Here is a 42,453-nt window from a genome sequence, read left to right as displayed (position 1 = left end):
GCCCTGCGGGTGACCCCCCCCGACGGGGCCCGCGCCGCGTTTTCAATACACGTGGCCCTATCTGGATGACTTCGATCACAGAAAAGTCATCCAGATAGGCCAACGTCGACAAAGAACGGGGCGCGGCGCGCAGGGCCCTGGACACGAGCGCGCCGCGCGGCCCGGGTGGGCGGCGCGGCGCGGCTGGTGGAGCGGAGTGGGTCAGGCGGGGCTGGCGGCCTGCTCGCGCCGGACCCGGCGGACCACGCTGAACGTGATCACCAGGAGCAGGGCGAACAGCGGCGTACCCATGACGATGCGGGCGATGCCCAGCGCGGTGCCCTGCTCGGCCATCCACAGGCCGCCCTGTACCACCACCTTGATCGCGAACACCACCGCCCACAGCGCCGTGAGCTGGGCGAACACCCGGACCAGCCGGTTGTCCTCACGCCAGTCGTTGCGACCGCCGTTGGCGACGACCGACCAGAACCAGCCGACCGCCGGGTGACGCACCATGATCGACCCGACGAGCACCACGATCTGCCCGATGGTGATCCAGATGCCCGGCAGGTAGAAGTCGACCTCCTTGCCGGAGTCCCAGGCCAGCCAGGCGCCCAGGGCGATGCCGAACAGTCCGTTGATCGCGAACCGCACCGGCCGGCGCTGGGCGAGGCGCAGGATCGCGACACCCACGGCCACCGTCGCCGACGCGATGATCGCCCACTGCAGCGCGGTGCGCGACTCCTCGGCCGGGAACCGCAGGCCGAGCAGGATGTTGGTGAGCACGAAGACGATCACCGGCACGGCGGCCTCGGTCATCCCCCGCAGGCCGCCCAGCTGCTGCGCCATCTGTTCGGCGAACGGGGGCAGCTCGTCCGGGTCGGCGGTCTCGACACCGCGCTCGGTGCGCTCGGTCATGCCAGCTCCTCGCCACGCTTGTAGGCGGCGCGCGGCGGACGCACGCCGATCGTCGGTCCGCGGTCTGTCACGCGGCCGCTTCCAGCTCGTAGTACGGGTTGTAGATGACCTTGCGGCCGTCGCGGACGGCGACCCTGCCCCGGACGGTGAGGCCGCGGCCGGGTTCGATGCCGTTGATGTGGCGGCGGCCCAGGAAGACCAGTGTGATCAGGTCGGTGCCGTCGTAGAGGTCGGCTTCCAGGGTCGGCAGGTTCGTCCGCGGGGTGTAGACGACCGTGCGGAGGCGGCCGCTGACGTTGACGAGCTCCCCGCGATGCACGGTGTCGGCACAGACGCAGCCGGCGAGCTCAGTGTCGCGGCGCAGCTCCTCCGACTCCAGCTCCTGGTCGGTGGCGGTGAGGCGGTGGAGCATCCCACGCAGCCCCTTGGCCCGTGATCGCGCTTGGTCGGTCGACATGACCTGACTCTCTCATCCCTGCCCGCCGGGGCGAGGTCCCCGGTCGGCGCGTAACTGTCAGCGTACTTCGGGGTGCCCCGCTGCGGGACCGCCCCCGGGTGGAACACGGCGCCCGCCCCGTGCGCCGCATGCGTGGCGGCGCGCCGGGACGGGCGATGTTCCCGCAGGTCAGTCCCGGCGCGGGCGCGGGGAGGGCTTGCGTCGCGGCACGTCGCCCGCGGCGGGTGCGCCGGAGCCGGTGGAGCCGGACGGGGTCATCGTGCCGAACGGGGTCGGCGCGGGCGGCGGCGGCACCCGGCCGGGCACCAGGTCCGTGCGGCCGTACGGGTCGGCGCCGTACTGCTCGGCGGGCGGCTGCGGGGCGGGCTGCTGCTCGGCCTGCTCGGCCGCGGCGATGGCGGCGCGCTCGGCCTCGGCCCGCTGGGCCATGTCCGGCGGCAGGCGCAGCGGCAGGGCCTCGCGGACCGGCCGGGCGCTGTCGTCGCGGCGTACGGCCAGACCGGTCAGGATCTGCTCCAGCGGGCCGGCCTCGCTCAGGTCGACGGCCGCCGGGCCCTGGAACACGGCGCGGACCATCCAGCGCGGCCCGTCGACGCCGATGAAGCGCAGGTCGTTGAAGCCGTCCGGGGTGCGCAGCCGGGCCCGCAGCTCGGTGCCCCAGCGGCCCGGGACGTCCTGGGCGCCCACGCCGTCGGCGAACAGCGACTTGCGGATCTCCTCGCGCACCTCGTCCCAGATGCCCTCGGTGCGCGGCGCGGCGAACACGCCGAGCTGCAGGGCGTTGGGGCCGGCCACGAGCGCGATCTGCTGGATCACGCCCTGGTCGCCGGCCTGCACCCGGATCTCGACGCCCTCGACCGCGGGCAGCAGCAGGCTGCCCAGGTCCAGGCGGGGCGCGTCGGGCGCCTCCGAGACGTCGTACGGGCCGTCGTCGCCGAAGATCGAGCGGGGGCGGGAGGACCCGTTCATGCCGTTGGCGGCGGGCGCCTCAGACCGCTGCTCGGGCTCGTAGTCCTCGCCCAGCAGCGCGGCACGCCGCGCGGCGCGCGCGTCCTCGAAGCGCGGCTCCTCCGCCTTGGCGTGCCGCCCGGTGGCCGCACGTCGTCGCGAGAAGATCACTGTTCCTCCTCATTTCCCCGTCGAGCCGTGGCCGCCGGTGCCCCGTGCGGAGTCCGGCAGTTCGGCGACGTCGTGGAAGTGTGCCCGCTCCACCCGTTGCACGACAAGTTGCGCGATGCGGTCGCCCCGCGAGATCTTGGCGGTCGTCGTCCGGTCGTGGTTGACCAGCTGGACCAGGATCTCGCCCCGGTAGCCCGCGTCCACGGTGCCGGGAGCGTTCAGCACGGTCACCCCCATTTTCGCGGCCAGACCCGACCTCGGGTGGACGAGTCCCACGAATCCGTCCGGCAGGGCGATGGCCACGCCGGTGCGGATCAGGCGGCGCTCGCCGGGCGGGATCGCGGCCTCCTCGGCCGCGTACAGGTCGGCGCCGGCGTCCCCCGGATGGGCGTACGACGGCGGCGGCAGGTCGGGGTCGAGCCGGCGGATCGGCACCACGACGGGCGGGGTCGCAGGGGGATACAACGGTCAGACCTCCGGGGGAAGTACCTCACGCGCGCTCACGGCGGGAGCTGCGTCTCTTGCCTCTATCCTGCCGCGCCCGGTGGACCCGGCGGGTCCTACCCTCGATGTCGTGAAACATCCAGGCAGCGGTATGGCGTCCTCAGGCACAACGGCGACAGGGGGCGGCGCGGCACGGCCTGTGCCCCGTCACACGGAGCGCCTGTCCACGCCGTGGTGGCTGTGGGTGCCCGGCCTGCTGGTCGCCGCCGTGCTCGCGGCGCAGGTCGGGCTGGGTGCGCCCGGCCCGCGCGGCTGGGTGGCCTACCTGGTGGTGCTGCCGGCGACCGGGTACGGCCTGTGGTGGCTCGGCCGGATCCGGATCACCGTGGACGAGGCCGAGCTGCGGGTGGACGACGCGGTGCTGCCGCTGCGCCACGTCGCGCAGGCCATCCCGCTGGACGCCGAGACCAAGCGCGAGCTGCTCGGCCCGAGCGCCGACCCGATGGCGTTCGTGATCCAGCGGCCGTGGATCGGCGGCGCCGTGCAGGTCGTCCTCGACGATCCCGCCGACGTCACGCCGTACTGGGTGATCAGCTCCCGCCACCCCGAGCAGCTCGCCCGCGCGCTGCGCCGCTGAGCCGCGTCAGTCCTCGGCGGGGGGCTGCGGCAGGGCCGCGTGGCCGCCCTTGCCGTACTTGAGCTGCAGGTCCCGGCGCAGGTCGTCGCCGAGCCGCCGGGTGGCCTTGCGGTTGAGGTAGCTGGCCACGGCAGCCCCGGTCAGCAGCGGGCCGAGCGTGGTCAGGTTGCGCCCGAACCGCTTGAGGATCATGTCCCGCAGCTGCTTGCGGGTGGCGGTGCCGAGCACCGTCGCCGCCGCGGCGCCGGGCAGCATCGGGCTCATGCCGCGGTGGCTGGCCCAGGACTGCATCAGGCTCACCGCCTTCTGGGTCGGCGTGCCCGGCACCGGGTGGCCGTAGACCTCGTGCAGCTCGCCGATGAGCTTGAGCTCGATGCCGACCACGGCGACCGTCTCCGTCGCCAGCAGCACCGGGGTCGACAGCAGCGTGGGCGGCGCGACCCATTCGACCGAGGCGACGCCGCCGCCCACCGCGCCGACGCCGGCCGCGGCGCGGGCCGCGTTGCGGATGAGCCGCTCGGCGAGCGCCTCATCGTCCAGGCCCGGGTAGTGCCGGCGCAGCGTCTCCAGGCTGCGTACGGGCACGTGCGGGGCCAGGTCGGAGACCGCCTCGGTGATCCAGCCGATCGCCTTGCGGGGCATGAAGACCTCTTTGACTCCCCGCTCGCGCAGCCCCACCAGCATGCGCCCGAGCAGCCTGCGGCGGTCGGCCTTGTCCAGCTCGGCGTCCGCCAGCCCCGCCACCGCCGCGGCCAGCTCGTCCGGCCGGCCGGCGGCACCGGAACCGGCAGTGCCCGACGTGCTGTCGTCGGGCACCGGTGAGGGGCTGGTGGTCATGGCTGACTCCCGTCGGTCGATGCGGCGCCCATACCCACGACGGTCGTCGGGGTCACGCGGTGACCCGGAAATCCGCCGGCACGCCGCGTCGGCGCGACGTGCCCGTCGGATCCGTGTCCCCTGATGTTCTGCGCCATCTCACCGCATCGCGTCAAGCCCGCGGTAGTGCGTGCTTCGTGGCGCGTGCCCGGCGCGCCGGGCCCGGCCCTGTCCCCCGGTCAGGCGCACTCGCGGCAGATCGGCTCGCCGTTGCGCTCGCCTGCCAGCTGGCTGCGGTGGTGCACCAGGAAACACCGCGAGCAGCGGAACTCGTCGGCCTGCATCGGCACGACCTTGACCGTCAGCTCCTCGTCGGCGAGGTCGCCACCCGGCAGTTCGAACGCCTCGGCCAGGTCGACCTCGTCCACGTCCACGCTGCCCGACTGTGTGTCGACACGCCGGGCCTTCAGCTCCTCGAGGCTGTCCTCACCGAGGTCGGCCTCGTCACGGCGCGGGGCGTCGTAGTCGGTGGCCATCGAATGTCACACTCCCAATTCGTGTCTGGTCCGTCTGCGTACGCGACGTATTCACTCTGAACGAGCGCGGTACTTTAGCGCGCCCGTGTGGGAGTTGTACGCTCCCGCACGCGAAGTTGTTCCCGATGTGACTGAGCCGACAGCTTCTCCGGGCCGTCGGGTCAGGCGAGACAAAGGTAGGGGCAGCCGCCCGCCGATCACGGTCGGCGCGCCGGAACCTTCGGCCCAATTCCGGTCGTCTGTCGGGTCGTGGCCCCGACCGGGCCGGTCAACCGATAACCTCTGGCGCATGCCGTCAACGGTGGCGGCGATGCGGACACTCTGGCCCACGGGGAGCGGCACCGAGATGCAAATGGCACGAATCCGAGCGATCGCCCTCATCAGCACCCTGGCGATCATCGGCATCACCCTAGCCGTGATCACGCTCAATCGTGACACGCAGTCCGAAGCTCCCGTGGTGCAGAGCTGCCCGGCGGGCTACGTGCCCGTCAACAACAAGCTCCCCGACTCCGAGAGCGAAGTCAAGATCAACGTATACAACGCCACGACCACGGTCGACCTGGCCCGCAACGTGGCGGCGGACTTCACCAACCGCAAGTTCAAGGTCGAGAAGACCGGCACAGACAAGAAGAAGGAGCCGGACATCGTGGCCCGGCTGCAGTACGGGCCGAAGGCGGTCGGCGCGGCCCAGCTGCTGCGGGCGTACTTCCTCAACGCGGTCGAGGAGGACGGGTTCGACATCAAGCGCGAGAACGACACCATCGATGTGATCATCGGCGGTCAGTTCAAGCAGCTGGCGACCCCGACCGAGATGCGCCAGGCGGTCGCCGCGCTGGGCAACCCGGAGCTGCCCCCGGGCACCTGCGCCGACCAGACCTGACCGCGACGCCGCCCCCAGCGCCGTGCTCGAAGCCCCGCCCCCGCCGCCACGACGGCACGGGGCGGGGCTTCGACCGTCTGCGGGCTACGGACCGGCGTCGGCGTCCAGCCCGGCGAGCAGCGCGTCCAGCGGGCCGTGCAGCGCGGGCGGCGCGGCGAGCACCATGTCCGGCCCGGCCGGCCGGCCCGACAGGCCGGTGACCAGTAGCCCGGCCTCCCGCGCGATGAGCCCGCCGGCGGCCAGGTCCCACTCCGCCAGCCCCTTCTCGTAGTACGCGTCGAGCCGGCCCTCCGCCGCCGCGCACAGGTCCAGCGCGGCCGAGCCCATCCGCCGGATGTCGCGCACCACCGGCAGCACCTGCGCCACCACCCCCGCCTGCTGGGCCCGCCGCTCCTTGGCGTACCCGAAGCCCGTGCCGAGCAGCGACAGGCCCAGCTCGGTGGCGGGCGAGCCGGTCAGGCGCACCCCCTCGCGCCAGGCGCCGTGCCCCTTGGCCGCGGTCCACGTCTCCCCGGTCGTGGCGTGTCGCACGACACCCGCCACCACCTCGCCGTCCACCTCGGCGGCGATGGACACCGCGTAGTAGGCCAGGCCGTAGAGGTAGTTCACGGTGCCGTCGATGGGGTCGACGATCCAGCGCACCCCGCCGCCGGAAACGGGCGCGCCGCCGAACTCCTCACCGAGTACCGTGTCACCCGGGCGCCGTGCCGCCAGCGCGGTGATCACCTGCTGCTCGACCGCCCGGTCGGCGGCCGTCACCACGTCGGTGACGGTGGACTTCGTGCCCACATCGGTGATCGCCTCGTTGCGCATACGGCGGGCCGTGTCGGCCGCCTCAACGGCAACCTGTACCGCGATGTCCAGCAGTTCCAGTTCGTTCACGACCGTCCTCCTCGTCACCTGGTGCCATCCTGCCAAGGCGCCGAGGTCCGCTCGCGGACCGCCTCCGGCGTGCGCGTCGAGATGATCGCCGAGTACGGCGCTACAATTCACGCCTGCCACGTGCCGAAGGCGCGAGGCGCATCCACACCTCACACTGGCTGACCCACCGCGACGCGCTGCCGCGCCGTGGCGCAAAGCCGTAGGATCTCTGCTCGTACCTCGCCTCCGGAAGGTCGTCCGTGACTGAAGCCCGCCAGATCAGCGCCGACGTTCGTTCGCTCACCGACATGCTGATCGCCCAAGCCGCAGGCGCCGGCGGCCGGCTCACGCCTGCGGATGTGGCGCGCACCGTGGAGGCTGCCGACGTCACGCCCGCCCAGGCCAAGAAGATGCTGCGTGCGCTGCTGGAAGCGGGCGTGACCGTCGAGGTCGACGACTCGGCCAACGGCCGCCGCAAGGTGGCCGCCGCACGTGCCGCGACTCCCGCCTCGAAGGCGACCACCGCGAAGACCGCGCAGCCCGCGGCCGCGAAGGCCGCCAAGCCCAGCGCACCCAAGCAGGCCAAGCCTGCCGAGACCGACGGCCCGGCGCCGGTCAAGGAGGCGGCGAAGGCCGCCCCCGCCAAGGCCGCGCCCGCCGCCAAGCCCGCCAAGGCCGTGAAGGCCGCCCCCGCCAAGGCCGCTGCGGCCAAGGCCGAGGGCGCCGACACCGACGCCGACGACGCGACCGCCAAGGCGGCCAAGGCGCCGGCGAAGAAGGCCGCCGCCAAGAAGGCTGTCGAGAAGAAGACAGGCGACAAGGCCGCGCCCGCCAAGGCCGCCAAGAAGGGCGAGCCCGGTGAGGGCGACGAGCCCGACGGCGCCGACCTCTCCGTCGAGGAGCTGGCCGCCGACCTCGAGGACGTCGTCGTCGACGAGCCGGTCGAGATGGCCCAGGCCGCCGAGGCCGACGCCGCCGCGGCCGACGACTTCGAGTGGGACGCCGAGGAGTCCGAGGCGCTCAAGCAGGCGCGCAAGGACGCCGAGCTCACCGCGTCGGCCGACTCCGTCCGCGCCTACCTCAAGCAGATCGGCAAGGTGCCGCTGCTCAACGCGGAGCAGGAGGTCGAGCTCGCCAAGCGGATCGAGGCCGGCCTGTTCGCCGCGGAGCGGCTGCGCCAGGCCGAGGAGGAGGGCCTGCAGCTCACCCGCGACATGCAGCGGGACCTGCTGTGGGTCTCCCGCGACGGCGAGCGCGCCAAGAACCACCTGCTGGAGGCGAACCTGCGCCTGGTGGTCTCGCTGGCCAAGCGCTACACCGGCCGCGGGATGGCGTTCTTGGACCTGATCCAGGAGGGCAACCTCGGCCTCATCCGCGCCGTCGAGAAGTTCGACTACACCAAGGGCTACAAGTTCTCCACGTACGCCACCTGGTGGATCCGGCAGGCCATCACCCGCGCCATGGCCGACCAGGCCCGCACCATCCGCATCCCGGTGCACATGGTCGAAGTGATCAACAAGCTCGGCCGCATACAGCGTGAGCTGCTCCAGGACCTGGGCCGCGAGCCCACGCCGGAGGAGCTGGCCAAGGAGATGGACATCACGCCCGAGAAGGTGCTGGAGATCCAGCAGTACGCCCGGGAGCCCATCTCGCTGGACCAGACCATCGGCGACGAGGGCGACAGCCAGCTCGGTGACTTCATCGAGGACTCCGAGGCGGTCGTGGCCGTCGACGCGGTCTCCTTCTCGCTGCTGCAGGACCAGCTCCAGCAGGTGCTGCAGACGCTGTCGGAGCGCGAGGCGGGTGTGGTCCGGCTGCGCTTCGGACTCACCGACGGCCAGCCGCGGACTTTAGACGAGATCGGCCAGGTGTACGGCGTCACGCGCGAGCGGATCCGGCAGATCGAGTCGAAGACCATGTCGAAGCTGCGGCACCCGTCGCGCTCGCAGGTGCTCCGCGACTACCTCGACTAGCACCGGCAGGTCAAGTCGACATTCCTCGCGAATCGGACGAAGAGCCTCCACCGAACGTACAGAACTGCTCACCGTCCGTATATAGACGGCTACGCGCTCTGTTTCTGTTCGACTCGCGATCGTTGACGTGGCACTCTGGTGGAACGGCACACTGTCCAGGACGGGTCATCTCCCCAGGTAGCCCGTCTGACCAGGTAGGCTCTACCGCCCACCGACTGTGACCCCGGTCCCCCCGAGGCCCAGCCGGGAAGGCCCCCGACGCGGCCGGCGTTGAGGCTTTCGTGGGTAACGAGCTGAATGACAATGGCGGGTTCGGCGTTGCTGGACTCGAAGGATCGACGATGTATTTCAGCATCGGTGACGACCAGAGGAGGAAGGCGATGACCCAGACCCTCACGCCGCCGCCGGCGACGGTGGCTGCCCCAGCCGCCGATGAACGGTGCGACCGCTGCAACGCGGCGGGCAAGTTGCGTGTGAAGCTGGCCGGTGGGGGCGAGCTGGTGTTCTGCGGACACCACGCCAACAAGTACGCCGATGACCTTGTCAAGATTGCCGTGGAGGTGGCGGCCGACCCCGAGTTCACCTGGCGGGGCGCCGACACGATCGCGAAGTAACCCTACAAAGCTTCACCCGAGGGGGGCACCGCCGAGCGGTGCCCCCCTCGGCGTGCCCGCCCCCGCCGACTCGCGCGGGTCGGGCTTGATCATCCGACCTGCCTGGCACATGGGCGTATCTCGAGCCCGCATTCGCCCATCTGCCTGGCAAGTCGGACGATCAACGCGCGCGGGTCAGAAGGACTGGATCGTGGCGATGCGCTCTTCGAGCTGTTCGATGGTGGCCTGGGCGCTGGGCGGGCCCCCGCACTTCGAGCGCAGCTCGGCGTGGATCTTGCCGTGGGGCAGGCCGGTGCGGTGGTGGTGGGACGCGACCAGGGCGTTGAGCTGGCGGCGCAGGTGGATGCGGCGCTCGGCGGCGGACATGTCCCGTACGGGCTCGCGCTGGGCGGGGGCCTGCTCGGCCACCGCGGCCCGGTTGCGGCGCACGGCGGCGGCCTGGTCGGCCTGGCGCTTGGCCAGCAGCGCGGCCACCTGGTCGGCGCTGAGCAGGCCGGGCAGCCCGAGGAAGTCCTCTTCCTCCTGCGTGCCGACCTGGGCGGGCAGGCCGAAGGTGGCCCCGTCGAAGATCACCTGATCCAGCTCGGCGGTGGCCGACAGCGCCTCGAACGACTTGTTGAGCTCGCCGCTGGCGTTCTCGGACTGCTGCGCGCGCTCCAGCAGCTCGTCGTCCAGCCCGTCCTTGGCCTTCGGGCCGCCGAGCACGTGGTCGCGCTCCAGCTCCATCTCGCTGGCCAGCCCCAGCAGGTGCGGCACGCTGGGCACGAAGACGCTGGCGGTCTCCCCCGGCCGGCGGGCCCGCACGAAGCGGCCGATGGCCTGGGCGAAGAACAGGGGGGTGGAGGCGCTGGTGGCGTACACGCCGACGGCCAGGCGCGGGATGTCGACGCCCTCGGACACCATCCGCACCGCGACCATCCAGCGCTGCGTCGAGCCGCTGAACTCGGAGATCTTCGCCGAGGCGCCGACGTCGTCGGAGAGCACCACGACGGCCTTCTCCCCCGTGGCGGACTCGATGAGTTTCGCGTACGCCCGCGCCGTGGTCTGGTCCGAGGCGATCACCAGGCCGCCCGCGTCGGGGATGCCGCCCTCGCGCAGCACCTGCAGGCGCGCGTCGGCGGCCCGCAGCACGGCGGGCATCCAGTCGCCCTTCGGGTCCAGCGCGGTGCGCCAGGCCTGCGCGATCAGGTCCTGCGTCAGCGGCTCGCCCAGCCGCACGGCGAGCTCGTCCCCGGCGCTGGTGCGCCAGCGGGTCTCCCCCGAGTACGCGAGGAAGATCACAGGTCGGACGACGCCGTCGGCGAGCGCGTCGGAGTAGCCGTACACCGAGTCGGCGCGCGAGCGCTGCACCTCGCCGACCCGCTCATAGGTGACGAACGGGATCGGGTTCTCGTCGGACCGGAACGGGGTGCCGGTGAGCATCAGCCGCCGCTCGGCGGGCTCGAACGCCGACTTCACGCCGTCGCCCCAGCTGCGCGAGTCGCCCGCGTGGTGGATCTCGTCCAGGATCACCAGCGTCTTGCGGGTCAGCGTGCGCCGCAGGTGCACCTGCGGCGCCATGCCGACCTGCGCGTACGTCACCACCACGCCGTGGAAGTCGGCGCTGGTGTGCACGTCGGCGTTGCGGAACATCGCGTCGAGCTGGATGCCGACCCGGGCCGCGGCCTGCGCCCACTGCAGCTTCAGGTGCTCGGTCGGCGCCACCACGGTCACCGCGTCGACCGTGCCGTCGGCCAGCAGTTCCGCGGCGATACGCAGGGCGAACGTGGTCTTGCCCGCGCCGGGCGTGGCGACCGCCAGGAAGTCGGGCGTGCGCCGGCGCAGGTACTCGACCAGAGCCTTGCGCTGCCAGGCGCGCAGCGACGGGAACGACTCGGGGACGGGGCGGGCCAGCGCCACGCGGAAGCCTCCTGCTCAGGCGGGGGTCAGCACGAAAGAGCCCTCGGGTCGGCCAGGGATGACGCCGAGCGCGAAGGCGGGCCCTGAGTCTATCGGCTCCCCCCGGAAGATCCGCGCGACTGTGCGCCGAACGTGGTGAGTCCCCTTGCCGCGCCACCCATCCGGCGCGCCGCCCCCCGCTGATCGCCCGACTTGCCAGGCACATGGGCGTATCTTGGGCACGCTTTCGCCCATGTGCCAGGCAAGTCGAACGATCATGCTCTCGACGGACTGCGGCGCAGGCGCACGGCGGAGGCCGGTGCCCGCCGCGAGGTGTGGCCTACGGTCGGGCGGTCAGGGGCTGTCCGATGTCGGTCCGCCGTTGGGCTGGGTGGCGCCGAAGCGGGGGCGGGGGGCGGACCAGTGGCGGTAGAGGGCGATGATGCGCACCGCGAAGACCAGGATCGCCGCTCCGGTGAGGCTGGCCACACCGGCCAGGCCGGTGCCGACCAGCACGGCCACCGCGATCGCGCCGAGCAGCGAGGCGACCGCGTAGATCTCCCGGCGCAGCACCACCGGGATCTCGTTGAGCAGCAGGTCGCGCACGAGGCCGCCGCCGATGCCGGTGAGCATGCCGAGCAGGCACGCGCCCACCGGCGGCACGTTCGCGTCCAGCGCCTTGAGCGTGCTGGTGACGGTGAACAGGCCGAGCCCGGCGGCGTCCAGGCTAAGGACCGTACGCCGTAGCCGGTCCAGGTGCGGGTGCAGCCAGAACACCGCCAGCGAGGCGACGGTGGCGGTGGCCGGGTAGCGCCAGTCGGCGAAGGCCAGCGGCGGCACCTGGTTGATCACCAGGTCGCGCAGGATGCCGCCGCCGAGCGCGGCGACGAAGCCGACGAAGACCACGCCGAACAGGTCGAGCCGCTTGCCCACCGCGGCGGACCCGCCGGACGCGGCGAACACGGCGACACCGGCGAGGTCACCGATGAGCAGGGCCGACGAACTGTCCACCGGCGCAGGCTACGACGTGCGGCGGCGTACCCGCCGAGCGCCTCGCCGCGCGGGTCAGGCCGTGGGATGCGGCTGGTAGGCGCGGTCGTAAAGGGCGTCGATCTCCGCCTGGACCGGCAGCGAGCTGGACGCGCCCCGGTGCTGGGCGCACGCGGCACCGGCGGCGCAGGCCCAGCGCAGCGACTCCTCGATCGCCCGGCCCTGCGCCCAGGCCACCGCGAGCGCGCCGGTGAAGGCGTCCCCGGCCGCGGTGGTGTCCACTGCCTCCACTGGCGGGGCGCCCACCTCCAGCCGCAGCCCGCCCCGTTCGGCGTACGCGGCCCCGGCGGCGCCGAGGGTCAGCACCACCCGCGGCACCCGCGTCAGCAGCGTGTCGAGCAGCATGGGCACGTCGTCGGCCGGTGCGAGCCCGTCGCCGTCGGGGTCGCGGGCGCCGTCCAGCCCGGCCAGCACGGTGGCCTCGGTCTGGTTCACCACGAGCAGGTCCACCCCGGCGAGCAGCTCGTCCGGCAGCGCCCGCGCGGGAGCGGCGTTGAGCACGATGGTGGTGCCGCCCCGCCGGGCCGCCGCGACGGCCTGCGCCACGGTCTCCGGTGGGATCTCCAGCTGGCACAGCAGCACGTCGCACCCCGCGATGAGGTCGCGGTCGATCGCGTCGAGGTCGGTGAAGTGCGCGTTGGCGCCCGGGGCGACGACGATGAGGTTCTCGGCGGCCGCGTCGACCGCGATGAGGGCCACCCCCGAGGGGCCCGCCACCCTCCGCAGCCCGTCCAGCCCCACCCCGGCCGCGGCCAGGCAGCCCTTCAGCTCGTCGCCGAACGCGTCGAGGCCCACGGCCCCCAGGAAGTGGCAGTCCGCCCCGGCCCGTGCCGCGGCGACCGCCTGGTTGGCGCCCTTGCCTCCCGGAACGGCGAGGAACCCGTCGCCCAGCACCGTCTCGCCGGGGCGCGGCAGGGTGGGCGTCTCCACCACCAGGTCCATGTTCGCGCTGCCCACGACGACCACCCTCGCGGTCACGGCCTCTCCTCGCGACGCCTGCGCGGTGACATGATCCACTAGCTCATCGCTTCCCTTCCGGGCGCGGCGCGTCGAGCCCCCGTGTCGCACGGCTCCGGCCGCGCGCACGACGCGACGCCGCGGGCCGGATCAGTCGGTGAGGTTCTCGTAGATCTCTTTGCACTCCGGACAGACCGGGAACCTGTTGGGGTCGCGCGAGGGCACCCAGACCTTGCCGCACAGGGCGCGCACCGGCGTTCCCTCGATCATGGCTTCGAGTAGTTTGTCCTTGGGTGCGTAGTGCGACATGCGCTCGTGATCGCCCTCGTCGAGGCGATACTCCGTCGCGACGCGCTCCTCAAGAATGGTGCTGGGGTTCGTCACAGGTGTGGTCACCCGAACATTGTCTCAGGTCACCCGCTGCCGGCCCAGTCTGATATCCCGCCACGCTGGTCACGGCCTTGTCCACCACCGCCATACCCCCGCCCAAGCCCACAGCCGCGCCACCCGTCACCGCACCGCCCCACCGCCGCCACCCACCACCAGGCACGCCCCAGAACCGCGCCACCCCCGCGTTCGGCCGCCGGCGTCACGCGCCACCAAGGAGGTAAGCGAAGCGAAGCCGACGACTGGCGCGTGACGCCGGCGGCAGAGGCCGAACGCCGCGCGTGCGCAGCACGCGCCAGCAGCAGAGCCGAACGCCGCGCGTGCGGAGCACGCGCCAACAGTAGAGTCATGATCGTGACTGATGTGAGCATCCGCCTCGGTGACGAGGTCAAGGCCGCGCTGGCGAACGGCCTGCCGGTCGTCGCGCTGGAGAGCACGATCGTCTCCCACGGCCTGCCGCGCCCCGACAACCTGCGCGTGGCCCGGGAGATCGAGCAGGCCGTACGCGACAACGGCGCGGTCCCGGCCACCATCGGCATGGTCGGCGGCCGGCTCGTCGCCGGCCTCGACGACGAGGCGCTGACCAGGCTCGCCGTCGGGGAGAAGGTGGCCAAGCTGTCGGTGCGCGACCTCGCCGTCGCCGCCGCCCTGCATGCGGACGGGGCGACCACCGTGGCCAGCACCGCGGCCGTGGCCGCCGCGGTCGGCATCGGCGTGTTCGCCACGGGCGGCCTCGGCGGCGTGCACCGCGAGGCGTCGCAGACCTTCGACGAGTCCGCCGACCTGATCACGCTGTCCCAGACGCCCATCGCGGTGGTCTGCGCCGGGGTGAAGTCGATCCTCGACGTGGGCGCCACGCTGGAGCGGCTGGAGACGCTCGGCGTGGGCGTGGTCGGCTACCAGACCGACCGGTTCCCCGGTTTCTTCATCCGGGACAGCGGGTTCGGCGTGGACTGGCGGCTGGACTCCGCCGCGCAGGTCGCGGCGGCCATGCGGGCGCAGCGGGACCAGGGCGTGCACCGTGGTGCGCTGATCGTGGCCAACCCGCTGCCGGAGGACGAGCAGCTCGACCGGCAGCTGCACGACCGCACCCTGGCCGACGGCCTGGCGATCGTGGAGCGCGACCGGGTGACGGGCAAGCAGGTGACGCCGGTGCTGCTGTCGCACTTCCACTCGGCCACCGGTGGGCAGAGCCTGGCCGTGAACGTACGCATCATCCTGCGCAACGCCGCGCTGGCCGCGCAGATCGCCGTCGCGGCCGCGCAGCGGTGACCTCGCGGCCGGGATCGCGCCGGGGATCGGAGGCGTGATGATCCTCACCGTGGGTGACCTGGTCACCGACGTGCTGGCGGTGCTGCGGGCACCGCTGGCGCAGGGCTCGGACACCCCGGCGACGGTGCACGTCGCCGGGGGCGGGCAGGCCGCCAACACGGCCGCCTGGCTGGCCGCGCTCGGCACGCCGGTGACCTTCGTCGGGGCGGTCGGCGACGACCAGGCCGGCCGCGACCGGCTCGCCGAGCTGCATCTGGCGGGGGTACGCACCCAGGTCAGCATCCGCCCCGGGGCCAGCACCGGCAGCATCGTGGTGCTCACGCACGGCGGCGAGCGCACGATGATCAGCGACCGGGGCGCGAACCTGCTGCTGGCCTCGGCCGACGTCGACGCGGCCATCGCGCAGGGCGCGAGCCTGCTGCACCTGTCCGGGTACACGCTGCTCGACCAGCCCTCGCGGCCCACCGGCCGGTACGCGCTCGCCTCGGCGCGGGCGGCGGGGCTGCGTACCAGCGTCGACGCCGCGTCGGCCGCGCCGCTGCACGCGGTGACCACCGAGCTGATCGAGGACGGCGTGACCGGGCACCCGTTCCTGGACTGGGTGCGCGGCATCGACCTGCTGCTCGCCAACGCCGACGAGGCGACCGCGCTGGCCGGCCCCGGCACGCCCGCCGACCAGGCGCTGGCGCTGTCGTACGCGATCGGCGGCGACGTGGTGGTGAAGCTGGGCGCGCACGGGGCGCTGTGGGCCGGGCCGGCGGGTGTCGTGCACGTCACGGGCGAGCCGATGCCGATGGTGGACGCCACCGGCGCGGGGGACGCGTTCGCCGCCGGGCTGCTGGCGGCCTGGTGCGCGGGCGCCGACCGGCACGACGCGCTGGTGGCGGGCTGCCGCGCCGGCGCGGGTGCGGTCGGCATCGTGGGTGCCCGCCCGCCGCTGCCGAACGCCTGAACCGCCGCCACGCGAGCGGGCCGCGCAGCCCTTGACCATGGAGGTCGACCGCCCCGCGCGAAGTTCGCGCGGGGCGAGGAGCAGGATGGGGGTAGGAACCCCTTCGGCGGCTGGGAGGCAGCGTGAAGCGGCAGGCGGACAGGCCGGTGCTGATCACCGACGCCGAGGAGAGCCCCGAGGTCGAACTCAAGCGGCGGGAGCGGCGCTACATCCTGATGATGCTGCTGCGCGCGGGCTGCCTCATCCTGGCCTCGGTGCTGGCCATGGCGAAGGTGCCGCTGCTGTGGCTGTGGCTGCCGCTGTGCGGTCTGGGCATGGTGCTGCTGCCCTGGCTGGCGGTGATCCTGGCCAACGACCGGCCACCCAAGGAGGAGCACCGCTTCAAGCGCTTCCGCCGCCACACGGTGCCGACCAACGCGCTGCCCGCCCAGCCCGGCGGCCAGGTGTACGAGGGCACCATCGACGACGACCGCCGGCCCTGATCTCCCGAGCCGGGTCGGTGTCAGCACCGATCGGTGGCAGAACCGGGTGGTGGCAGGGCGGGTCGGCGGCAGGACATCGCCGGGCGGGTCAGACCAGGCGGACGCGGACGCGCCGGTTGGCCTTGCCCTTCGACTCGACCTTGACGACCTGGAGCTTGCCGATCTGCGCGGTCGAGGCGACGTGGGTGCCGCCGTCGGCCTGCACGTCCAGGCCCACGATGTCGACGATGCGGATCTCCTGCTCGTCGGCCGGGATGAGGTTGGACTGGGTGCGGATGATGTCCGGCAGCGCCAGCGCCTCGTCGCGGCCCAGCACCTTGGTCACCACCTGGCGGTCCGCGCCGACCTCGGCGTTGACCAGCTCCTCCAGCCGGGCCTTGAAGTCGCCGGGCACCTCGGGCAGGTTGAAGTCCATCCGGGCCTCGCCGGGCTCCATGTTGCCGCCGGTGACCAGCGCGCCGAAGTCGCGGAACACCACCCCGCACAGCACGTGCAGGCCGGAGTGCGTCCGCATGAGCAGGGTGCGGCGGGTGTCCTCCACCGCGCCCGCGACCTGCGCGCCGACCGGCGGCGGCGGGTCGCCCTCGGCGGGGATGAGCCACAGGTCGTCGCCCTTGCGGGTGCCGGCGATCCGGGTCTGCACGCCCTGCCACAGCAGCACGCCGTGGTCCGGCGGCTGGCCCCCGCCGCCGGGGTAGAACGCGGAACGGTCCAGCACGATGCCCTGCTCCGGATCGGCGGCGAGCACCGTGCAGGTCCAGTCGCGCAGGGTCGGGTCAGCGAGATCGAGGCGCTCGGTGCGCCCGTGGTGGGTGACGCCCATACCCGTGGAGTCTAGGCACCCGGCCGCCGGAACCGGCCCCGCGCCGCTCCACTTTCATGATCGAGGCATCGCCCCCGCCACGCGAGCGGCAGGGGCGGAGCTGCGGTCAGGGGCGGGCGGGGCGGGGGCCGGGGTCGGGCGCCGTGACGTCACGGGCGGTGACCCGGCCGTTGGCCAGGATCTGCATGTGCACGGCCTGGCCGTGTCCGCTGCGCTCGGCCGGCCGCGCCGGGCGGCCCACCGACTTGGTCACGGCGGGGCGGGTGGGCCTGCCCGCGGACCGGCGTCCGCGCCGGCTGGCCGGCCGCCGCCGCACCGCGACGGTCACCCAGTGCTGCTCCACCTCGTCGCCCCACTGCTCCTGGTGGAACCAGAAGCGCTGGCGGCCCGGCGCTCCGGCGCCGATCACCTGCAGCGGGTCGAGCCGCGCGTCGAGCTGCTCGAAGCTGACGTCGCCCGCGCACCGGGCGAACGCCTCCTTCAGCGTCCACATGCGCAGCAGCTGCTCGCCCTGGTCGTCGCTGCCGGCCAGGCGCGCGTGCTCGGCCGCGGACAGGGCCGCCCAGGGCAGCGAGGCGGCGTCGTCGACGGCCGCGGGCTCCAGGTTCACCCCGATGTCGTACGCGTCGGACACCGCGACCGCGATCACCGACTCGGTGTGCGAGACGCTCAGGTCCAGGCCGGGGATCGGCCCGCACACGGTCAGCTTGCCGAACCCGCCGTAGCGCAGGGTCCAGTTGCGCGGGGCGACCTCGCCGTGCCACTCGATCGACAGGATCATGCGGACCAGCGCCCGGGAGATGACGAACGAGCTGCGGCGCTCGGTCGAGCGCAGGCTCTCGGCCTCGGACCGCTCGTCGGCGCTGAGGAACTGCGCCAGCTCGCTCTCCCGGCGCCGGCACTCGGCCAGCGAGAACAGCGAGACGGCGACCCCCGCGGGGCGGCGGCGGCGTGGCGAGGGCGTCGCGCGCAGCTCGGTGAGCAGGACGCGGGCCGCGGCGCGCGAGCCGGGGCGGGGACCGGACGGGGTCGGCACGGGCCGGGTGCGGCGCGCGGACGCGGGCAGCGGCTCGCACACCTGCCGGGCCGGGTTGCCGGTCCAGTCCTCGCCGTCGGGGATCTGCTCGCCCTTCATCAGGAAGGAGTGCGCGCCGACCACCGCGTTCTCGCCGACGGTGACGCCGTAGTGCACGAACGCCTTGACGCCCAGCGTCGCGCCGGAGCCGATGACGGTCGGCTCGGAGCGGAACATGCCGTCCTCCTGGGAGTGGCACTGGATCACCACTCCGGCGTTGAGGCAGGCGTCGTCACCGATGGTCATCATGGTGCGCTCGGACATGTACGCGCCGTCGTCGTACACCCGCCGGCCCATGCGCACGCCCAGCAGCCGCCAGATCAGCGGGCGGAACGGGGTGCCCGCGAACGGGACCGGCGCCTCCAGCTTCCACAGCCGCTCGTGCCACCAGTAGTACGGGTCGTAGATGGAGCAGCGCCGCGGGCGCAGCCGCCGGAAGCCGCCGACCAGCCGCTCCACCAGCACGCTGTAGCACAGCTGGAACACCAGCATGACCACCATCGCGGCCGGGATGACCAGCACGCTCCACTCGGAGTACATGTCCAGCGCGGCGGCGAGCACGACCAGCCCGACCGCGCCGGAGATCCAGCTCACGAGCAGGAACCAGGCCATCGAGCGCAGGTTGTACCGGTTCTTCAGGGTCAGCGCCCGGCGCAGCGCGTCGCCGGTAGGCGCCTCGCAGCCGGCCTCCCGCGCGACGACCCGCGCGATCGGGAACGACGGCGAGCCGAGCAGGCCGGTGTCGTGGCGGATCGGACCGTCGGTGGGCACCGTCGCCTTGGTCGCGTAGAGCACGTTCTGGCCGACGGCGTGGCCGGCCGGGAAGGTGACGTCGTTGCCGACGAAGGAGCGGGCGCCGATGCTGACCCGCGACATCTTGAACGAGGTGGGCGAGTAGTCGGCGTTGACCATGGACAGGCCGTCGGACACCATCGTGCCGGTGCCGACGGTGCACAGGAACGGCGTGTCGAACCGGAACTCGATGCCGAAGTTCGATCCGGTCTGCACGACCTGCTGCAGGTCGACGCCGATCCAGCGCAGGTAGTTCACCACGTACGAGCTGTCGCCGAACAGGCGCATGAACAGCGCCGAGTTGGTCATCCCGGAGATCGTCGAGGCGAGCCAGTAGCGGAAGCTGTAGAGCGGGTAGACCGTGTCCGGCTTCCACAGCAGGTTGAGCAGGCGCGGGATGACCACGATGGAGGCCAGGCCGAGCAGCAGCGCGGTCACGAACAGCACCGCCGAGGCCAGCACCAGGTCCAGGTAGATCATGCTGCTGAGGGAGAACGGCTGCCCGTCGACCAGGCCCTTCAGCATCGGCACCTGGGTGACCAGCGCGACCAGCGCGCCGAACACCAGCGGGCCGCGGGTGAGCACCTGGTTGGCGATCTTCACGCCGGAGTAGACGGTCTTGCGCAGCCAGCCGCAGCTGCGGGCCGGCACCGGCGGCAGGCCGGCGTGGCCGGGCTGGGCGGGCATGCCCTGCCAGCTCTCACCGGGCGGCACCGCGTAGCCGGGCGGCAGCGTCGAGGAGTGCCCGAGCCGCGCGCCGTCGCCGATGGTGGAGTTGATGTCCAGCGCGGTGTGCTCGCCGACGATCACGTCGCTGCCGATGGTGATCCGGCCGGTCTGCAGGTAGCCGGACTGGGCGCGGTAGCCCAGGAAGTAGCAGTCCTTGCGGATGACCGTGTTGTCGCCGATGGTCAGCAGGTCGGTGCAGATGGGCATGACCGGCGACAGGATCACCACGTTGCGGCCGATCTTCGCGCCGAGCAGGCGCAGGTACCACGGGTACAGCGGGGTGCCGTAGAACATCAGCAGCCGGCTGGCGCCCATGCACATGCGTACGTACCAGAAGCGCAGGTAGGTCAGGCCCCACAGGGGTATCTCCTGCTCCTTCCACCGCCCGATGAGCAGCCACTTCATGGCGATCGGGTAGATGGCCAGGATCAGGAAGCCGACGGTGCTGAACGCCGCCGAGCGCAGGTACAGGTCGAGGTAGCCGTCGGCGGCGGCCATGAAGCGGAACGCGAAGATGAGCAGGTAACCGGCCATCACCGCGGAGCCCAGGCCCAGCAGGAGCTGGAACAGGCCGCAGGCCGCGTACTGCAGCGAGCTCGCCCGGCGGGTCTGCCGGGCCGGGGCGGGCGCGGTGCGCGGCGGCGCGTCCGCCGACTGCGGGGCGACCGCGGCGGCCAGGGCCCGCACCGTGGGGTACACGTACACGTCGCGCATGGACACCGAGGGCAGGTCGGGGCGCTGCCGGACCCGGGCGCAGAACCGCGCCATGAGCAGCGAGTCCGCGCCCACCTCCTCGAAGAAGTGGCTGTCCGCGCCGACCCGCTCCACCCGCACGATCTCGGCGAGCACCTCGGCGTAGCCGCGCTCGACGGCCGACAGCGGCTCGGCGCCGGTCGTGGGCGCGGTCAGGCGGCGGTTGGTCGGCGGCGGCAGGCTCTTGCGGTCGGCCTTGTCGCTGGGCAGCATCGGGATGACGTCGAGCTGCTCCAGGTACGTCGGGATCATGTATCCGGGCAGCCGTTCGCGCAGCCAGGCGTAGATCTGCTGGCGGTCCAGCGCGACGGTGTCCTTGCGCAGGCTGTAGTAGCCGACCAGCTCGACCACGCCCGGTTCGGGCTTGTGCACGTCGACCACGGCCTGGGCGACGCCGGGCACCTGCAGCAGCACCGACTCGATCTCGGTCAGCTCGATGCGGTAGCCGCGGATCTTCACCTGGGTGTCGATGCGCCCCAGGTACTCGATCTCGCCGGTCTCGTTGACCCGGCCCAGGTCGCCGGTGCGGTAGATGCGCCCCGACGGGTTGTGCGGGATGCCGATGAAGTCCGGGATGAACGCACGCTCGGTGAGGTCGTCGCGGTTGACGTAGCCGACCGCCAGGCCGATCCCGGCGATGCCGATCTCGCCCAGCTCGCCCGGGGGCAGGGCGCGGGGCTCGTCGGGGTCGAGGATGACCGTGGCGTACGTCGGCAGCGGCAGCCCCAGCGTGATCGGCTTGTCCGGGTGCACCGGCGTCCAGGTCGCGGTGACGGTCGCCTCGGTGGGCCCGTACACGTTGAGGAAGCGGCGGCCCGGCCGGTGCCAGCGGGTGACCAGGTCCTGGGGGCAGGCCTCGCCGGAGACCAGCAGGAACCGCAGCTGCGGCAGGTCCTCGTCGAGGGTGGCGAGCAGGGTGGGCACGCAGCACATCGCGGTGATCTCGCGGTCGCGCAGGAACTCCCACAGGTCGCGCCCGAGCAGGCTGGCGCCGCCGGGTTTGGGCACCAGGGTCGCGCCGACCATCCACGACACCCAGATCTCCTCGATCGAGAAGTCGAAGGCGATGGTCAGGCCCTGGTACATCCGGTCCTCGGGGCGTACGCCGTAGAGGTCCGCGGCGACCCGGACGAAGTTGCAGATGGCGGCGTGCTCGACGGCGACGCCCTTGGGGCGGCCGGTGGAGCCGGAGGTGTAGATGATGTACGCCAGCTCGTCGGCCGGCTCGCCGCGCTCGTCGGCCGACAGCCGCCGGTCGTCGATGACGGCCAGCTCGCCGGTCAGCTCGTCGAGGCAGAGCACCTCGGCCCCGTCCACCTCGGCCAGGTGGTCGCGCAGGTGGGACACCGACAGCACCAGCCGGGACCCGGAGTCGGCGGTGATGTAGGCCAGCCGGTCGGCCGGGAAGCCGGCGTCCAGCGGCACGTACGCGGCGTGCACCTTGCCGATGGCGAGCATGCCCACGTAGGACTGCACCGGCTGGTCGAACAGCAGCGCGATGCGGTCGCCCGGCCGGGCGCCGCGGCCGATCAGATAGCGGGCGAGCCGGTTGGCGCGCGCGTCGACCTCGTCGTAGGTGAGCGCCTCCTCGCCGGTGTCCACCGCGAGCTGCTCGGCGCGGCCGTAGCGGCGCAGCCGGTCGCACTGCTGCTCGAACAGCTGCGGCAGCCGCTCGCCGGGCTGCCAGCGCGGCTCGTGCGTGTGCCCAGGGCAGGTCAGCACCAGACCGCCTCCGCGGCCGGGCTCGACGTCAGGGAACTCAGGAAGATCGTTGACATCGAGTACGCGTGTGCTCATGGGCTTCTCCCTCCGCACGGACTGACAGGACGGGGTGGGCGGGCACGGCCGTCCCCGCGCGCCGCGTCGTGCGGGCGGCGCGCCAGGGACGAACCATGTTCCTCAGGCGCCGGACCGGCGCCCCGGGGTCAGCCCATGCCGTCCCCGCCGGCGGAGGCGGGCGTCAGATCCGCGCCACCGGCCGGCGGCGCGCAGGACTCCTCGATCGCGTCGAGGACGATGTCGCAGGCGAGGTCGACGACCTCGGCGGTGACGTTCAGCGGCGGCAGCAGCCGGATGACGCAGTCGTCCCGGCCGCCGAGCTCGATGATCAGGCCGCGGCGCAGCGCACGGGCCTGCACCTGGCGGGCCAGCTGCCCGGCCGAGCGCCCGTCGCCGGGGTCGGCCAGCTCCACCCCCCACATCAGGCCCAGGCCGCGCACCTCGTGCACGGCGGCGTGCCCGCGCAGCGCGGCGAAGCGCTGCTCGATCTGCTGCCCGCGCTCGCGCACGTTGGCCAGGACCTGGTCGCGGTGCAGGATCCGCACCGCCTCCGCCCCCGCGGCGAAGGCGAGCTGGTTGCCGCGGAACGTGCCGGTGTGCGCGCCGGGCTGCCACACGTCGAGGCGCTGGTCGTACATGATGAGCGCGACCGGCGCGCCGATGCCGGACAGGGCCTTGGACGCCACGATCACGTCCGGCTCGATGTCGTACTGCTCGAACGCGAACCAGGTGCCGGTGCGGCCGCAGCCGGTCTGCACCTCGTCGACGATCAGCGGGATGTCCAGCGACCGGGTCAGCGCCCGCACCCGGCGGACGAAGTCACGTGACGCCGGGATGACCCCGCCCTCGCCCTGCACCAGCTCCAGTATCACCGCGGCGGGCAGGGCGACGCCGCCGTTGGGGTCCAGCAGCGACTTCTCCAGCAGCCCCGCGCAGTTGGTCTCGCAGCTGTCCGGACGCAGTCCCAGCGGGCAGCGCGCGCAGTAGGAGTACGGGAAGAAGTGCACGCCGGGCACGCCGTTGGGGATCGGGCGCTTCTGCGCGACCAGCCCGGAGGCGGCCATCGCGGCGTGGCTGCAGCCGTGGTAGCCGCCGTGGAAGGAGATGATGTCGCCGCGGCCGGTGGCGGTCTTGCACAGCTTGATCGCGGCTTCCACGGCGTTGGCGCCGGTCGGCCCGCAGAAGTGCACGCGCATGCGTTCGCGCAGGCCAGGGGCCAGCATGGACAGCTGCGCGTCGAGGAAGGCGTCCTTGGCGGGGGTCGGGAAGTCCAGCGCGTGGGTGAGCGTGCCCAGCTGGGACGTGACCACGCGGACCAGCTCGGGGTGGTTGTGACCGAGCGAGAGCACGCCCGCGCCGGTCAGGAAGTCGATGAAGACGTTGCCGTCGACGTCGCGGACGAAGGAGCCGGCTCCCTCGGCGATGGCGATGGGGATGTTGCGAGGGTAGGTACGCGCGTTGGACTCGCGGCGCTGCTGGCGCGCGAGCAGCTCGGCGGAACGGGGCCCGGGCAGATCGCACTGGACGGACGGTCCGGTCAATGCGTCAGGCTCGCTGAGCATCGTCATGGGTTCTCCTCAAGCGGGACACGGTGGAGCCGGCAGGCTCCGACCTGTGTGAGCGGCGCCGCACTCCCCCCTTTGAGGAAGAGGGCCGACCGCCGATAACGATTACGAAGTGGAATCGTTAGCTCACCCTTCGTGATGCTACCGATCGCCCGGTCGCTTGATCCGGATTTCAGAAGGTTCGTCCGATCTGCACTGGACCGAACGGCCGATGCCCCGGCGCACGCCGGTCCGGCCCTGCACGATCGGCACGTATCCGCAGGTCAGACGGTCGTGCAGCCGGTAACGGGGCCTGGCGTGCCGATCGGCACTACCATGCGCCGTATGTTCCGGACCTCGCACGCGCTCGCCGCGCTCGCCGCCCTGGCCCTCACCCTCACCGGGTGCACCTCCACAGCGGACGACCCCACGGACCCCGCCGACCTGCCCGCCGCGCAGACCCTGCTGGTCGACGGCGCGAAGGCGATGGCCGAGGTCAAGTCCGCGCACTTCGTCATCGACGTGGCCGGAAAGATCAGCGGAGTGCCGCTCAAGCGCGCCGAGGGCGACCTCACCCAGGAGGGCTCCGCCCAGGGCACCGCCACCGTCGAGCAGTTCGGCGCCGCCATCGAGGCGAAGTTCGTCATCGTCGGCGACAAGGCGTGGCTGCAGGCCGGCACCGGCGGCTACCAGCAGTTCCCGCTCACCGCCGCGGCCCAGGTCTACGACCCGTCGGCGATCCTCGACCCGCAGCGCGGCGTGGCCAAGCTGCTCGGCACGATCAAGTCCGCCACCACCCAGGCCAAGGAGACCGTCGACGGCCGGGAGACGTACAAGATCCAGGTGGAGCCCGATCCCACCGCGCTCGCCGCGCTGGTGCCCGGAGTCGGCACCGGCGTCACCGGCTTCCTCTGGCTCGACGCGACGAACAAGCAGCTGGTCAAGGGCGAGTTCACCGTCCCCGCCAAGGGCAGCGACCCGGCCGGCACGGTCACCGTCACGTTCAGCAAGTACAACGAGCCGGTGACGATCAGTGCTCCCTGACGCGACCGCCGGGCCGCGGCACCGCCTCGCCGTCGGCGTGGGCGGGCTGGCCGTGCTGCTCGGCGCGCTCGACGCGTACGTCGTCGTCTCGGTCCTGATCGACATCGTCCGCGACCTCGGCATCCCCATCAACCACCTGGAGCGGGCCACCCCGCTGGTCACCGGCTACCTGCTGGGCTACCTCGCGGCCATGCCGCTGCTGGGCAGCCTGTCCGACCGGTACGGCCGCCGCATCGTCATTGTGGTGGCCCTGGCGGCGTTCGCCGCCGGGTCGGTCGTCACCGCTACCGCGGGTGACCTGGTCACCCTGGTCGGCGGCCGGGCGCTGCAGGGCATGGCGGGCGGCGCGCTGCTGCCGGTGACCATGGCGCTGATCGCCGACCTGTTCCCGCCCGCGTCCCGGCCCGCCGCCCTCGGCTGGGTCGGCGCGGCGCAGGAGCTGGGCGCGGTGCTCGGGCCGCTGTTCGGCGCGGGCGTCGCCGCCTGGATCGGCTGGCGCGGCATCTTCTGGATCAACATCCCGCTGGCGGTCGTCGCGGCCGTCGCCGTGTGGCTGCTGGTCCCCGCCCGCACCCGCCCGGCGGGTGCCGCAGCCGCGCCGCGCCGGGTCGACGTGGTCGGCGGGCTGCTGCTCGCCGTCGTGCTCGGGCTGTGCGTGGTCGGTCTCTACAACCCCGACCCGGCGCACGCGGTGCTGCCGAGCTGGGGTCCGGCCACCCTCGGCGGGGCCGCGCTGGTGCTGGTCGCCTTCGTGGTCTGGGAGCGGCGCGCCCGCACGAAGCTGCTCGACCCGGCGGGCGTCGCCATGGGACCGTTCCTGGCCACACTGGCCGCCAGCGCCTGCGCCGGGGCCGCGCTGATGGTCACCCTCGTCGACGTCGAGCTGGTCGGGCACACCCTGCTCCGGCTGGACACCCTGGACAGCACCCTGCTGCTGACCCGGTTCCTGGTCGCGCTGCCGATCGGCGCGGTGCTCGGCGGCGTGCTGCTGCGCCGCGTCGGCGAGCGCCCCATCACCGTTCTCGGCCTGCTCGCCAGCGCGGGGGCGTACCTGCTGATCGCGGGCTGGCCCGCCGACCTGCTCGGCGCCCGCTACGCCCTCGGCCCGGTCAGCCTGCCCCGGCTCGACACCGACCTGGTGCTCGCCGGGCTCGGCCTCGGCCTGACCATCGCGCCGCTGTCCGCGCTGGTGCTGCGGGTCGTGCCCGCCGTCCAGCACGGCGTCGCCTCGGCGGCCGTCGTGGTGGCCCGGATGATGGGCATGCTGCTCGGCGTCGCCGCGCTGACCGCCTGGGGCCTGCACCGGTTCCAGGAGTTCACCAAGGACCTGCCGACGCCGCTGCCGTTCGGCATGACCGAGGAGCAGTACCAGCAGGCGCTGGCGGCGTACCAGATCGCGCTGGACGGCGCGCTGCGCGCGGAGTACCGGGAGATCTTCCTGGGCACCGCCGCGATCTGCCTGCTGGGTGCCCTGGCCGCACTCGGTATGCGGGCGCCCCGGGACACCCCGGTGTCGGTCCCGGCGCCCTCCCCCGCCCCGGCCGAACCGTCCCTGGACGGCTCGCTCCGCGGTTAGCGGCCGGGGCGCGGTATGCAAGATCGTTGTTTCCGGTCAGGATGTGCAGTCCGGCTGAAGGTTCTGACCGGAAACAGCGATCATCCACCGGCCCGCCCGGCCCGAACCACCGCGCACGGAGGCACCCATGACCGAGTCCGCGCTGATCGTGCGGCAGGCGACCGGACCCGCCGACACGGCCGCGCTGAGCGGGCTGCGCCGGGCGTGGACCGCCGAGCAGGCCGGCGCCGCCCGGGTCGATCCGGACTTCGAGGCCCGTTTCCAGGACTGGCTGGACCGGGAGGGCGACCGGCGCGTGTGCTGGCTCGCCGAGCACGACGGGCAGCCCGTCGGCATGGTCAACCTCGCGGTGTTCGAGCGCATGCCGCGTCCCGGGCAGCCGCCGAGCCGCTGGGGCTACCTCGGCAACGCGTACGTGCTCCCGGCGCACCGCGACACGGGGGTAGGCGCGGCGCTGGTGGCCGCGCTGCTGGCGTACGCCCGTGCCGAAGCGCTGGTGCGCGTGGTGCTCAGCCCGTCGGCGCGGTCGGTCCCGTTCTACGAGCGGGCCGGGTTCCACCGCGCCGACGAGCTGATGCTGCTCACGCTGGACTGACCCGTCAGGCCTTCGCGGCCTTCGCGTCGGCCTTCATCTGCTTCTTGAACTCGCGCACCTTCGCCAGGCTCGCCGCGTCGCGGATGTCGGCGACCGAGCGCAGCGAGCCCTCCTCGCCGTACGCCCCGGCGGCCTCGCGCCAGCCCTCGGGCTGCACGCCGAACTGCTTGCCCAGCAGCGCGATGAAGATCTGCGCCTTCATCTTGCCGAAGCCGGGCAGCGCGGACAGCCGCTTGAACAGGTCCTTGCCGTCCTTCGCGCCGGTCCAGACGGTCGCGGCGTCGCCGTCGTACTCGTCGGCGATGGCGCGGGCCAGCTTCTGCGTGCGCTCGGCCATCGAGCCGGGGAACCGGTGGATCGCGGGCACGGTCGCGAACAGCTCCGCGAACGCCGCCGGGTCGTAGTCGGCGATCGCGGACGCGTCGAGGCGGTCCACACCCATCCGCTCGGCCAGCCGGTACGGCCCCACGAACGCCTTCTCCAGCGGGATCTGCTGGTCCAGCAGCATGCCCAGCACCCTGGCAAACGGATCGTTCAACAGCAGCTCGTCCGCCGCGGCGTCCTGCGCCAACCACAACTTCGCCATGGTCACAGGATCTCAGAAACACCCTGCCACCTCGCACCCGACGCCCGCGCCCGCTGCAGCAGCCGCCGGTGGTCACGATGCCCCCGTCGGTCCCGCCACAACGTCGCCGGCGTCATGGCCTCCAGCCGCTTGGGTAGCAATATGGGTAGCATCAGCGGTGGTAATCGCCGTAGGCGCCCCGGTAGCATTTACGCCATGAAGCTCAGCGTCAGCCTGCCCGAGGAAGACATCAACTACGTTGATGACTACGCCAGCCGGCGCGGCAGCCCCTCCCGATCCGCCGTGCTCCAGCGCGCGATCGACCTGTTGCGGGCCAGCGAGCTGGAGGACGCCTACGCCGCGGCCTGGGACGAGTGGGACACCAGCGAGGACGGCCGGCTGTGGGATGCGACCTCGGCCGACGGGCTCGCCGATGCAGCGCGGTGACGTGTACCTGGTCGACCTGGACCCGGCCCGGGGCTCCGAGTCGCGAAAGATCCGACCGGTGGTCCTGGTGGGCAACACCGCGGCCATCCGCACCGCCGAGCGCAACGGCCGCGGCGTCGTCACCGTGGTCCCGGTGACCTCCAACACCGAGCGGATCTACCCGTTCCAGGTGCTGATCCCGGCCGGCGAGGGCGGCCTGGCGCAGCCCTCCAAGGCCCAGGCCGAGCAGATCAGGTCCGTCGACTACGCGCGCCTGGGCAAGCGCCTCGGCCGCCTGCGCCCCGACACCCTCGGCAGGCTGGACACCGCCCTGCGCGTGCACCTCGGCCTGTAGCGGGCGGCCGACTGCAAGATCCTCCGACTTGCCCGGCACCTGTGCGTATCTTGGCCGCGCGTACCCCCATCTGCCTGGCAAGTCGGACGATCAACGGCGGGCGGCGCGGGCGGCGAGGTCCGGGGCGGCGGGGACGGCGGGGCGGGCCCACCAGCGGTAGGTGAGCAGGCCGCCGAGCAGGCAGCCGGCGGCGTTGATCAGCACGTCGTCGACGCTGCACACCCGCCCGGCGACGAAGACCCGCTGTGTCAGCTCCACCAGCAGCGAGCAGCCCGCCCCGAGCAGCAGCAACCGCGCCGGCGAGGCGAGCGCCGCGAAGCGCACCGGGGCGCCCGCGCCGAGCGCGAAGAACACCGCGAGGTTGCCGACCGTCTGCACCACCACCCACGGCAGCGGCTGGGTGAGCTGGGCCCGCAGGTCACTCAGCGGCACCAGGTACACCAGCACGGTGCCCTCGGGCACCGACACCGGCGTCAGCGTCATCCACACCCACGGCAGCGTCCCCAGCACCATCGCCGCCTCGGCCAGCGACCGGCGCCAGGCGCGCGCACGCGGCACGCCCGCCCGCAGCCGCGCCCTGGTCACCGCGGCGGTGCCGAGCGCGGTCAGGGGCACCAGCGCCGCCGTGATGATCCAGACGGTGTGCCAGCGCTCCCATACCTGCGTCATGCGCAGCACGTTAGTGCACCATGATGGGGTGCAGACGCTGCTGGAAACCGCCGACATCGACCGCCTTCGCACCGCGCTGACCGGCGCGGGCTTCACCGCCTCGGGCATCGCCGCGCGACTCGGGCCGCAGGCGTCCGCCGACGCCGGCCGGCACGACTTCCGCGCCGCGCTGCACGTCACCGGTTCGGGTGACCCGCTGGACACGCTGATCAGGCTGTTCATCTGCGGGCAGACCGAGCCCGAGGCGGCCGTGGCCGCCGCGCTGCACCCGCTGACCCTGGCCGCCGCGCGGGCCGCCGGGCTCGTCGAGCTCGCCGACGGCGGGCTGACCGCGGGCGTCGACCTGGAGCCGTACGGCGACTGGTGGGTGCTGTCCGATCTGCCCGCCCAGCCGGGCCGCCAGCTCCCCGCCGACCACGTGCTCGGCGTGGGCGGCGCCTCCACCACGCTGGCCGGCGCGACCGTCCGGCGGCCGGTCGGCGCCGCGCTCGACCTCGGCACCGGCTGCGGCGTGCAGGCCCTGCATCTGAGTACGCACGCCCGCACCGTCACCGCCACCGACCTGTCCCCGCGCGCGCTGCGCTTCGCCGCGACCACCGCCGCGCTCAACGGCCTGAGCTGGGAGCTGCTGCAGGGCGACATGCTCGCCCCGGTCGAGGGCCGGCAGTTCGACCTGGTCGTCAGCAACCCGCCGTTCGTGGTCGGGCCCGGCCTCGCCACGCACGTCTACCGCGACTCCGGCCGGGCCGGTGACGGCGTCTGCGCCGAGCTCGCCGGCGCCTCGCCCAAGCTGCTGTCCCCCGGCGGGACGCTGCAGTTCCTGGCCAACTGGGTGCATGTGCGCGGCGAGGACTGGGAGGACCGGGTCGCCGGGTGGTTCGCGGGCACCGGCATGGACGTCTGGGCGATCCAGCGCGAGGTCAGCGACCCGCTGGACTACGTACGCCTGTGGCTGGCCGACGCGAGCGAGAAGCACGACGCGCAGCGGGCCGCGCAGTGGCTGGACTGGTTCGCCGCGCACGACGTGACGGCGATCGGCTTCGGCCTGGTCACCGCCCGCAACAGCGGCAAGCAGGACCCGTCGGTGGTCTGCGAGGACCTGCGCCAGCAGGTACAGGCGCCGCTGGGCGAGCGCGTCGCCGAGTGGTTCGCCCGCCGTGACTGGCTCGACACCCGCGACGAGGCCCAGCTGCTCGCGGCCCGCTACCGCCGCGCCGACGGCCTCCAGCTGCGCCAGGAGGCCACCATGGGCGACGAAGGCTGGATGGTCGACCGCCAGTTCCTGGCCATGCCCGAGGGCCTGCGCTGGGTCGAGGAGATCGACCCCCTCATCCTCGCCCTGGTCAGCGGCGCCGACGGCCACGCCACCCTGGCCGACCAGATCTCCCTGCTCTCCGCCGCCCACGAGGCCCCCCAGGACGCCCTCACCCAAGCCCTCCTCCCCGTCCTGGACCACCTGGTCGAACGCGGCCTCCTCATCCCCGCCTGAGGGGTTGATCATGAACTTGTGGACGTGTTCGGCGGCGTGTCGCCACCCTGTCGCCGTGATCGACTCGGGCAGGGCAGGCTAGAGCGATGCGTGCGGTAGTGCAGACGGTGAGCCGGGCCAGCGTGACGGTCGGTGGCGAGGTCGTCGGGGAGATCAAGGACGGGCTGCTGGTGTTGCTGGGCGTGACGCACAGTGACACCGTCGCGACGGTGGAGACGATGGCCCGCAAGGTGTACGAGCTGCGCCTGCTCGACGGCGAGCGCAGCGCCTCCGATGTGGGCGCACCACTGCTGGTCGTCAGCCAGTTCACGCTCTACGGCGACGCCCGCAAGGGCCGCCGGCCCACCTGGCAGGCGGCCGCGCCCGCCGAGGTGGCCGAGCCGATGTTCAACGCGTTCGTCGCGGCCCTGCGCGCCCGCGGCGCCACCGTCGAGACCGGCCGCTTCCGCACCATGATGCTGGTCGAGTCCGTCAACGTCGGCCCCAACACCCTCATCCTCGACCTCTGACCCCCACCCCCCGCCACCACCGGCGGCACCCACCCGCTTCACCGCGTCGATCATGAAGTTAGGGCAGCGACACGCCGTCGAACACGCCCATAAGTTCATGATCAACGCAGTTGGGGGGCGGGGGTGGGGGGCCGGTTAGAAGAGGGGGCCTTTGCGGGTGGTGGACTGGGTCAGCCAGTCCTTGAGGAGGCCGCGCCAGTCGGTGTCGGCGAGGGTGGCGGGGTCGACGGTGAAGCGGCCGAAGATGTCGCGGTCGGCGAGGGGGCCGACTTTGCGGTCGAGCTCCATGACCACGTGCATCTTGCGGTCGGTGGGGACGAAGGTGACCGTGAGGTTGTGCACCTGGGCGGCGTACGCGGTGCCGGGCAGGAACTCGATCTCCTGGTAGAACGGCAGCGTCTGGGGCAGGCCGCGCAGGCGTCCCCGCTCCACGTCGGCCTTGACGTACTGGAAGCCGAGCTTCACCAGCGTGTCGAGGATGTGCTGCTGGGCGGGCAGCGGGTCGACCTGGACCGGGTCCAGGTCGGTGCGGTCGACCTCGCGGGCGACCTCCAGCTCGGTACGCAGCCCGACGTTCATCCCGGCCAGCGGCTGGCCGAAGGCGCGGGTGAGCGGCGCCTCCAGTGGGACGTCGCAGGTGATGTCGAATATCCGACGCTCGCGCGCGGCGAGGGTGAATCCTTCGACCACCTGCTGCCGGTGGAACTCCACGACGGACGTCTGCCCGGCCGCCCCGCCCTGCGGGCGGACGTCGGTGACCAGGGCCAACGCGATGTAGCCGATGGACACCTGGTGGTCGCCACCGGTGACCTCGACGGTGCCCTTGAAGGTGCCGCCGGGCTTGGCACGCGATACCGACAATTCCGTCCGTACCGACGGTCCCCCGACCCCGAACATGCGCATCAGGCGCTTCACGACCACACGTCCTCCCCTGTCTCGCGCCCATCGTGGCAGATTCACGAAATCGTCTCACCGCCGTCTCACGCGGCGTACACCAAGCTGTCCACTAACAAGCACACGGGGAGGACAGCGATGGGCGACGAGATGACGATGGACGCAGTGGCCGTACTTGAGCCGACGGCCGCGGAGATGGCCGCCGACTTGGACGAGCAGACCGACGAGCGCGGGGTCTCCACCGACCTGGTGCGCGCGTACCTCAACCTGATCGGACGCACCAAGCTGCTGACCGCCGAGCAGGAGGTCGTGCTGGCGCGCCGGATCGAGGCCGGCCTGATGGCCGAGCACGTGATGGAGCGCGACGGCATCACCGGCGACCGCGACCTGGAGACCGTGGTCCGCGAGGGCCGCGCCGCCAAGGACCACCTGCTGGAGGCGAACCTCCGCCTGGTGGTGAGCATCGCCAAGCGCTACACCGGCCGCGGCATGGCCTTCCTGGACCTGATCCAGGAGGGCAACCTCGGCCTCATCCGCGCCGTCGAGAAGTTCGACTACACCAAGGGCTACAAGTTCTCCACGTACGCCACCTGGTGGATCCGGCAGGCCATCACCCGCGCCATGGCCGACCAGGCCCGCACCATCCGCATCCCGGTGCACATGGTGGAGCAGGTCAACCGCATGGTCCGGGTGCGCCGCGACCTGGCGACCGCGCTGGGCCGCGAGCCCTCCATCGCGCAGATCGCCCAGGCCCTCGACGTCCCGGAGTACCAGGTCATCGAGCTGATCTCGTACGACCGCGAGCCGGTCAGCCTGGACCAGGCCGTGGGCGAGGACGGCGAGAGCGCGCTGGGCGACTTCGTCGCCGCGGTCGACCCGCGCGGTGACGCCGCCGACGCGCTGGCCCAGGGGCAGCTGCGCGACGAGGTCGAGATCGTGCTGGCCACCCTGTCGCAGCGCGAGCAGGCCGTGATCCGGCTGCGCTTCGGCCTGGACGACGGTCGCCAGCGCACCCTGGACGAGGTCGGCAAGGAGTTCGGCCTGTCCCGCGAGCGCATCCGCCAGATCGAGAAGACCACGCTGCTGAAGCTGCGCAGCGGCGAGCGCGCCGAGCGCCTCTCGGTGTACGCCGCCTGACGCGCCTTCTCCCAGCTGACGACGGCCCCGGCGAGACGCCGGGGCCGTCGCCCTGTCCGGAGTTCTGCGCGACACCTCGTCATCCGGTGCCGGGCGGCCCGGGGTCAGCGGTTGCAGATCCCGAGCACGGCACGCTCGCCGTCGCGCGAGGCGTCGGAGCCGCGCGCCTCGGCCACCTTGGCGCCGTCGCGGCCGGCCGCCTTCACCTCGGCGAGGTCCGCCGTCCGTCCCGTCACCAGCCGGTCGATCGCGGCCAGCAGCTCGGCGTCCTTCGTCTGGCCGGCCGCCTTCGTCAGCGTCTCGATGTTCTCCGTGAACGCCTTGGTCAGGGCGGCTGCGGCCTCGGCTGCCTCGTCCGGGGTCGACGTGGCGTCGACCAGGAGCACGATGCCCGGCATCTCGAACATGGCGCGGTTGGCTGCCTTGATCGTCTCGCAGGCGGCGGCGACGTCGCCCTCACCTGCCTCCGCCGGACTGCTCGCGGCGGCGGACGGCGCGGCGGTCGGGACGTCGGGCTCCCCGGCGCCGCAGGCGGCGGTGCCCAGGAGGGCGAGGGCAAGGGCAGCCGTGGCCATGACGGTTCTCATCGGGGGTGGTCCTCCAGAGTGTGGCGAGATGATCGGGACGCAGCGTAGACCGGGCCCGCGGTGGTGTCCGGGACGGGGACCATCCGGCTACGGTGAGCGCCGCTCAACCTTTCGGGCCGGTCGCGTGTTCGGTGGGGTGGACACATGAGGGGAGAACGGCCCGATGCCCGACGAGGACTTCCAGTCGTTCGTGGAGCAGCGCTACACCGCGCTGTTACGCACGGCTTACCTGCTCTGCGGTTCGCACGACCGCGCGGAGGACGTGCTGCAGAACGCGCTGGCCGCCGCCCTGCCGAAGTGGCGGCGGATGGACCACCCGGACGCGTACCTGCGCCGGGTCATGGTCAACCAGCTCGCCAACGACTGGCGGCGGCCCATCCGCGAGATCGTCACCGCGGTGCTGCCGGAGCGGGCCGCGCGCGACGCCGCCATCGAGGAGCGCGACGAGCTGTGGACGGCGCTGCGCAGGCTGCCGGTGCGCATGCGCGCGGTGCTGGTGCTGCGCTACTGGGAGGACCGCAGCGAGCAGGAGACCGCCGAGATCCTGGGCGTCAGCGCCGGGACCGTCAAGAGCACCGCCTCGCGCGGCCTGGCCCGGCTGCGCGAGCTGGTCGAACCCCGCCTCTCGTCCGACCTCAGCACGGTGAACGGGGGCAACTGATCATGATCGAGACACTGCGCTCCACCCTGGACCGCCACGCCGCGCAGGTGGCGCCGCGGCCCGACCCGTACGCCCGGGTGCTGCTGCGCCGCCGCCGTCGCCGGACACGGCGGGTCTCGGCCGCTGCGCTGCTCGCCGTGCTGCTGGTGGTCGCGCCCGCCACGTGGCTCAGCCGGCAGCCGGACCCCGCCCGGCCGGTGGCCGGCCACCCGCCGGTCGCGCTGCTGCCGCTGCTGGACTCGCCGACCCGGGGCAGCCTCGCCGGCAAGCCCGCCTACCTGCTCGCGCTGCGCGAGCGGGCCGCAGGCGAGGACGACATGTGGCGCGAGCACCCGGCCGGCGCGCCGCGGCTGCCCCGCGACCCCGAGCAGATCAAGGTGCTGTTCGCCGGGGACATCGGCTCGCGGCGGATCGCGGTGGTCGCCGGGCTGGACAGCCGGCCGCTGTACGCCGTGTACCAGGGCGCCGTGGGCGACGATGCCGCCGAGCTGAGGTACAGCGCCTCCGGCCAGCTTGAACCGGTCCTCGCCACCGACTTCGCCAGCGGCGGCGACGACCCGTCGCAGACCTACCTGCTGCTCGGGCCGCTCGGCGCGGTGTACGAGAAGGCGGAGCTGTCGTTCACCTCCGCGGGCGTGCAGCGGACGTGGACGCCGCTGCCCGAGCCGGGCGACTACGCCGCGTTCGCCGATCTGCGCGGGCGGCACGAGTTCCGGGTGCTGCTGGCCGGCAAGGTCCTGCTGGAGACGTCCGGCGGCCACGCCATACCGCTCGAGGGCGGGCGCCGGCCGGCCGTCGACCCGCAGCCGGCGGGCGGCCGGGGCGAGCCGTTCCCGGACGCCGCGGCGCAGGTGGCGCAGGCGCTGTCGAACAGCACCGGCCTGGCCCTGCCGGAGGTGACGTTCCGGGTGCTGTGGAGCGAGGAGATCGACCGGCCGGGCACCACCACCGGCCGGGCGTACGTCGTCACGGTGCAGGCGGTCCTGGCCGACGGCAGTGGACCGTTCCTCACCGGCGCGGTCGACACCGGCGACGGCTCCTTCCGTGACCATCCCACCGGGTACGGCATCGCGGGCGACGTGGCGCACACCCTGATCGTCATGCGGCTGCCGCACTACGCCGAGTCGCCCGGCGACCGGCTGCAGCTCGTCGCCCCGCCGCTCGCGGTGCGCGCGGAGGTCAGCAACGGCAGGCAGACGCATCAGGTCACGCTCGTCGACGGGGTGGGGCACCTGGACGTGCCGCCCGGCATGACGGTCACCGTCCGGGCGTACGACGCCGCGAACGCCCTGCTCGCCGAGAAGCAGTACGTCGACCTGGACGGCTTCGGCTGCAACCGGTTCGACCCGTGGTCCTGCGCGTCGCCGCCGCCGACCCGCGCCCCGGCGCCGTCCCGCTGACGGATCGGCGCGGCGCTGCACGGGGAGCGCCGCGCCGCCCGGCGCGCGTGCCCTTCCCCTATCGCAGCTGGCGGGGGCCGGTGTCGGGGCGGGTGGTGGGCTCGGTCAGCTCGCCGAGGGCGTGCAGCACCGAGACGCCGGTGGGGTGGACCAGCACCGGGTTGATGACCAGGCGGCGCAGCCGGGCGGTGTCGGCGGCGAGCTGCCCGATCCGGACCAGCAGCGCGGCCAGCGCGCCGGCGTCGGCGGCGGCCAGCAGCGGCGCTGCCTTCGGCGCGCGGACCAGCGCCGCGGCGTCGGCGTCGGTGAGCGGCGCGGCCCGCCAGGCCCGGTCGCCGACCAGCTCGGTCACCGGCCCGGCCAGCCCGAAGCCGACCACCGGCCCGAACGACGGATCGTCGACGACCTCGACGACACAGGCCACGCCGGGCGCGACCATCGGCTGCACCAGCACCTCCACGTCCGTGCCGAACAGCCGCTCCAGGTCGGCGTAGGCGCGCCGGGCCTCGTCGGGCCCGGCCACGTTGAGGCGTACCGCGCCCAGGTCGATCCGGTTCGGCCGGTCCGCCACCTTGAGCGCCACCGGCGCGCCGTAGCCCGTCGCCGCCGCGGCGACCTGCGCGCCGCCCCGGGCCCGGACGCTCGGCACGACGTCGACGCCGTACGAGGCGAGCAGGGCGTCCAGCGTGGGCGCGTTCGGGTCGGCCCCGTCGGGCCCGGGCGGCAGCGTCCCGGCGGGCGTACGCAGCCAGGTCGCGCGGCGGGTCACGTGGGCCAGCGCCCGCACCGCCTCCTCGATGGAGCGGTAGGACGGCAGCCCGGCCGGCCCCCGCCCGGCGAGGAAGCTCGCCAGCACCGGCTTGTCCGCGTCCCGCGCCACCTCGCCCAGCGCGTCGGCGTACGGGCCGATCAGCGCGGTCTCCGCGCTCTGGTCGGCGGCGAGCGGGCCGGTGGGCAGCGGCGGCGCGACCACCACGACCACCGCGTCGGTGTCGTCGCTGTGCAGCGCGGCGTGCACGGCGGCGGCGAACTCCGCCGGCCCGGCGGCGGGACCGACCGCACCGGACCGGCCGACCCGCAGCCCGGCCGCGCGGATCTCCGCTCCGGCGAGCGCGGCCAGCGCGAACGCGTTGCTGACCACGCCGATCCGGTCGCCGGTGGGCAGCGGCTGGGCCGCCAGCAGCTGCGCCACGTCGAACAGCTCGCCCACGGTGCCGACCTCGATCACGCCGGAGTGGGCGCGCAGCGCCTGCATCGCGGCGTCGTCCAGGGTGGACCCGCCGTGGCCGGTGTGCCCGGCCAGCATCACGATCGGCTTGTGCCGCCCGACGGCGCGGGCGATCCGGGCGAACTTGCGCGGGTTGCCGAAGGACTCCAGGTACATCGCGACGACGTCGGTCTCCGGGTCGCCCGCCCAGAACTGCAGCAGGTCGTTGCCGGACACGTCGGCGCGGCGGCCGGCGCTGACGAAGCTCGCCACGCCCAGCTCGCGGCGTTCGGCCTCGGCCAGCAGCAGCAGGCCCAGCGTGCCCGAGTGGCAGAACAGGCTCACCCGGCCCGGCGCGGGCAGCCGGGGCACCAGCGTCGCGTTCAGGCGCACCGCGTTGTCGGCGATGCCGAGACTGCCCGGCCCGAGCACCCGCATGCCCGCCGCGCGCACGGCCCGCAGCAGCCGCTGCCGCTGCGCCGGGTCCAGCTCGGTGAGCACCAGCAGCCCGTGCACGCCCGCCGCTGCCGCGTCGGCCAGCACCTCGGGCAGCGCGGCCGGTGGTGTCGCCACCACCGCGAGGTCGACGGCAGCGGCCGGTTCCGGCGCCACCCCCAGCGAGCGCAGCGGGCCGGCCGGGTGGACGTGGTGGATCGGGCCGGTGAAGCCGCCCGAGCGCAGGTGGGCCAGCACCGCCGCGCCGACGCCCCGGCCGGACGCGCTCGCGCCGTAGACCGCGACGGACGACGGGCGCAGCAGCCGCGCCACCGAGCGGGCCTCGGTGCGCCGCTCGCGGTCGGCCTGCACCGCGCGCGACTTCTCGGTCGGCGCGACGGGGAAGGTCAGCGTCACCACGCCGTCGGCATAGCGGCGGGTGACCTCGTACCCGGCGTCGGTGAACACGCGCAGCATGGTGCCGTTCTCGGGGAGCACCTCGGCGACGAACCGGGTGATGCCCGCCTCGGCCGCCGCCGCGGACAGGTGCTCCAGCAGCACCGAGCCGACGCCGCGGCCCTGGTAGGCGTCCTCGACCACGAACGCGACCTCGGCCTCGTGCGCGCCCACGCCGAGCCGCTCGTAGCGGCCCACCGCGACCAGCCGCTCGCCCGCGGCGACCACGAACGCCTCCCGGTCCACGTGGTCGACATTGACGAACCGGTGCAGGTCGCGAGCCGGGATCCGGGGGTACGGCGAGAAGTAGCGCAGGTAGCGGGTGCGCTCGGAGAACCGCGAGTGCATCGCCACCACGGCGTCGGCGTCCTCCGGCGTGATCGGGCGCAGGTGGACGGTGGCGCCGTCGGCCAGCAGCACGTCCGCGGCGTGCACGGCTCAGTCCCGGGGGTCGTGCGGGTCGAGGCCGTGCAGCGGGTAGACCGCCCGGCGGGCCGCCATGATCGCGCGGTCCAGCGGGTCGGTGCCGTCGGGCTGCCACGGGGTGAACGCGACGTCCCCGCCGTCGGTGAGGGTGGTCGGCACGGCCCGGCCGGGCAGCCGCGCCGCCGCGTACTCCCGCCACGACGCCGGCAGCGGCGTCGCCGGGTCCAGCGGCTCGCCGGTGACCATCGCCAGCAGGTGGGTCCAGGTCCGCGGCACCACCTCGACCAGGGCGTACCCGCCGCCGCCGGTGGCCACCAGCCGGCCCGCACACAGCTCGTCGGCCAGGTCGCGCACGGCGAGCTGCGCCGCGCGCTGCCCGTCGACGGTCAGCCGCAGGTTGGCCAGCGGGTCGAGCCGGTGCGAGTCGGCCCCGGCCTGCAGCACGATCAGCTGCGGCCGGAACGCCCGCACCACCGCGGGCACCACGGCGTGGAACGCGCGCAGCCAGCCCGCGTCGCCGGTGGCCGGCGGCAGCGGCACGTTGACCGCGCTGCCCTCGGCCTTGGGCCCGCCGGTCTCCTCGGCGAAGCCGGTGCCCGGGAACAGCGTCAGCGGGCTCTCGTGCAGGCTCACCGTGAGCACCCGCGGGTCGTCGTAGAAGATCTCCTGCACCCCGTCACCGTGATGCACGTCGATGTCGATGTACGCGATCCGCTCCGCGCCCCCGGCGAGCAGGTCGGCGATGGCGACCGCCGGGTCGTCGTACACGCAGAACCCGGCCGCGCGGGCGGGCATGGCGTGGTGCAGGCCGCCCGCGACGTTCACCGCGCGCCGCGCCCGGCCCGACCAGACGGCCCGCGCGGCGGCCAGCGTCGCGCCGCACACCAGCGCGGACGCCTCGTGCATGCCGTCGAACACCGGGTTGTCGGGGGTGTTGAGGCCGTACCCGCGGAAGAACGGGTCGTCGGGTGCGGCGCGCACCGCGTCCAGATAGTCCTGCCGGTGCACCCGCAGCAGCTCGGCCTCGGTCGCGGGCTCCGGCGCGACCACCTCCACCGACGGCCGGTCCAGCAGACCCAGGTCGCGCGCCAGGCGCATGGTCAGGTCGACCCGCACCGGATCCAGCGGGTGGTCGCCGAGGTCGTAGCCGAGCAGCCGCTCACTCCAGACGACGGTCGCGGTCATGCCCGCTCCCCGGCCGGCCCGCCGCCGGTCCGCCGCCTCATGACCGGCCCACCGGCCGCGCCGGGTCGGTGATCCAGTGACTCCACGAGCCGACGTACAGCTGCGCGTCGGTGCGGCCCGCGGCGTGCAGCGCCAGCACGGTGTGCGCGGCGGTCACCCCCGAGCCGCAGTACGCCCCGACCGGCTCGCCGGCCAGGTCGGCGAAGACCTCCGGCAGGTCGGCGCGCAGCGTGCCGTCGGCGTTGACCAGCTCGCCGTAGGGCAGGTTGCGGGCGCCCGGGATGTGCCCGGCCACCGGGTCGACCGGCTCGGTCTCGCCCCGAAACCGCGGCGCGACCCGCGCGTCCAGCAGCGCGCCCTGCTCGGCCAGCGCGGCCGCGGCGGTCGCGTCGAGCACCGGCATCGCGCCGGGCCGCACCGTGACGTCGCCCCGCTCGACCTCCACCGGGTCGGCCGTCACCGCGCCGTCCGCGGCGGTCCAGGCGGCGAAGCCGCCGTCGAGCACGCGCACGTCGGCGTGCCCCGCCCAGCGCAGCGTCCACCAGGCCCGCGCGGCGGCCATGCCGTCCCCGGCGTCGTAGACGACCACCGGCCGGCCCTCGCGTACGCCCGCCGCGCGCAGCGCGCCCTGCAGCGCCTCCGGGTGCGGCAGCGGGTGGCGGCCACCGGGGCCGGGCGGCCCGCACAGGTCCCGGTCGAGGTCGACGAAGACCGCGCCGGGCAGGTGACCCGCCTCGTAGTCGTCACGGCCGGGCGGTCCGGACAGCCGCCACCGCACGTCCAGCACGGTCGTCGGCTGCCCCGAGCGGAGCCGGTCGGCCAGCTCCGCCACGGAGATCAGTGGTGTACGCACATCGCCAAGTCAACACCATCGCCCCGCAGCGTGTCGCGAGGCACTGTCGCACCCGGCTGCCACACTGCGCGCGGCGCACGTCCGCACCCGGGCGCGGCTGCCCGGCTCGCTCGGTGACCGCCCACACCCCCACGGGGCGGGAGGCGCTCTCGACGGCCGCGGCGGCTGGTGCGACACTGCTGAAACCCACCCAGAAGGTGGAGTGGGGCGGCTCTTCGGGCTATTTCACCGATCCGGACGGACCAGCCCCGGAGGTGGCATACCCCCCGTTCCCGCCGCTCCGCAGGCACTGCCTGCACCGAGCCGTCATGAGCGGATCGGCGCAGCTTGATCAAGTGATCGACGCCGACGGGTGTCGCTGCGGTGACACGCAATAGAATCGCAGCCAGCGACTTGGAGAGGACCCGTTCATGTCCGACCTCATTGACACCACTGAGATGTACCTTCGCACCATCCTCGAGCTCGAGGAGGAGGGCGTCCCCCCGCTGCGCGCCCGCATCGCCGAGCGCCTGCACCAGAGCGGCCCGACGGTCAGCCAGACCGTGGCCCGCATGGAGCGCGACGGGCTGCTGACCGTCGTGGAGACCGACCGTCATCTGCAGCTGTCCGAGGCCGGCCGGGCGCACGCGGTCGCCGTCATGCGCAAGCACCGCCTCGCCGAGCTGCTGCTGGTCAACGTCATCGGCATGCCGTACGAGGAGGCCCACGAGGAGGCCTGCCGCTGGGAGCACGTGATGAGCGACGCCGTCGAGAAGCGGGTCTACGACCTGCTGAACCGGCCCACCCGCTCGCCGTACGGCAACCCGATCCCGGGTCTGGACGCGCTGGACACCAAGCCGCGCGACACCGACGGCCTCGCCGACAGCGAGCGCAACCTGGCCTTCCCCGGCCTCACCGGGCAGGTCGTGGTGCGGCGCATCTGCGAGAGCGTGCAGACCGACTCCGAGGTGCTGCGCCAGCTGCACGCGGCCGGCATCGACCCGGGCGCGACGGTGACGGTGGCCCAGGAGCGGGACGGCGTCTCCATCGACCACGGCGGCGAACCGATCCGCCTGCCGCGCGAGGTCGCCTCGCGCGTGTTCGTCTCCGGCCGCTGAGCCCGCTCCGACGTCGTGAACCCGGCTGCGCCCCTGCCGTACGGCACGGGCGCAGCTTCACGTCACCGGTTCGACGGGTGCGCCCGGCCGGGCGGCGCCGCGGCTAGATGCCGGCGCGGTCGATCTCCTTGGCCAGCTCGACGACCTCGGGCGCGAGCGCAGCCGCGTCGCCGCCGACCGGCATCGTCACCTTGAGCAGCAGCAGGCGGGCGTTCCCGGCCAGCCAGCCGACCTCCACGTACGGCCCCCGGCCCTTCGCGGCGGGGCGGGTCTGCTGGTAGGCGACCTTGCCGAGGCCGGTCACCGCCTTGGCGCCGTCGGGCAGCATGGCTTCCCGGAACACCGCGACGTCGGCCTTGGTCGGCGTCACCGACAGGCTCAGCTCCGGCAGGTCCGCGGTGGTGGAGCGGGCCACGCAGGTGTGGGTCTTCTGGTGGGTCGCCGCGCCGGAGATGCTCAGGCCGGTGCCGAGGTGCTGCTCGATACGCGGGAAGTCCAGCAGCAGGCACGCGCCGGTGAGGGCGGGCGGGCTCGGCGAGCTCACCACGGGCGGCTCCTGGTGCGCCTGCGCGCCGGCCCCGGAGCAGCCCGCGAGCAGCGCGCACCCCGCCATCAGCGCCAGCACCCTCGTCCGCACCGGACCAACCTAGCCGCTGGGCCCGTACGCCGAAAGTCCAGCCGAGCCACGGGCGGGTGCCTAGCCTGGTGCCATGACGGGAAAAGTGGTGCATTTCGAACTGCCCGCCGATGACGCCGAACGCGCCCGCGCCTTCTACACCGACACGTTCGGCTGGCAGCTCGACGAGATGCCGGCGCTCGACTACATCTGGGTGCGCACGGTGGCCACCGACGACCGCGGCATGCCCGCCGAGCCCGGCGCGATCAACGGCGGCCTGACGCCGCGCCAGGACCCGGTCACCGGGCCGGTCGTCGTGATCGAGGTCGAGGACATCACCACCGCGCTGGCCAAGGTGGTCGCCTGCGGCGGCCGGGTGGTCCAGGAACGCCAGGCGGTGAGCACCATGGGGTTCACCGCGTACATCGCCGACACCGAGGGCAACACCGTCGGGCTGTGGCAGAACGCGTAGCGGGGGGGCGGGGCGCGGCCGGGCCCCCCCGGTGAACGGGGGGGGCCCCGCTGGTGGGTGGGGGCCCGCCCCCCCCGGAGGACGGGCGGGAG

Annotated in this window: 40 protein-coding genes and 1 pseudogene; 19 read left to right on the top strand and 22 right to left on the bottom strand. The window is 73.4% G+C overall.

What is annotated here, in order from left to right:
* Positions 1-201: 201 nt before the first annotated feature.
* From AB0J67_RS18675 to dut, 4 genes and pseudogenes are all read right to left on the bottom strand, one after another.
* Entirely contained in the window at positions 202-897 is a 696-nt protein-coding gene (locus AB0J67_RS18675; protein ID WP_363483854.1) for a DUF3159 domain-containing protein, read from the bottom strand.
* A gap of 67 nt (positions 898-964) precedes the next feature.
* A complete protein-coding gene (locus AB0J67_RS18670) occupies positions 965-1,354 on the bottom strand; it encodes an OB-fold nucleic acid binding domain-containing protein (RefSeq protein WP_363483852.1) in 390 nt (129 codons plus the stop codon).
* A gap of 393 nt (positions 1,355-1,747) precedes the next feature.
* Positions 1,748-2,323 (bottom strand): annotated as a pseudogene (locus tag AB0J67_RS18665) (DUF3710 domain-containing protein); the annotation flags it as partial.
* Positions 2,324-2,482: 159 nt separating this feature from the next.
* Entirely contained in the window at positions 2,483-2,938 is a 456-nt protein-coding gene (gene dut, locus AB0J67_RS18660) for a dUTP diphosphatase (RefSeq protein ID WP_363483849.1), read from the bottom strand.
* A gap of 130 nt (positions 2,939-3,068) precedes the next feature.
* Here dut and AB0J67_RS18655 point away from each other — a divergent pair, with 130 nt between their 5' ends.
* Entirely contained in the window at positions 3,069-3,554 is a 486-nt protein-coding gene (locus AB0J67_RS18655) for a DUF3093 domain-containing protein (RefSeq protein WP_363483868.1), read from the top strand.
* A 6-nt stretch (positions 3,555-3,560) separates the two neighbouring features.
* Here the strand turns inward: AB0J67_RS18655 and AB0J67_RS18650 are convergent, their stop codons facing one another.
* Positions 3,561-4,391 (bottom strand): hypothetical protein, encoded by an 831-nt coding sequence (locus AB0J67_RS18650; RefSeq protein ID WP_363483846.1) that lies wholly within the window; start codon positions 4,389-4,391, stop codon positions 3,561-3,563.
* A gap of 218 nt (positions 4,392-4,609) precedes the next feature.
* Complete coding sequence (locus tag AB0J67_RS18645) at positions 4,610-4,906, bottom strand: DUF4193 domain-containing protein (RefSeq protein ID WP_363483843.1); 297 nt, start codon at positions 4,904-4,906, stop codon at positions 4,610-4,612.
* Positions 4,907-5,258: 352 nt separating this feature from the next.
* Here AB0J67_RS18645 and AB0J67_RS18640 point away from each other — a divergent pair, with 352 nt between their 5' ends.
* Positions 5,259-5,786 (top strand): LytR C-terminal domain-containing protein, encoded by a 528-nt coding sequence (locus AB0J67_RS18640; protein WP_363483840.1) that lies wholly within the window; start codon positions 5,259-5,261, stop codon positions 5,784-5,786.
* An 84-nt stretch (positions 5,787-5,870) separates the two neighbouring features.
* Here AB0J67_RS18640 and AB0J67_RS18635 read toward each other — a convergent pair whose 3' ends face one another.
* The gene (locus AB0J67_RS18635; RefSeq protein ID WP_363483838.1) at positions 5,871-6,668 is read right to left on the bottom strand and encodes an inositol monophosphatase family protein; all 798 of its coding nucleotides are present in this window, start codon (positions 6,666-6,668) and stop codon (positions 5,871-5,873) included.
* 239 nt (positions 6,669-6,907) lie between these two features.
* Here AB0J67_RS18635 and AB0J67_RS18630 point away from each other — a divergent pair, with 239 nt between their 5' ends.
* Both AB0J67_RS18630 and AB0J67_RS18625 read left to right on the top strand, forming a co-directional pair.
* Positions 6,908-8,620, top strand: a complete 1,713-nt coding sequence (locus tag AB0J67_RS18630; protein WP_363483835.1) for an RNA polymerase sigma factor — start codon at positions 6,908-6,910, stop codon at positions 8,618-8,620.
* A gap of 380 nt (positions 8,621-9,000) precedes the next feature.
* Positions 9,001-9,234 carry a hypothetical protein gene (locus tag AB0J67_RS18625; protein ID WP_363483866.1) on the top strand — a complete coding sequence of 78 codons (234 nt, stop codon included), beginning with the start codon at positions 9,001-9,003 and terminating at the stop codon, positions 9,232-9,234.
* 174 nt (positions 9,235-9,408) lie between these two features.
* Here the strand turns inward: AB0J67_RS18625 and AB0J67_RS18620 are convergent, their stop codons facing one another.
* From AB0J67_RS18620 to AB0J67_RS18605, 4 genes are all read right to left on the bottom strand, one after another.
* The gene (locus AB0J67_RS18620) at positions 9,409-11,133 is read right to left on the bottom strand and encodes a DEAD/DEAH box helicase (protein ID WP_363483832.1); all 1,725 of its coding nucleotides are present in this window, start codon (positions 11,131-11,133) and stop codon (positions 9,409-9,411) included.
* Positions 11,134-11,466: 333 nt separating this feature from the next.
* On the bottom strand, positions 11,467-12,123 hold the full coding sequence (locus tag AB0J67_RS18615) for a trimeric intracellular cation channel family protein (protein ID WP_363483829.1): 657 nt from the start codon (positions 12,121-12,123) through the stop codon (positions 11,467-11,469).
* A gap of 54 nt (positions 12,124-12,177) precedes the next feature.
* On the bottom strand, positions 12,178-13,140 hold the full coding sequence (locus tag AB0J67_RS18610) for a ribokinase (RefSeq protein ID WP_363483826.1): 963 nt from the start codon (positions 13,138-13,140) through the stop codon (positions 12,178-12,180).
* A 129-nt stretch (positions 13,141-13,269) separates the two neighbouring features.
* Positions 13,270-13,515: a DUF3039 domain-containing protein gene (locus tag AB0J67_RS18605; protein WP_363483823.1), complete on the bottom strand. Its 246-nt coding sequence runs from the start codon at positions 13,513-13,515 to the stop codon at positions 13,270-13,272.
* A gap of 339 nt (positions 13,516-13,854) precedes the next feature.
* Between AB0J67_RS18605 and AB0J67_RS18600 the strand changes: the two genes are divergently transcribed.
* The 3 genes from AB0J67_RS18600 to AB0J67_RS18590 all read left to right on the top strand — a co-directional run bounded on the left by AB0J67_RS18600 (position 13,855) and on the right by AB0J67_RS18590 (position 16,212).
* Complete coding sequence (locus AB0J67_RS18600; RefSeq protein ID WP_363483820.1) at positions 13,855-14,778, top strand: pseudouridine-5'-phosphate glycosidase; 924 nt, start codon at positions 13,855-13,857, stop codon at positions 14,776-14,778.
* Positions 14,779-14,815: 37 nt separating this feature from the next.
* Positions 14,816-15,730 (top strand): PfkB family carbohydrate kinase, encoded by a 915-nt coding sequence (locus AB0J67_RS18595; protein WP_363483817.1) that lies wholly within the window; start codon positions 14,816-14,818, stop codon positions 15,728-15,730.
* A gap of 122 nt (positions 15,731-15,852) precedes the next feature.
* Positions 15,853-16,212, top strand: a complete 360-nt coding sequence (locus AB0J67_RS18590) for a DUF3099 domain-containing protein (RefSeq protein WP_363483814.1) — start codon at positions 15,853-15,855, stop codon at positions 16,210-16,212.
* Positions 16,213-16,300: 88 nt separating this feature from the next.
* Here AB0J67_RS18590 and AB0J67_RS18585 read toward each other — a convergent pair whose 3' ends face one another.
* From AB0J67_RS18585 to AB0J67_RS18575, 3 genes are all read right to left on the bottom strand, one after another.
* Positions 16,301-17,035, bottom strand: coding sequence for an alanyl-tRNA editing protein (locus tag AB0J67_RS18585; RefSeq protein WP_363483811.1), 735 nt, complete (start codon positions 17,033-17,035; stop codon positions 16,301-16,303).
* Between the two features lie 106 nt (positions 17,036-17,141).
* Positions 17,142-22,181, bottom strand: coding sequence for a Pls/PosA family non-ribosomal peptide synthetase (locus AB0J67_RS18580; protein WP_363483809.1), 5,040 nt, complete (start codon positions 22,179-22,181; stop codon positions 17,142-17,144).
* 128 nt (positions 22,182-22,309) lie between these two features.
* Positions 22,310-23,731 carry a diaminobutyrate--2-oxoglutarate transaminase family protein gene (locus AB0J67_RS18575; RefSeq protein ID WP_363483807.1) on the bottom strand — a complete coding sequence of 474 codons (1,422 nt, stop codon included), beginning with the start codon at positions 23,729-23,731 and terminating at the stop codon, positions 22,310-22,312.
* A gap of 321 nt (positions 23,732-24,052) precedes the next feature.
* On the opposite strand from AB0J67_RS18575, the gene AB0J67_RS18570 reads away from it, so the two are divergent.
* The 3 genes from AB0J67_RS18570 (at position 24,053) to AB0J67_RS18560 (ending at position 26,922) form a co-directional block, all read left to right on the top strand.
* A complete protein-coding gene (locus AB0J67_RS18570; protein WP_363483804.1) occupies positions 24,053-24,751 on the top strand; it encodes an LppX_LprAFG lipoprotein in 699 nt (232 codons plus the stop codon).
* On the top strand, positions 24,741-26,327 hold the full coding sequence (locus AB0J67_RS18565) for an MFS transporter (RefSeq protein ID WP_363483801.1): 1,587 nt from the start codon (positions 24,741-24,743) through the stop codon (positions 26,325-26,327). Before AB0J67_RS18570 ends, AB0J67_RS18565 begins: the two co-directional genes overlap by 11 nt.
* A 127-nt stretch (positions 26,328-26,454) precedes the next feature.
* Positions 26,455-26,922 carry a GNAT family N-acetyltransferase gene (locus AB0J67_RS18560; RefSeq protein ID WP_363483799.1) on the top strand — a complete coding sequence of 156 codons (468 nt, stop codon included), beginning with the start codon at positions 26,455-26,457 and terminating at the stop codon, positions 26,920-26,922.
* Positions 26,923-26,926: 4 nt separating this feature from the next.
* Here the strand turns inward: AB0J67_RS18560 and AB0J67_RS18555 are convergent, their stop codons facing one another.
* Positions 26,927-27,508, bottom strand: a complete 582-nt coding sequence (locus tag AB0J67_RS18555; protein WP_363483796.1) for an HhH-GPD-type base excision DNA repair protein — start codon at positions 27,506-27,508, stop codon at positions 26,927-26,929.
* A 195-nt stretch (positions 27,509-27,703) separates the two neighbouring features.
* On the opposite strand from AB0J67_RS18555, the gene AB0J67_RS18550 reads away from it, so the two are divergent.
* Together AB0J67_RS18550 and AB0J67_RS18545 are read left to right on the top strand one after the other, a co-directional pair.
* Complete coding sequence (locus AB0J67_RS18550) at positions 27,704-27,934, top strand: ribbon-helix-helix domain-containing protein (RefSeq protein ID WP_363483793.1); 231 nt, start codon at positions 27,704-27,706, stop codon at positions 27,932-27,934.
* Positions 27,921-28,268: a type II toxin-antitoxin system PemK/MazF family toxin gene (locus AB0J67_RS18545; protein ID WP_363483791.1), complete on the top strand. Its 348-nt coding sequence runs from the start codon at positions 27,921-27,923 to the stop codon at positions 28,266-28,268. The genes AB0J67_RS18550 and AB0J67_RS18545 overlap by 14 nt, the downstream gene beginning before the upstream one ends.
* A 90-nt stretch (positions 28,269-28,358) precedes the next feature.
* Here AB0J67_RS18545 and AB0J67_RS18540 read toward each other — a convergent pair whose 3' ends face one another.
* Entirely contained in the window at positions 28,359-28,937 is a 579-nt protein-coding gene (locus AB0J67_RS18540; protein ID WP_363483788.1) for a VanZ family protein, read from the bottom strand.
* Here AB0J67_RS18540 and AB0J67_RS18535 point away from each other — a divergent pair.
* Together AB0J67_RS18535 and dtd are read left to right on the top strand one after the other, a co-directional pair.
* Positions 28,936-30,426, top strand: a complete 1,491-nt coding sequence (locus AB0J67_RS18535; RefSeq protein WP_363483785.1) for a class I SAM-dependent methyltransferase — start codon at positions 28,936-28,938, stop codon at positions 30,424-30,426. The genes AB0J67_RS18540 and AB0J67_RS18535 overlap by 2 nt on opposite strands.
* Positions 30,427-30,512: 86 nt before the next feature.
* Positions 30,513-30,935 carry a D-aminoacyl-tRNA deacylase gene (gene dtd, locus AB0J67_RS18530; protein WP_363483782.1) on the top strand — a complete coding sequence of 141 codons (423 nt, stop codon included), beginning with the start codon at positions 30,513-30,515 and terminating at the stop codon, positions 30,933-30,935.
* Between the two features lie 135 nt (positions 30,936-31,070).
* On the opposite strand, the gene AB0J67_RS18525 is transcribed toward dtd, so the two are convergent.
* Positions 31,071-31,838 carry a sporulation protein gene (locus tag AB0J67_RS18525; protein WP_363483863.1) on the bottom strand — a complete coding sequence of 256 codons (768 nt, stop codon included), beginning with the start codon at positions 31,836-31,838 and terminating at the stop codon, positions 31,071-31,073.
* A gap of 147 nt (positions 31,839-31,985) precedes the next feature.
* On the opposite strand from AB0J67_RS18525, the gene sigB reads away from it, so the two are divergent.
* Positions 31,986-32,966, top strand: a complete 981-nt coding sequence (gene sigB, locus AB0J67_RS18520; protein WP_363483860.1) for an RNA polymerase sigma factor SigB — start codon at positions 31,986-31,988, stop codon at positions 32,964-32,966.
* A 104-nt stretch (positions 32,967-33,070) separates the two neighbouring features.
* Here the strand turns inward: sigB and AB0J67_RS18515 are convergent, their stop codons facing one another.
* Positions 33,071-33,553: a hypothetical protein gene (locus AB0J67_RS18515; RefSeq protein ID WP_363483779.1), complete on the bottom strand. Its 483-nt coding sequence runs from the start codon at positions 33,551-33,553 to the stop codon at positions 33,071-33,073.
* Positions 33,554-33,716: 163 nt separating this feature from the next.
* Between AB0J67_RS18515 and AB0J67_RS18510 the strand changes: the two genes are divergently transcribed.
* Both AB0J67_RS18510 and AB0J67_RS18505 read left to right on the top strand, forming a co-directional pair.
* Positions 33,717-34,214 carry a SigE family RNA polymerase sigma factor gene (locus tag AB0J67_RS18510; RefSeq protein WP_363483776.1) on the top strand — a complete coding sequence of 166 codons (498 nt, stop codon included), beginning with the start codon at positions 33,717-33,719 and terminating at the stop codon, positions 34,212-34,214.
* Positions 34,215-34,216: 2 nt separating this feature from the next.
* A complete protein-coding gene (locus AB0J67_RS18505) occupies positions 34,217-35,614 on the top strand; it encodes a hypothetical protein (protein ID WP_363483773.1) in 1,398 nt (465 codons plus the stop codon).
* 58 nt (positions 35,615-35,672) lie between these two features.
* Here AB0J67_RS18505 and AB0J67_RS18500 read toward each other — a convergent pair whose 3' ends face one another.
* Genes AB0J67_RS18500 through AB0J67_RS18490 form a run of 3 tightly spaced genes read right to left on the bottom strand, consistent with a single transcriptional unit; the run spans position 35,673 to position 40,164 of the window.
* Positions 35,673-38,147 (bottom strand): GNAT family N-acetyltransferase, encoded by a 2,475-nt coding sequence (locus tag AB0J67_RS18500; RefSeq protein ID WP_363483770.1) that lies wholly within the window; start codon positions 38,145-38,147, stop codon positions 35,673-35,675.
* A gap of 3 nt (positions 38,148-38,150) precedes the next feature.
* On the bottom strand, positions 38,151-39,323 hold the full coding sequence (locus tag AB0J67_RS18495) for an acetoin utilization protein AcuC (RefSeq protein WP_363483767.1): 1,173 nt from the start codon (positions 39,321-39,323) through the stop codon (positions 38,151-38,153).
* A gap of 37 nt (positions 39,324-39,360) precedes the next feature.
* Positions 39,361-40,164: a sulfurtransferase gene (locus tag AB0J67_RS18490; protein WP_363483857.1), complete on the bottom strand. Its 804-nt coding sequence runs from the start codon at positions 40,162-40,164 to the stop codon at positions 39,361-39,363.
* Between the two features lie 422 nt (positions 40,165-40,586).
* On the opposite strand from AB0J67_RS18490, the gene AB0J67_RS18485 reads away from it, so the two are divergent.
* Complete coding sequence (locus AB0J67_RS18485; RefSeq protein WP_363483764.1) at positions 40,587-41,273, top strand: metal-dependent transcriptional regulator; 687 nt, start codon at positions 40,587-40,589, stop codon at positions 41,271-41,273.
* A 103-nt stretch (positions 41,274-41,376) separates the two neighbouring features.
* Here AB0J67_RS18485 and AB0J67_RS18480 read toward each other — a convergent pair whose 3' ends face one another.
* Entirely contained in the window at positions 41,377-41,910 is a 534-nt protein-coding gene (locus AB0J67_RS18480; RefSeq protein ID WP_363483761.1) for a hypothetical protein, read from the bottom strand.
* Between the two features lie 73 nt (positions 41,911-41,983).
* On the opposite strand from AB0J67_RS18480, the gene AB0J67_RS18475 reads away from it, so the two are divergent.
* Positions 41,984-42,361 carry a VOC family protein gene (locus tag AB0J67_RS18475; RefSeq protein ID WP_363483758.1) on the top strand — a complete coding sequence of 126 codons (378 nt, stop codon included), beginning with the start codon at positions 41,984-41,986 and terminating at the stop codon, positions 42,359-42,361.
* Positions 42,362-42,453: the final 92 nt, after the last annotated feature.

The sequence above is a fragment of the Catellatospora sp. NPDC049609 genome (genome assembly GCF_040675365.1).
In the GTDB taxonomy this organism is placed as follows: Bacteria; Actinomycetota; Actinomycetes; order Mycobacteriales; family Micromonosporaceae; genus Catellatospora.
This window is presented reverse-complemented; position numbering and strand designations above follow the sequence as displayed.

Coding starts and splice junctions, on each gene's coding strand:
- AB0J67_RS18675 (WP_363483854.1), bottom strand. CDS start 897: ATGACCGAGCGCACCGAGCGCGGTGTCGAGACCGCCGACCCGGACGAG.
- AB0J67_RS18670 (WP_363483852.1), bottom strand. CDS start 1,354: ATGTCGACCGACCAAGCGCGATCACGGGCCAAGGGGCTGCGTGGGATG.
- AB0J67_RS18655 (WP_363483868.1), top strand. CDS start 3,069: ATGGCGTCCTCAGGCACAACGGCGACAGGGGGCGGCGCGGCACGGCCT.
- AB0J67_RS18650 (WP_363483846.1), bottom strand. CDS start 4,391: ATGACCACCAGCCCCTCACCGGTGCCCGACGACAGCACGTCGGGCACT.
- AB0J67_RS18645 (WP_363483843.1), bottom strand. CDS start 4,906: ATGGCCACCGACTACGACGCCCCGCGCCGTGACGAGGCCGACCTCGGT.
- AB0J67_RS18640 (WP_363483840.1), top strand. CDS start 5,259: ATGGCACGAATCCGAGCGATCGCCCTCATCAGCACCCTGGCGATCATC.
- AB0J67_RS18625 (WP_363483866.1), top strand. CDS start 9,001: ATGACCCAGACCCTCACGCCGCCGCCGGCGACGGTGGCTGCCCCAGCC.
- AB0J67_RS18600 (WP_363483820.1), top strand. CDS start 13,855: ATGATCGTGACTGATGTGAGCATCCGCCTCGGTGACGAGGTCAAGGCC.
- AB0J67_RS18595 (WP_363483817.1), top strand. CDS start 14,816: ATGATCCTCACCGTGGGTGACCTGGTCACCGACGTGCTGGCGGTGCTG.
- AB0J67_RS18585 (WP_363483811.1), bottom strand. CDS start 17,035: ATGGGCGTCACCCACCACGGGCGCACCGAGCGCCTCGATCTCGCTGAC.
- AB0J67_RS18580 (WP_363483809.1), bottom strand. CDS start 22,181: ATGAGCACACGCGTACTCGATGTCAACGATCTTCCTGAGTTCCCTGAC.
- AB0J67_RS18575 (WP_363483807.1), bottom strand. CDS start 23,731: ATGACGATGCTCAGCGAGCCTGACGCATTGACCGGACCGTCCGTCCAG.
- AB0J67_RS18570 (WP_363483804.1), top strand. CDS start 24,053: ATGTTCCGGACCTCGCACGCGCTCGCCGCGCTCGCCGCCCTGGCCCTC.
- AB0J67_RS18560 (WP_363483799.1), top strand. CDS start 26,455: ATGACCGAGTCCGCGCTGATCGTGCGGCAGGCGACCGGACCCGCCGAC.
- AB0J67_RS18555 (WP_363483796.1), bottom strand. CDS start 27,508: ATGGCGAAGTTGTGGTTGGCGCAGGACGCCGCGGCGGACGAGCTGCTG.
- AB0J67_RS18550 (WP_363483793.1), top strand. CDS start 27,704: ATGAAGCTCAGCGTCAGCCTGCCCGAGGAAGACATCAACTACGTTGAT.
- AB0J67_RS18545 (WP_363483791.1), top strand. CDS start 27,921: ATGCAGCGCGGTGACGTGTACCTGGTCGACCTGGACCCGGCCCGGGGC.
- AB0J67_RS18535 (WP_363483785.1), top strand. CDS start 28,936: ATGCGCAGCACGTTAGTGCACCATGATGGGGTGCAGACGCTGCTGGAA.
- AB0J67_RS18540 (WP_363483788.1), bottom strand. CDS start 28,937: ATGACGCAGGTATGGGAGCGCTGGCACACCGTCTGGATCATCACGGCG.
- dtd (WP_363483782.1), top strand. CDS start 30,513: ATGCGTGCGGTAGTGCAGACGGTGAGCCGGGCCAGCGTGACGGTCGGT.
- AB0J67_RS18525 (WP_363483863.1), bottom strand. CDS start 31,838: ATGCGCATGTTCGGGGTCGGGGGACCGTCGGTACGGACGGAATTGTCG.
- sigB (WP_363483860.1), top strand. CDS start 31,986: ATGGACGCAGTGGCCGTACTTGAGCCGACGGCCGCGGAGATGGCCGCC.
- AB0J67_RS18515 (WP_363483779.1), bottom strand. CDS start 33,553: ATGAGAACCGTCATGGCCACGGCTGCCCTTGCCCTCGCCCTCCTGGGC.
- AB0J67_RS18510 (WP_363483776.1), top strand. CDS start 33,717: ATGCCCGACGAGGACTTCCAGTCGTTCGTGGAGCAGCGCTACACCGCG.
- AB0J67_RS18505 (WP_363483773.1), top strand. CDS start 34,217: ATGATCGAGACACTGCGCTCCACCCTGGACCGCCACGCCGCGCAGGTG.
- AB0J67_RS18495 (WP_363483767.1), bottom strand. CDS start 39,323: ATGACCGCGACCGTCGTCTGGAGTGAGCGGCTGCTCGGCTACGACCTC.
- AB0J67_RS18485 (WP_363483764.1), top strand. CDS start 40,587: ATGTCCGACCTCATTGACACCACTGAGATGTACCTTCGCACCATCCTC.
- AB0J67_RS18475 (WP_363483758.1), top strand. CDS start 41,984: ATGACGGGAAAAGTGGTGCATTTCGAACTGCCCGCCGATGACGCCGAA.